Origin of the sequence: Mesorhizobium sp. BR1-1-13 (assembly GCF_020165515.1) — a bacterium.
GTDB lineage: Bacteria > Pseudomonadota > Alphaproteobacteria > Rhizobiales > Rhizobiaceae > Mesorhizobium.
Window position 1 is genome coordinate 1 of the sequence record NZ_JAIUIH010000005.1, and the last position, 55,551, is coordinate 55,551.

General features: G+C 59.8%; 58 protein-coding genes and 6 pseudogenes (1 of these 64 only partly in view). 35 read left to right on the forward strand and 29 right to left on the reverse strand.

All coding sequences use genetic code 11. The annotated features are described in order from the left end of the window. The 6 genes from virB10 to LB533_RS13540 form a co-directional block, all read left to right on the forward strand. On the forward strand, positions 1-934 hold a 934-nt coding region (gene virB10, locus LB533_RS13515; RefSeq protein WP_224677334.1), incomplete at its 5' end, for a type IV secretion system protein VirB10. Continuing rightward, positions 915-1,940: a P-type DNA transfer ATPase VirB11 gene (gene virB11, locus LB533_RS13520; RefSeq protein WP_224677335.1), complete on the forward strand. Its 1,026-nt coding sequence runs from the start codon at positions 915-917 to the stop codon at positions 1,938-1,940. The genes virB10 and virB11, both read left to right, overlap by 20 nt. After that, on the forward strand, positions 1,937-3,892 hold the full coding sequence (locus tag LB533_RS13525) for a type IV secretory system conjugative DNA transfer family protein (RefSeq protein ID WP_224677336.1): 1,956 nt from the start codon (positions 1,937-1,939) through the stop codon (positions 3,890-3,892). Before virB11 ends, LB533_RS13525 begins: the two co-directional genes overlap by 4 nt. Before the next feature lie 167 nt (positions 3,893-4,059). Then, positions 4,060-4,410, forward strand: coding sequence for an MbcA/ParS/Xre antitoxin family protein (locus tag LB533_RS13530; protein ID WP_224677639.1), 351 nt, complete (start codon positions 4,060-4,062; stop codon positions 4,408-4,410). An 8-nt stretch (positions 4,411-4,418) separates the two neighbouring features. After that, positions 4,419-5,003, forward strand: a complete 585-nt coding sequence (locus LB533_RS13535; protein WP_224677337.1) for an RES family NAD+ phosphorylase — start codon at positions 4,419-4,421, stop codon at positions 5,001-5,003. 227 nt (positions 5,004-5,230) lie between these two features. Then, positions 5,231-5,827 (forward strand): SOS response-associated peptidase, encoded by a 597-nt coding sequence (locus LB533_RS13540; RefSeq protein ID WP_140553992.1) that lies wholly within the window; start codon positions 5,231-5,233, stop codon positions 5,825-5,827. A 19-nt stretch (positions 5,828-5,846) separates the two neighbouring features. On the opposite strand, the pseudogene LB533_RS13545 reads toward LB533_RS13540, so the two are convergent. Further along, positions 5,847-6,109 (reverse strand): annotated as a pseudogene (locus tag LB533_RS13545) (hypothetical protein). A gap of 203 nt (positions 6,110-6,312) precedes the next feature. Between LB533_RS13545 and LB533_RS13550 the strand changes: the two are divergent. The 5 genes and pseudogenes from LB533_RS13550 to LB533_RS13570 all read left to right on the forward strand — a co-directional run. Continuing rightward, positions 6,313-6,561: a hypothetical protein gene (locus tag LB533_RS13550; protein WP_224557365.1), complete on the forward strand. Its 249-nt coding sequence runs from the start codon at positions 6,313-6,315 to the stop codon at positions 6,559-6,561. Between the two features lie 833 nt (positions 6,562-7,394). After that, positions 7,395-8,006 (forward strand): hypothetical protein, encoded by a 612-nt coding sequence (locus LB533_RS13555; RefSeq protein ID WP_224677338.1) that lies wholly within the window; start codon positions 7,395-7,397, stop codon positions 8,004-8,006. Between the two features lie 1,056 nt (positions 8,007-9,062). Then, a complete protein-coding gene (locus tag LB533_RS13560) occupies positions 9,063-9,227 on the forward strand; it encodes a hypothetical protein (protein ID WP_224677339.1) in 165 nt (54 codons plus the stop codon). 644 nt (positions 9,228-9,871) lie between these two features. Continuing rightward, positions 9,872-10,399 carry a ferritin-like domain-containing protein gene (locus LB533_RS13565; RefSeq protein ID WP_224677340.1) on the forward strand — a complete coding sequence of 176 codons (528 nt, stop codon included), beginning with the start codon at positions 9,872-9,874 and terminating at the stop codon, positions 10,397-10,399. Positions 10,400-10,457: 58 nt separating this feature from the next. Beyond that, positions 10,458-10,660 (forward strand): annotated as a pseudogene (locus LB533_RS13570) (low affinity iron permease family protein); the annotation flags it as partial. A 453-nt stretch (positions 10,661-11,113) separates the two neighbouring features. On the opposite strand, the gene LB533_RS13575 reads toward LB533_RS13570, so the two are convergent. Further along, positions 11,114-12,751: a M20/M25/M40 family metallo-hydrolase gene (locus LB533_RS13575; protein ID WP_224677341.1), complete on the reverse strand. Its 1,638-nt coding sequence runs from the start codon at positions 12,749-12,751 to the stop codon at positions 11,114-11,116. Between the two features lie 195 nt (positions 12,752-12,946). Here LB533_RS13575 and LB533_RS13580 point away from each other — a divergent pair, with 195 nt between their 5' ends. The 3 genes from LB533_RS13580 (at position 12,947) to LB533_RS13590 (ending at position 15,385) form a co-directional block, all read left to right on the forward strand. Next, complete coding sequence (locus LB533_RS13580) at positions 12,947-13,255, forward strand: hypothetical protein (RefSeq protein WP_224677342.1); 309 nt, start codon at positions 12,947-12,949, stop codon at positions 13,253-13,255. Between the two features lie 362 nt (positions 13,256-13,617). Next, positions 13,618-14,580 carry a manganese catalase family protein gene (locus LB533_RS13585; RefSeq protein WP_224677343.1) on the forward strand — a complete coding sequence of 321 codons (963 nt, stop codon included), beginning with the start codon at positions 13,618-13,620 and terminating at the stop codon, positions 14,578-14,580. A 502-nt stretch (positions 14,581-15,082) separates the two neighbouring features. Continuing rightward, positions 15,083-15,385, forward strand: a complete 303-nt coding sequence (locus LB533_RS13590; RefSeq protein WP_224677344.1) for a DUF1236 domain-containing protein — start codon at positions 15,083-15,085, stop codon at positions 15,383-15,385. On the opposite strand, the gene LB533_RS29850 is transcribed toward LB533_RS13590, so the two are convergent. From LB533_RS29850 to LB533_RS13595, 3 genes are all read right to left on the reverse strand, one after another. Then, complete coding sequence (locus LB533_RS29850) at positions 15,382-15,504, reverse strand: hypothetical protein (protein WP_263487495.1); 123 nt, start codon at positions 15,502-15,504, stop codon at positions 15,382-15,384. The genes LB533_RS13590 and LB533_RS29850 overlap by 4 nt on opposite strands. A gap of 396 nt (positions 15,505-15,900) precedes the next feature. Then, the gene (locus LB533_RS30110) at positions 15,901-16,143 is read right to left on the reverse strand and encodes a DUF6894 family protein (RefSeq protein ID WP_411970883.1); all 243 of its coding nucleotides are present in this window, start codon (positions 16,141-16,143) and stop codon (positions 15,901-15,903) included. 39 nt (positions 16,144-16,182) lie between these two features. Beyond that, positions 16,183-16,542: a hypothetical protein gene (locus tag LB533_RS13595; RefSeq protein WP_224677345.1), complete on the reverse strand. Its 360-nt coding sequence runs from the start codon at positions 16,540-16,542 to the stop codon at positions 16,183-16,185. 313 nt (positions 16,543-16,855) lie between these two features. Here LB533_RS13595 and LB533_RS13600 point away from each other — a divergent pair, with 313 nt between their 5' ends. Further along, on the forward strand, positions 16,856-17,182 hold the full coding sequence (locus tag LB533_RS13600; RefSeq protein ID WP_224677346.1) for a low affinity iron permease family protein: 327 nt from the start codon (positions 16,856-16,858) through the stop codon (positions 17,180-17,182). 1 nt (position 17,183) lies between these two features. Further along, the gene (locus LB533_RS13605) at positions 17,184-18,527 is read left to right on the forward strand and encodes a phospholipase D-like domain-containing protein (RefSeq protein ID WP_224677347.1); all 1,344 of its coding nucleotides are present in this window, start codon (positions 17,184-17,186) and stop codon (positions 18,525-18,527) included. A gap of 1,124 nt (positions 18,528-19,651) precedes the next feature. Here LB533_RS13605 and LB533_RS13610 read toward each other — a convergent pair. From LB533_RS13610 to LB533_RS13625, 4 genes and pseudogenes are all read right to left on the reverse strand, one after another. Further along, positions 19,652-19,969, reverse strand: coding sequence for a DUF3883 domain-containing protein (locus tag LB533_RS13610; protein ID WP_224677348.1), 318 nt, complete (start codon positions 19,967-19,969; stop codon positions 19,652-19,654). A 59-nt stretch (positions 19,970-20,028) separates the two neighbouring features. Continuing rightward, positions 20,029-20,255: pseudogene (locus LB533_RS13615) on the reverse strand (type II toxin-antitoxin system VapC family toxin); the annotation flags it as partial. Beyond that, entirely contained in the window at positions 20,255-20,461 is a 207-nt protein-coding gene (locus LB533_RS13620) for a type II toxin-antitoxin system Phd/YefM family antitoxin (protein ID WP_224677349.1), read from the reverse strand. The gene LB533_RS13620 and the pseudogene LB533_RS13615, both read right to left, overlap by 1 nt. Positions 20,462-21,132: 671 nt before the next feature. Further along, positions 21,133-21,351: a c-type cytochrome gene (locus tag LB533_RS13625; protein ID WP_224677350.1), complete on the reverse strand. Its 219-nt coding sequence runs from the start codon at positions 21,349-21,351 to the stop codon at positions 21,133-21,135. A gap of 165 nt (positions 21,352-21,516) precedes the next feature. Here LB533_RS13625 and LB533_RS13630 point away from each other — a divergent pair, with 165 nt between their 5' ends. Together LB533_RS13630 and LB533_RS13635 are read left to right on the forward strand one after the other, a co-directional pair. After that, the gene (locus LB533_RS13630) at positions 21,517-22,275 is read left to right on the forward strand and encodes a Crp/Fnr family transcriptional regulator (RefSeq protein WP_224557377.1); all 759 of its coding nucleotides are present in this window, start codon (positions 21,517-21,519) and stop codon (positions 22,273-22,275) included. Positions 22,276-22,473: 198 nt separating this feature from the next. Then, a pseudogene (locus LB533_RS13635) lies at positions 22,474-22,675 on the forward strand (CsbD family protein). 641 nt (positions 22,676-23,316) lie between these two features. Here LB533_RS13635 and LB533_RS13640 read toward each other — a convergent pair. Next, positions 23,317-23,622, reverse strand: a complete 306-nt coding sequence (locus LB533_RS13640; protein WP_140642176.1) for a hypothetical protein — start codon at positions 23,620-23,622, stop codon at positions 23,317-23,319. Positions 23,623-23,927: 305 nt separating this feature from the next. Between LB533_RS13640 and LB533_RS13645 the strand changes: the two genes are divergently transcribed. Next, complete coding sequence (locus LB533_RS13645) at positions 23,928-24,869, forward strand: NAD(P)/FAD-dependent oxidoreductase (protein WP_224677351.1); 942 nt, start codon at positions 23,928-23,930, stop codon at positions 24,867-24,869. A gap of 14 nt (positions 24,870-24,883) precedes the next feature. Here the strand turns inward: LB533_RS13645 and LB533_RS13650 are convergent, their stop codons facing one another. Next, positions 24,884-25,144 carry a hypothetical protein gene (locus LB533_RS13650; protein WP_224677657.1) on the reverse strand — a complete coding sequence of 87 codons (261 nt, stop codon included), beginning with the start codon at positions 25,142-25,144 and terminating at the stop codon, positions 24,884-24,886. Here LB533_RS13650 and LB533_RS13655 point away from each other — a divergent pair. Continuing rightward, on the forward strand, positions 25,064-25,243 hold the full coding sequence (locus LB533_RS13655; protein WP_224677640.1) for a helix-turn-helix domain-containing protein: 180 nt from the start codon (positions 25,064-25,066) through the stop codon (positions 25,241-25,243). The two genes, LB533_RS13650 and LB533_RS13655, sit on opposite strands and share 81 nt — an antisense overlap. A gap of 122 nt (positions 25,244-25,365) precedes the next feature. Further along, entirely contained in the window at positions 25,366-25,809 is a 444-nt protein-coding gene (locus tag LB533_RS30115) for an IS30 family transposase (protein WP_411970884.1), read from the forward strand. 1,122 nt (positions 25,810-26,931) lie between these two features. On the opposite strand, the gene LB533_RS13665 is transcribed toward LB533_RS30115, so the two are convergent. From LB533_RS13665 to LB533_RS13680, 4 genes are all read right to left on the reverse strand, one after another. Continuing rightward, a complete protein-coding gene (locus LB533_RS13665; protein WP_224677352.1) occupies positions 26,932-27,795 on the reverse strand; it encodes a hypothetical protein in 864 nt (287 codons plus the stop codon). Then, the gene (locus tag LB533_RS13670; RefSeq protein ID WP_224677353.1) at positions 27,792-28,187 is read right to left on the reverse strand and encodes a phage holin family protein; all 396 of its coding nucleotides are present in this window, start codon (positions 28,185-28,187) and stop codon (positions 27,792-27,794) included. Before LB533_RS13670 ends, LB533_RS13665 begins: the two co-directional genes overlap by 4 nt. Next, positions 28,184-28,771: a hypothetical protein gene (locus LB533_RS13675; protein ID WP_181169452.1), complete on the reverse strand. Its 588-nt coding sequence runs from the start codon at positions 28,769-28,771 to the stop codon at positions 28,184-28,186. The genes LB533_RS13670 and LB533_RS13675 overlap by 4 nt, the downstream gene beginning before the upstream one ends. Before the next feature lie 1,079 nt (positions 28,772-29,850). After that, a complete protein-coding gene (locus LB533_RS13680) occupies positions 29,851-30,018 on the reverse strand; it encodes a hypothetical protein (protein WP_224677354.1) in 168 nt (55 codons plus the stop codon). A gap of 328 nt (positions 30,019-30,346) precedes the next feature. Here LB533_RS13680 and LB533_RS13685 point away from each other — a divergent pair, with 328 nt between their 5' ends. From LB533_RS13685 to xth, 6 genes and pseudogenes are all read left to right on the forward strand, one after another. After that, positions 30,347-30,649: a hypothetical protein gene (locus tag LB533_RS13685; RefSeq protein ID WP_224677355.1), complete on the forward strand. Its 303-nt coding sequence runs from the start codon at positions 30,347-30,349 to the stop codon at positions 30,647-30,649. A 1,099-nt stretch (positions 30,650-31,748) separates the two neighbouring features. After that, a complete protein-coding gene (locus LB533_RS13690) occupies positions 31,749-32,126 on the forward strand; it encodes a DUF6894 family protein (protein WP_224677356.1) in 378 nt (125 codons plus the stop codon). Positions 32,127-32,197: 71 nt separating this feature from the next. Further along, a pseudogene (locus LB533_RS13695) lies at positions 32,198-32,694 on the forward strand (OB-fold nucleic acid binding domain-containing protein); the annotation flags it as partial. 98 nt (positions 32,695-32,792) lie between these two features. Continuing rightward, entirely contained in the window at positions 32,793-32,978 is a 186-nt protein-coding gene (locus tag LB533_RS13700; protein ID WP_224677357.1) for a DUF3606 domain-containing protein, read from the forward strand. A 55-nt stretch (positions 32,979-33,033) separates the two neighbouring features. Continuing rightward, entirely contained in the window at positions 33,034-34,935 is a 1,902-nt protein-coding gene (gene ligD, locus LB533_RS13705; RefSeq protein ID WP_318012496.1) for a DNA ligase D, read from the forward strand. 4 nt (positions 34,936-34,939) lie between these two features. After that, a complete protein-coding gene (gene xth / locus LB533_RS13710) occupies positions 34,940-35,770 on the forward strand; it encodes an exodeoxyribonuclease III (protein WP_140642196.1) in 831 nt (276 codons plus the stop codon). A 303-nt stretch (positions 35,771-36,073) separates the two neighbouring features. On the opposite strand, the gene LB533_RS13715 is transcribed toward xth, so the two are convergent. Further along, on the reverse strand, positions 36,074-36,547 hold the full coding sequence (locus LB533_RS13715; protein WP_224677359.1) for an Lrp/AsnC family transcriptional regulator: 474 nt from the start codon (positions 36,545-36,547) through the stop codon (positions 36,074-36,076). A gap of 125 nt (positions 36,548-36,672) precedes the next feature. Here LB533_RS13715 and LB533_RS13720 point away from each other — a divergent pair, with 125 nt between their 5' ends. Further along, the gene (locus LB533_RS13720; protein ID WP_224677360.1) at positions 36,673-39,069 is read left to right on the forward strand and encodes a transketolase; all 2,397 of its coding nucleotides are present in this window, start codon (positions 36,673-36,675) and stop codon (positions 39,067-39,069) included. A gap of 52 nt (positions 39,070-39,121) precedes the next feature. Here LB533_RS13720 and LB533_RS13725 read toward each other — a convergent pair whose 3' ends face one another. After that, on the reverse strand, positions 39,122-41,236 hold the full coding sequence (locus LB533_RS13725) for a relaxase/mobilization nuclease domain-containing protein (RefSeq protein ID WP_224677361.1): 2,115 nt from the start codon (positions 41,234-41,236) through the stop codon (positions 39,122-39,124). Then, on the reverse strand, positions 41,236-41,640 hold the full coding sequence (locus tag LB533_RS13730; protein ID WP_224677362.1) for a plasmid mobilization protein: 405 nt from the start codon (positions 41,638-41,640) through the stop codon (positions 41,236-41,238). The genes LB533_RS13725 and LB533_RS13730 overlap by 1 nt, the downstream gene beginning before the upstream one ends. A 262-nt stretch (positions 41,641-41,902) precedes the next feature. Here LB533_RS13730 and LB533_RS13735 point away from each other — a divergent pair, with 262 nt between their 5' ends. From LB533_RS13735 to LB533_RS13750, 4 genes are all read left to right on the forward strand, one after another. Beyond that, positions 41,903-42,601 carry a ParA family protein gene (locus LB533_RS13735; protein WP_140642204.1) on the forward strand — a complete coding sequence of 233 codons (699 nt, stop codon included), beginning with the start codon at positions 41,903-41,905 and terminating at the stop codon, positions 42,599-42,601. Further along, positions 42,601-42,936: a hypothetical protein gene (locus LB533_RS13740; RefSeq protein WP_224677363.1), complete on the forward strand. Its 336-nt coding sequence runs from the start codon at positions 42,601-42,603 to the stop codon at positions 42,934-42,936. Before LB533_RS13735 ends, LB533_RS13740 begins: the two co-directional genes overlap by 1 nt. A 306-nt stretch (positions 42,937-43,242) precedes the next feature. Beyond that, positions 43,243-43,602, forward strand: coding sequence for a helix-turn-helix domain-containing protein (locus LB533_RS13745; protein ID WP_224677364.1), 360 nt, complete (start codon positions 43,243-43,245; stop codon positions 43,600-43,602). 180 nt (positions 43,603-43,782) lie between these two features. Next, on the forward strand, positions 43,783-44,022 hold the full coding sequence (locus LB533_RS13750; protein WP_224677365.1) for a WGR domain-containing protein: 240 nt from the start codon (positions 43,783-43,785) through the stop codon (positions 44,020-44,022). Positions 44,023-44,169: 147 nt separating this feature from the next. Here LB533_RS13750 and LB533_RS13755 read toward each other — a convergent pair whose 3' ends face one another. Next, positions 44,170-44,496 carry a DUF736 domain-containing protein gene (locus LB533_RS13755; protein WP_224677366.1) on the reverse strand — a complete coding sequence of 109 codons (327 nt, stop codon included), beginning with the start codon at positions 44,494-44,496 and terminating at the stop codon, positions 44,170-44,172. A gap of 897 nt (positions 44,497-45,393) precedes the next feature. On the opposite strand from LB533_RS13755, the gene LB533_RS13760 reads away from it, so the two are divergent. Then, entirely contained in the window at positions 45,394-46,260 is an 867-nt protein-coding gene (locus LB533_RS13760; protein WP_224677367.1) for an alpha/beta fold hydrolase, read from the forward strand. A 64-nt stretch (positions 46,261-46,324) separates the two neighbouring features. Here LB533_RS13760 and LB533_RS13765 read toward each other — a convergent pair whose 3' ends face one another. From LB533_RS13765 to LB533_RS13795, 7 genes and pseudogenes are all read right to left on the reverse strand, one after another. Beyond that, a complete protein-coding gene (locus LB533_RS13765) occupies positions 46,325-47,248 on the reverse strand; it encodes a DUF2493 domain-containing protein (protein WP_224677368.1) in 924 nt (307 codons plus the stop codon). 305 nt (positions 47,249-47,553) lie between these two features. Next, entirely contained in the window at positions 47,554-48,579 is a 1,026-nt protein-coding gene (locus tag LB533_RS13770; RefSeq protein ID WP_224677641.1) for a toprim domain-containing protein, read from the reverse strand. 20 nt (positions 48,580-48,599) lie between these two features. After that, positions 48,600-48,812 (reverse strand): annotated as a pseudogene (locus tag LB533_RS30120) (hypothetical protein); the annotation flags it as partial. A gap of 340 nt (positions 48,813-49,152) precedes the next feature. Further along, complete coding sequence (locus tag LB533_RS13780; RefSeq protein WP_224677370.1) at positions 49,153-50,109, reverse strand: ArdC family protein; 957 nt, start codon at positions 50,107-50,109, stop codon at positions 49,153-49,155. 426 nt (positions 50,110-50,535) lie between these two features. Beyond that, a complete protein-coding gene (locus LB533_RS13785) occupies positions 50,536-51,267 on the reverse strand; it encodes an EAL domain-containing protein (RefSeq protein WP_318012497.1) in 732 nt (243 codons plus the stop codon). After that, positions 51,198-52,379 carry a diguanylate cyclase domain-containing protein gene (locus LB533_RS13790; RefSeq protein WP_411970885.1) on the reverse strand — a complete coding sequence of 394 codons (1,182 nt, stop codon included), beginning with the start codon at positions 52,377-52,379 and terminating at the stop codon, positions 51,198-51,200. The genes LB533_RS13785 and LB533_RS13790 overlap by 70 nt, the downstream gene beginning before the upstream one ends. Beyond that, positions 52,292-52,723 (reverse strand): hypothetical protein, encoded by a 432-nt coding sequence (locus tag LB533_RS13795; protein WP_224677372.1) that lies wholly within the window; start codon positions 52,721-52,723, stop codon positions 52,292-52,294. Before LB533_RS13795 ends, LB533_RS13790 begins: the two co-directional genes overlap by 88 nt. A gap of 1,281 nt (positions 52,724-54,004) precedes the next feature. Between LB533_RS13795 and LB533_RS13800 the strand changes: the two genes are divergently transcribed. After that, the gene (locus tag LB533_RS13800; protein ID WP_224677373.1) at positions 54,005-54,436 is read left to right on the forward strand and encodes an ion channel; all 432 of its coding nucleotides are present in this window, start codon (positions 54,005-54,007) and stop codon (positions 54,434-54,436) included. Between the two features lie 3 nt (positions 54,437-54,439). Here LB533_RS13800 and LB533_RS13805 read toward each other — a convergent pair whose 3' ends face one another. From LB533_RS13805 to LB533_RS29995, 3 genes are read right to left on the reverse strand one after another with little or no spacing between them, the layout of a single operon-like run. After that, positions 54,440-54,796, reverse strand: coding sequence for a hypothetical protein (locus LB533_RS13805; protein WP_224677374.1), 357 nt, complete (start codon positions 54,794-54,796; stop codon positions 54,440-54,442). Between the two features lie 28 nt (positions 54,797-54,824). Beyond that, positions 54,825-55,010 (reverse strand): hypothetical protein, encoded by a 186-nt coding sequence (locus tag LB533_RS29990; protein ID WP_318012498.1) that lies wholly within the window; start codon positions 55,008-55,010, stop codon positions 54,825-54,827. Positions 55,011-55,030: 20 nt separating this feature from the next. Beyond that, a complete protein-coding gene (locus LB533_RS29995; protein WP_318012501.1) occupies positions 55,031-55,204 on the reverse strand; it encodes a DnaT-like ssDNA-binding protein in 174 nt (57 codons plus the stop codon). 171 nt (positions 55,205-55,375) lie between these two features. On the opposite strand from LB533_RS29995, the gene LB533_RS13815 reads away from it, so the two are divergent. Further along, positions 55,376-55,551, forward strand: partial view of a CsbD family protein gene (locus tag LB533_RS13815; RefSeq protein ID WP_140642223.1) — the 5' portion only. The gene runs 7 nt beyond the window's last position; only the first 176 of its 183 coding nucleotides appear in the window; its start codon is at positions 55,376-55,378; its stop codon lies beyond the right edge, outside the window.

Sequence of the window (55,551 nt, forward strand, 5' to 3'; positions counted from 1 at the left end):
CCCGCCACCCCCGCCGCCGCCAGAGCCAGAGTCCTCGACAACGCAGTTCACTGTTCCGCCGCCATCGCCTGCGGTGTCCCCAGCCGAGGCCGCCGCGCCTCAGGATGAGTTTCCGAAACGCTTTCGATCCAACATGGTCGTCTTTGACGACGAAGGCTCAGGCCGCGATCAAGAAAGTCCAACAGCCGAGATGGGGCAGAGACCCGTGGTCGCCGGTGAGGACCGCAACAGCAAGTTCCTGGCGGCCGCCGCCAGCATCGGTGATCGGTCGGCAAGGGCCAGGAAAATTCCCCGCATCGACGCCCTGGTGGCGGAAGGCTCCCTCATTCCAGGTATTCTGGAAACGGCGATCGTCAGCGATCTGCCAGGTCAAATCCGCGCCATCGTCGCCGACAATGTCTATTCGTTCGATGGCAGGCGTATCCTCATTCCCATTGGCACGCGCCTGATCGGCGAATATCAGTCGGAAGTCATCCGCGGTCAAAAGCGCATTTTCGTCATCTGGACGCGATTGCTTCGCGATGACGGTGTCAGTATTCGGTTGAACTCGATGGGCGCCGACAGTATTGGCCGCTCGGGCCTTACCGGCCGCGTCGACACCAAATTTCGTGAACGCTTTGGCGCAGCCATTCTGCTGTCGATCGTGGGCGGGGGCGCAAGCTATCTGGCCGGCTATGGCAGCCAGGCAGTTACGAGCGGAAGCGACGATGGGCCCCGCGCCGAAGATCTTGCCCGCGCCACTATTGCCCAGACGTTCTCCGACATGGCCAACCAGGCGCTTGGCGAGAGCCTGAAAATTCCACCGACGATCAGCGTGCCGCAAGGCGAGCGCATATTCGTGTTCGTGCGCCAGGACCTCGATTTTTCAGCCCTCTACGACGACCCGGTCTCCGAAGCATTGAAGGAAATTCGTCATGAGCGTGGCTTCAACTGAGCCTGCCAACAATGACCAACACTACTTTCTCTACCGGTCTCTCGAACCGTTGAAGCACCTGCTGGCCGACCCGAGAGTGGTTGAGATCTCGATCAACAAGCCCGGCCATGTCTATGTCGAGCGGCTAGGTGCCCGCCACATGGAATTCCACGACATTCCAAGCCTCACCACCGGTGACATCGTCAATATGGGCGAACGGGTCGCGGCTGCGACGAACCAATTCATCAGCTCCGCCAACCCGATTTTGAGCGCCGCGCTTCCGTCGGGAGAACGCATCCAGTTCGTGTTGCCGCCAGCGGCTCCCGATGGCGGCGCGGTTTCAATCCGCAAGCAGGTCGTGGGTGACTTCACGCTCGAGGACTACCGCGACGAGGGCGCGTTCGGTCAGGTTTCGGTGGCGATCGCAGGCAGGAGCAGCGCCGATCGCGCCATGATCGAGCTTCTGTGCAGGGACGACATTTATGGCTTTATCCGTGCGGCAATCGCGAGCCGTGTCTCCATTCTGATCAGTGGTGGAACGTCAAGCGGCAAGACCACATTCTTGAATGCCTGCCTGAAAGCCGTGGACAGGCGTGAGCGCCTGATCACGCTGGAAGATACGCGCGAGCTGTCTCCGCCCCAGCCAAACACGGTTCATCTGCTTTCATCCAAAGGCGACCAGGGCACAGCCGCCGTGACCATCCAGAACCTGCTCGAGGCCTCGCTGCGCATGCGGCCGGACCGCCTTTTTGTCGGAGAGGTGAGGGGAGCGGAGGCGTTTTCGTTCCTGCGTGCGATCAACACGGGCCATCCAGGCTCGATGTCGACCGTCCATGCCGACACGCCCCGCGGTGCCTATGAACAGCTCGCCATGATGGTGATGCAATCAGGCCTGTCCGCGGCGTACCCGAAGGCTGATCTGATCTCCTACATCCGTAGCGTTATTCCAATCGTCATCCAGCTTCGACGCGATGGCGGTCGACGCGGTGTATCGGAACTATATTTTTCCAGAATGAGCCGATCATGACGGGCTCCCTGCGCATCGCCTACATCGTCTTCTGCCTCGCGATTGGCTTTGTCATCTGGCTGCTGGCCTACGGTTTGGCACTGCAGATCCAATATGGCGACGGCCGCATCCTCAAAGCAACGGTGACATCCAATCCGCTGGCCGCGTTCCAGCAACTGTCCCGCTATCCCGAGAATCAGGTGTTGCGGCGTATCGGCCTGGGAGCAGGCCTTGTCTCGCTCATCGCCGCCGGATCGATTGCCGCTCTTGGGTTGCGATCTGTTTCTGAACCGCTTGGCGATGCTGGCTTTCAAAACACCTTCTCGCTTCGGCGCGGCAAGTGGTTCCGAAGCAACGGATACATCCTTGGACGCTACGGTCGCCATATCCTTCGCGTCCAAGATGAGCGCCATCATCTGGTCATCGGACCGACCCGCTCGGGCAAGGGAACATGCTACGTCATTTCGAATGCACTCGCCCATCAAGGGTCGATGATCGTCACCGACCTGAAAGGCGAGATCTTTTGCTCCACGGCCGGCTACCGGAAGGCAAAGGGGAACCAAGTGTTCCTGTTTGCGCCAGGCAGCGACAAAACACATCGTTACAATCCGCTCGACTTCATCAGGCCCGACCGCGGCGACCGGACGACCGACATCCTCAACATCGCCAGCATTCTTGTCCCCGAGAGCGTGGAATCGGAGAACGCGATCTGGCAGGCCACCGCCCAATTGGTGCTGGCGGGCGCGATCAGCTACGTGACTGAGAGCGACGTCTATCGAGGCCGGCGCAACCTTGGCGAGGTGACATCCTTCTTCAACAGCGGCGTCAATCTCCAGGCCTTGATGGCCTTCATCAAGGAAAAGGAAGGCAACCTGTCGCGGTTCACGGTGGAAAGCTTCAATGCCTACATTGCGCTGTCGGACCGCGCTGCCGCGTCCGCCCTGCTGGACATCCAAAAGGCGCTGCGGCCCTTCCGCAACGAGCGCGTTGTCGCCGCCACCACGGTCACCGACATGGACCTTCGCGCTCTGAAGCACCGCCCGATCTCGATCTACCTGGCCCCCAACATCACCGACCTCGCCATGCTGAAGCCGCTGCTGTCGCTCTTCGTTCAGCAGACCCTCGACACGCTTCTGCTGGCGCAGGATCCGAAATCCTTGCCGATCTATTTCCTTTTGGACGAATTTCGGCAGCTGAGAAAAGTCACCGAGATCACGAGCAAGCTGCCTTACGTGGCCGGCTACAACATAAAAATGGCGTTCATCATTCAAGACATCAAGAACCTCGACGAAATCTACGGCGAGACCGCGCGTCACTCCTTGATGGGAAACTGCGGCTATCAGCTTGTCCTTGGCGCCAACGATCAGGTCACTGCCGAATATGTTTCAAAGGCGCTTGGCAGAAGAACGGTTCGCTACAGGACCGAATCGCGCAGCATCGAGCTCATGGGCCTTCATCGCCGGACCAAGGTCGAGCAAGTGCGAGAACGTGACCTGATGATGCCACAGGAGGTAAGGCAAATGCCTGCCGGCAAGATGATTGTGCTGGTGGAAGGGCAGAGGCCAATCCTGGCCAATAAGCTGCGGTTCTTTGCAACTGCACCGTTCGCAAAGATGGAAAGGTTCTCCAGATCCAACCTCCCCTATGTACCGGCGGTCGAGTTCCTCCCCCGAATGGGTGTCCCGGCGACCCAGGGCATCGATTCGAAGGTCGAGATGTCGGAGGTTCACGTCACCGCAGGCTTCGGCGCACCCCAGACGACAGCCTCGTCCAAGGCTGCAAAGCCAAGTGAGATACTACTCGCCTCCAAGCCGGCGATAGAGGCTCGTTTCGCCGCCGCGGCGCAAAGACTAAAGGGATTGACGACCAAAGCTGCCGACAACCCCGAAGGGAAGACGGAACGCGATTGGTCGGTCATCTTTGATGAAGTCGTCCCTGACGACCCCGATGTTGGTGAGGAGGAGAACGCATGAGCAAGGCTCACGGGAGCTCGAACCCTGGCATCCGGGTGGCCGATCCGCCGCGAACTTCAGGAAGGGGGGACCCTTGAACGCCACAGCTGTTGACGCTATATTGCGTCAATGGAGGCGGCAAGACATTGCTTCAGGAGATCGCAATGGGACTGCTTCAGGAGATCGCAATGGGACTCATGCAATATTCCGACAACGGACTTTTCGCTCCTCGCAAGATCGCAGCCACGTTCCAGACAACCAGCGAGGAAGTGGCTCGTACGGTTGGGTTGGGAAAAGACGCCATTCAACGCAAAGATCGGGTCCGGTCGGACAGGACGCAGCGCCGGCTGCGCGAGTTGGTGGAGGTCATCAACAAGGTGGAAGGGCGTTTTGGCTCGGCCTTGATGGCTTATGCATGGTATCGGTCAGAGCCCCTTCCGGGCTTTTCTGGGATGACGGCGATGCAACTCGTTCGCAGCGGTCGTGCGGACGAGGTGCTCGAATATATCGATGCGGTTGATGCCGGTATCCACGCCTGATCATTCGCATGCGCTATCGTGGTCCGCTCTATCGCGCTCTCAATCCCATCTATGCAAGCGAGCCCCTGGCAGGCCGAGGCGCGGAACTCTATGGCGGTCGCTTCAATGCCAAGGGCGTTCCAGCCTTATCTTCCTCACTGACCGTGCTCACTGCGCTACGCGAAGCCAATCAGGCTGGCAGCTTTCAGCCGACCACGCTTGTGTCCTACGATGCCGACGTCGACAACATCTTCGACACCCGCGATGAAGCAGCCCTGAATGCCGAAGAATTGGACAGCAGCGCGCTAGCCGATCCCGCCTGGCGCGATCAAATGAAAATTGCCGGTGAGGCGAAAACACAAGCCTTCGCCCGTCACCTGATTGCCAAGGGGTATCGCGCTCTGCTGGTCAGGAGCTTCGCACCCGGGGCTACAAGGAATGATCTCAATCTCGTGCTCTGGCAGTGGAGCGACGCAGCACCATCGCGGCTGACGCTCATTGACGATGAAAACCGGCTGTCGCGGTCACCAGTTCGCGTCGCCGGAACCGGTGCAGGCCAAGACCATAAGACAGACACCTCAAGGCAAAGTTGGTTACAGAAGGACAATACATAGACAGGTTCGGACCGGCCGGATCGCTCTTGAAGCGGCAACTGACGGACCGCAAAACAGGCGATGCCAGGACGAGAACAGCGTTCGCAACGCGGCGGGAAATATACCAGCAAAACGCGCCCGGAACCATTGGAATTAACCTTTGTTAATAGGTGTGGACAAGGTAGGCCTTTGTGGGCGCTAAAAAATGCTCACCGGAATTACTTTCGGATGAGCAAGGAGCCTCTTTCATGTGCAACGACTACGAGCAGCATGTACTCTGGGCCGAATATTGCCGGATGATGGCATCGCTCGCGCTTGAAATCCCGACCCACCAAACCGAGCTCGATCTGCCGCAGGCGGATGATATTCATATTAACGACCCGGCACCGATAATGCGCGCCGCCGCTGACGACGCCATCGAGCTCGCTTCGATGACATTCGGATTTCCACCATCCGGCCCGAAGGGCGGGCCTGTGTTCAACTTCCGCTCGGAAGGGCGTCAGTTCGGCGGCAGTAAACGCTGCCTCATCCCGGCTTCCGCCTTCTTCGAATTCACCGGCACGAAATATCCAAAGGCAAAACATCGCTTCACGCTCAACGGCTCTCCGTTCATGGCCATCGCGGGACTCTGGCGTGACGCTGTCGGCAACAAGCCGCCGACCTTCACCATGTTGACGACCGAGCCTGGGCCGGATGTCGCGCCGTATCACAATCGGCAGGTCGTAGTCCTCCAACCGGAGAATTGGGGAGCCTGGATTAACCTGACGAAGCCCGAGGCCGAGCTTCTGCGACCGCTTCCGACCGGATCGCTCGCCGTGGAGACGGTGCGCCCCGAAAGCTCGTAGGGCGCATCGAACCTTGCGGCTATTCCATGTCGGGTACGTCGCCGCTGACAAATAGCGTTGTGGGCGGCCCGTAGTCGCCAAGCGCCGGGTCGGCATCGCGGCTCCATGCAATGACGCCGATATGTTTGGAAGCCAGCGCCTTGAACGTACGAACTGCCGTTCCTCGCTTTGCTGATCCGCCGGCCCGTATGCGCTACAGAGATCGCCTTCGTCGCCACGGTCAAACGCAACGACAACGATCAGCTTCGGCTTTTTCTGGCCAGGCAATACATGGTCGGACACGGATCTCTCCTCAGATACCGATCGCCGTCTGCGCCGTGCTGTGGTTATCCTGCAAGGAGTGAACAAAATAGGAACGAAAATGTCAAGCGCCCCTTGACCTTGGAGGAATATGTTCCTCATTTCAGGCTATGCCGGAACAACCCGAACGATGGCCGCGCGGCGTGCCTTGGAAACTATTGAATGCCCATAACGCAGGGCAGGTGGTGCGCCTCCGCTGTGGCCACTGCAATATCAAGCGCTTCTACAAGCCGGCTGAATTGCGCGAGGTCGTTGGGAACATCACCATAGACGAGGTGCGCGCCAAGGTCCGTTGCCAGACATGCGGCGAGAAGCGTTCAATGAACGCCGAGCTGTTCCACCCTGTCGGCCAGGAATTGCAGACGATCCGCTTTCGCAGGCTGGTCGAGATCCGTTGGGAGCGTCGGGTGATCTGGCGCGACGAACCGCCATGAGGGTTCGCCGGCACCGATGGCCAAGAAATACAATTTTAAGCAAATGTTTCCGGATCGCGCTATTCTGTTACCTGGCGCCAGTCCACGTGCAATACAGCGGAAACACCCACGGGACACCTTAGCGCTGAGGCTGGCAGTGCACTTCCATGGCGCATCTGGCAGCTCGGCGATGTGTAATATTAGCTACGCGTAAACTTTGGCATGTTCGTTGCACCTTACCCCTCGAGGGGTCACGGGGGTTGGAACCAATGTATCGAAATGACGCAGATCTGTTCGCGCGGGCGAACGCACGGGGCATTACGATCTACCAACGTTCGAAAACTGTATGGATCGCGGCGGGAAGCTACCGGGATCGCGAATATACGGTGAAAGGACGGACTCCTGCCCTTGCCATAGCCCAACATCGTGAAACGAGACAGATCTCGTTGCCTGCCTCGAAGTCGGTTCCTTCCCTTCATCAACCGTCCCGTTTGTGCCGACCAGATTTGTAGGAGCGGACAGGGGTTCCAGCACATGCTATTTGGCCTGCTGCGGGTTTTTCGGCCACGCCGTTAAGCTAGCATTGCTTTCTCCTCGAATTCGACGGGGCTCAGATAGCCCAGCGTCGAGTGCCGGGGGTTGTAGAGGTGGTCGGGGGTGCCGATCTCAGCACACTTTGCACTTGTCACAGACCTTCAGATTTCCGGGACAGCTCTCTTGCAACCAAAACATCCCGGACACGTTGTTCGTCTATTCGCAATCAGGGGAGAACGTCGTGAACGGAATAATATATCTCGTGGGCCTCGTCGTGATCGTTCTGTTCGTTCTGTCATTCCTTGGACTACGGTAAGATCATGGCCGACACAGTCCCCGAAAGCCCTGCAGTTAGCCCAAGGGTGGTGGCTGCACCGTCCTATCTTGGTTGGGGGGGCATATTTGGCGGCGGGATCATCGCTTGCGCCATCTCAGTGGTTCTTTTGCAATTCGGATCAAGTGCCGGCTTGGCGCTGGGTTCTCCTACTCTTCCCAACGGCGGCGCTTCTTGGAACGTGCTGGCGGCCGGGCTATGGGTAGTCGTCGTGGCCGTAGCAAGTTCCGCAGCGGGCGGTTATGTAGCTGGACGCATGCGCACGCGCTGGGAGGACAGCGACGCAAATGAGAGCGAATTCCGCGATGGCATACATGGCATCGCGGTCTGGGCTCTAGCAACACTCGGAGCGGCGTTTTTCTTTGCGATGATTGCCGGAAAAGGCGCGGATGCAGTGGTCAATCCCGCCGACGCGCAACTCAACGAAACGACCGTGCGCCTTTCGGCCAACATAAGGGCCATATTCAGCTTCGCGACGGCCGCGGGCTCCGCACTTGGCGCTGCGGCCGCATGGTTTTCAGCGACTACCGGAGGTGAACACCGCAATCAGGGAATCGCCTTCCACCACGTTGTGCCGGCTTTGTTGCGCAAGCGTTAGCATGCGGATATGCAATCTAGATCGGCTGACATAGCCTCCACAGGCGTTCGAGGCTTCGGGCTGGCTCGGATCGGAGGTCGTTTTTAGTACAATCCTTTTGAGGGGACACTATCCAGCGGCTGTTGACGAGAAGCCGGGCGTGGCGGAGCGCCAATCAGAATTACACGGCTCGAAAGGCGCGGCGGCGCAGTCGATGACCAGCTTGAACTGCGTTCCCACGATCTAGGGATACGGCAAAATTGTCGTACCGCTAACATCGTTATGTCCGCTTCCATGATCGGCCGGCAATTGCCGCCGTTTCAACTTCCGCAACCGCAACGTAGGTGACCGTTCACCGACATACGGTGTCGGGGTGGAACGTAAGGAGCGAAACGACCACGACGGCATCGGGATCGGATTTACGCCCGTCGAGGCCGTTTGCTGTTCGGCTTACTGTCCAAAACGCACATCGTTTGTATGAACGGCAGGGGCTTGGTCGCACGACAGGAGACGCTGGAACCTGGGGCGACAAGCATCTATTGCGAACTATGACCGGCCGCAGTCGCGTCCGTTCTTCATGCGGTATCGTGCTGTTCGCTGCTAGCTGGTGTTGGACAAAATGAGAGCCCGGGTGTCAATCAGCTCTTGACTTGATAGGAATATATTCCTTATTTTAGGAGATCTGAGCAGGAACGGTTATGGAAAGCGCAAACATGCGCCAGAACGCTAATTGGCACCATCCCGGATGGCAGTGTCGAATGGCTTCTCACGCTTGGCGAGGAAGGGCGGTAATGGACACTGGCGACGGCAGTTTCCGGATCGAAGTCTGGGACTGGGATGAGAAACCGCACTTGAGACGACTTGACGTTTCGCTTGGTGCTCTCGGCGAATGGCAAATGTTACGGCCTGGTGCAAGACTGCTCACATCATGCCGAAGGGCGGCCGATTTATCCGACACTACGGTAAAGGTGGCTTGTCCAGTTCGGTCGAGAGGGCGGTTTTCTGCACGAGATGCGACACGGGTGGCCCGTACGACTCGAAATACACTAATTACCTCGAAACTAGGAGCACTGCCAAATGGATGGCCTGATCGATTTCTTCCAGACCAATGGAGCTCTGGTCATCAGCAACCCCACAGCATTCGCCACCTTCGCAGTTCTATTTGGAAGCGGAGGTTTTGTGGTCGGGCGCTATTTCCTCGCTGAGCGCATTGCCAATCTGGAAAGCCGAATTGCCCGGTGATGAAATTCAAGAACTGACATCCGGGCGATCACTGGAGGAGCCTGACGATTGTCCATCGCTGGTCCCGGTCCTTAGTACGTCATACTTCGACAGGGAAAGGGCCATCCCTATGCTGGGAAAGAGGACCGATGCGCCGACCGGAAAAACTCACTGAACCGCCGCGTAAATTCTGAGACCATGATAGAGACATGGCGGCGGGCCGCAATTGTTGACAGGCGGCAACAGGATGTTGCCTGGTTTTCGTGAAAGAAGAGACCCTCGCTGGCCCACGACCGGCCATTGGCCAATCCGTGTGGACTTGAGACACCGGTACCAAATTCCGCGATTGGAAGAACTGAATTTGTAACGCCGCCGCTTAGGTCGTCGGCGGGAACGACCGCTCCGGTTAGTCAAAGCGAAGGCCTTTTCGTGCACGATAAACGCAGTCATTGCGGCTAGTGCTCGGGAAACGCGATATCATCGACCTTCCTGGGGGACGGCAGGGGCCGCAAAGACAAGCTGAACCACGCCCGATGGATCCTCAGCAGAACTGCCTGTGTTGCCAGCTTAACGAATGACATCGAAGCTTAATCGGAACCTCAAGCCATCTGTTTTGTTATCGGCACGCCTCCTGCATGAGGTACCTCAATCTAACGGAGACAGCAATGGCGACGACTAATAGGAGTGCGAAGGCATCCGCGAACGGTCTCGAAGATCTATTCCTCGACGGTCTGAAGGACATTTATTACGCTGAAAAGAAAATCCTCAAAGCATTGCCGAAAATGGCGAAGGTGGCAGAATCCGAAGAAGTCTCGGCTGCTTTCGAGAAGCACCGCATGGAAACCGAAGGTCAGGTGAAGCGACTTGAGCAAGTGTTCGAACTTCTCGATAAGCCAGCGCGCGGGAAGACGTGTCCGGCCATCGATGGCATTCTCGAAGAGGGCTCCGAAATCCTGGAAGAATATAAAGGTGCTCCGGCGATCGACGCCGGGCTGGTGGCTGCTGCACAAGCTGTTGAGCACTACGAGATTGCCCGATATGGGACCCTTGTCGCTTGGGCGGAACAGCTTGGCATGGCAGACGCTGCAAGGCTTCTTCAGGCAACGTTGAAAGAAGAGACTGCCACCGACGAGGCGCTGAACGCACTTGGCGAAGGCGGAGTCAACCAACGGGCTATGGCTGAGGCTGCCTGAGCGAACTTTTATTCGATAGCTCCGGCAGACGCCGGGGCTATTATTTTAGGGCCACATAATGGGAAAGACATTCGACGCGATGGCCAATGCCGTCGCGCGTGCAATCAGACGCCCTTGGGCGTTTGCGCTTTGCGCGAAGTCCGTAGTTTTGCATGGGCTATCTCGGGGCCGACTTTTGGCGTCTCGGAAACATGGCAACTGATCATCAACACCGGAACGACGATCATCACCTTCCTGATGGTGTTCCTGATTCAACCCACCGCCGGTTGCCAAGACACCCGGCAACAAACCTAGGGCGACCAAGCTTCCGGCGACCAGATCCAGCATCGCCAAGGTCAAGGAAGAAAAAATGGCGCGATCGTCGCCCGGTGCAATGGCTAGGACGGGCGGGACGGCGAAAAGGGAGGCAGGCAGGAGAAAGCCATGTCCACGACCGAAACGTCCATGCCGCATTACCAATCTAATCCGGGCCGGCATCGCGTCGGCAAGGGCAGGGGAGAGCGAGAGCTTGGATCGCGAGCTCGCTCGAAAAGATCGGTTAGCCGCGCAACCGACGAAGCAAGGCCCTTTCGCCACCCGTTGCGAAGGCAAGTCGAGGAAGAGGTCGAACTGCCTCAGAAAGGTTCTGCTTGACGGCCGACCACGGTGGGGGATCGAAGTGTCTGCCGTGCGCCTCGACACCCGAGTTGATCCTCCTGGCTGAAGAGGTGCTGGTCAGGGAAGGGGCTGGAGCAACCTGGCGCAGACGTCGCTGATGAGTTGAGGCAGGATATCGAACCCATAGCCGGTGTGCAGCCTCTCCAGCGGCGTATGGTAGTCGCGGCCCCACGGGCCGATATTGACGGTCGGGAGATTGGCCAACCCCCGTTGCGACGGCCAGCGTATGGTGTGCTTCCATGCGGGCGTGTTGCGGGCGACGACGTCGAGACAGGATTCGGCTGCCTCGCCGAAAAAGCTCATATCCGAAATCCCCGCGAAATATTCCGCGCAGCCGATCGCCGTGCCGTAGCGTGCCGGGGCTCCTTCCGCTACTTCCATTGCCACGGCTCGAAGCCGGACCGCTGCCGCACTCTCGGATAGATTTGTCGGCAAATAGGGCATGGAGCCAAAGCCGGTGACGATTGCAGGTCCGGACAATTGGCTGAGATCCCAAGCCTTCTGGGTGATCAGCCGGCATTGCTCGGGCAAGGGCAGATCACCCGCGGCGACCGCAGCTTGCAGCGCGTCCAGCCGCGCCCTGCCCAGCGGACCGAGGCGCTCGACCAAAGCCTCGAACCGCAAGAGCGGAATGCCCTTGTCCAAATCCGTGTGGCTTGCGCCATGCTGTTGAACGACGCGACGCTTGAGTTCGGCCAGGAGCACGGAGGCTGCCCCCGCGCATAGTCTGTCGAACCGGTTGAGGACCTCCTCCGGCGTGCGGCGATAAGTCAGCACGTTCACGATGACGTAGGCGGCTGCCGGCGTGGTGACGTCATATCCTAGTTTTCCGTCCCGGATGCCAAGCAGGCTCGGTGGCGTGCCCGGCGATGCGCCGCAGTCGTCCGTAAGTTCAACTGCCCATTCCAGGCGCGAGGCGATGGCTGCGGCGATTGCCGCGGCGTTGAGGCCATTCATCGGAAACCCGCTATGCGCGGGCATGCCGACGACATAAGCGGTTGGAAGCAGTTTGCCGACCGTTCCAAGCGCGATGACACGGCCCTTGCTGCCGTCGCCATCATCCGCGATCGCATCGAGGTTAATTCCTGCGACGAGATCAAGCTCGTGCTGGGCGGCAATCTCTGGCAGCATCTGTGCTGCGCTGCGAGCGCCGGCAGAGTTGTTCTCCTCGTCAGGCACGGCAATGAACAGCAGGTTTCCCGCTGGATAGACGCTTTCAGCGAACTCTGCGCACACCGCCAAGCCGGCGGCCAGGCCGGCTTTCATATCGAGCAGTCCGCGTCCAGCGAGGAACTCGCCACTCGCCAGGTCATCGTGCGCACGCTTTTCAGCGGGGATAATGCTCTCGGCTAGGCTATCGCGCAACACGCATGTCAAGGGCTCGGGCCGGGTGGCCAGATCCTCCAACTCGCCATAGTCGCTTGTTGCCACAGTATCATAGTGACCGGTCAGCAAGACCGTCGAACGACCAGCGCCGCGCAGCAGCATTGCCACGCAGTGGCGGCCGTCTCCGGGCCCAACCTCGATCGTCCAAATCTGCGCGTGCCGATAGGCACGGTCCCGGCGCAGTTCCGCAGCCAGCCACGGCCCGAACGCTGCTTCGCCCCCGCTCCCGGTGACGCTTTTGTGTTCGGTGAGTGTGGTCGCCCAGCTCTTGGCGCGGCATGAAAGAGTTTTGCTCGCTTCACGATTCATCGTCGCCTCGGGCTGGCTGGTGATTCACTGAACCTAATGCAGGCAAGGGATCGTTCTCAAGGGAATCGCGGGGAAATTCATTGGGCGCACAGCAGCCGCTCACCAGCGAGGTATGGCAAGCGAATCTGCATGTTCGGGCGGAACCTTCCACCTTGGACAGCTTTTACCTTCGTTAATCAAAATCAGGAGGCGAAGATGCGGCTTCTCGAAACGGCGGTACATGCAAGACCAGAAGGCGTCCTGGTCGAGTTTCTTGGTGAAGGCGGCGAAAAGATCGCGGTTACCATGGCCATCTCCGATCCTGGGATGGGCGATGCCGCGCTCATTGCCCGTGCGAGGCAGATGATGGTTCAGCTTGCTGCCTTCGAAATTGCGGAGAACGAGTACGATCAACAGAGCAACGGGAATTTCGACCGGCTTGTCGTGTCAGGCCAGCATGGATCCGGTCAGGATGTAGGTTTGAAAAATCAGTTGTCGGCAGATGCTGACGCTGAGCCTCGATGAGGCGCCTCCTAATCGAGGTCCAATCCAAACTATAGTCACCTGGCGGAGCCGTAGGACATGCTGCCAAACCGCGGTCGAAGTGAATTAAGCTAGACACGCTCCGCTGCAGGATCTGGAGAAGCTTCAGGCCCGGACAGTGCTAGGCCTGAGCTCAATTCCCCTGCCGGACTACTTGCTGCAATTCTGCGAGGGCGAGGTAGCAGCACCGCTAGCCGTGTAGTTGTCGGTGCCATTCCCCGCAGCGTCCTTGCAGTGAAGGTGCGCCCCGCGATTAATCGTTGGCGGTCTATCGCGTTCACCGTGTACGAGGGAACATTCCTGGTGGCCGGGGGTTGGGTGATGCCAACCCTGGAGGGGCCCCCATGTTCATGCACAATAAGCGACTGCAATATACCGTACGTGTTTCAGAGCCGAACCCGCGACTCGCTTGCATGATAATGGAGCAGTTCGGCGGAGCCGATGGCGAGCTTGCCGCCGCGATGCGCTATTTCACGCAAGGGTTGGGTGAGGACGATGTCGGCCGGAAAGACATGTTACTCGACATCGCGACCGAGGAACTCAGCCATCTCGAAGTGGTCGGGTCGATCGTCACGATGCTCAACAAAGGCCTGAAGGCACAGCTTGCCGAGGGCCAGATGAAGGAAGCCGAGTTGTATTTGATGGTCGGTGCCAGTGGCACGACGGCCAAAGAGTCGATCTTGTTCGGCGGCGCACCCGCATTATGCGACTCAGCCGGGGTGCCCTGGACCGCTGCGTATATCGATTCCCGCGGCGAGCCCACGGTGGATTTGCGCTCCAACATAGCGGCTGAGGCGCGCGCCAAGATCGTGTATGAGCGACTGATCAACATCACGGATGATCCTGGCATCAAGGAAGCCCTCGGTTTTCTGATGACGCGTGAGGTCGCCCACCAAAAGTCGTTTGAGAAAGCGCTCTATGCGATAGAAAACAACTTTCCGTCGGGCAAGCTCCCGGGCATCGAGAAGTTTGCCAGCATTTACGTCAACACCTCGCAAGGAGAGGGCGACGCCACCGGGCCCTGGAATTCGGGAGACGAATGGGACCGCGTCGACGATCTCGAGGAGGTCATGCCCATTGATGGCGGAGACGGGAGTGCAACGGTCAAGCTCAATACCAAAGACAAGAAAGTCGCTGCCAAGATGGCGGAGCGGACACTCTCGGATCCCTCTTCCGACCCAACCACCGGTGCCGATATTGGGGCAGGCCCTGGGGCCGGGCGCACGAAGAATGGGGACATGGGCGGCGCCGCCAACATTCAGAAGGCGCCGGCGCAGGCAGAAGCCGTAGTTCGCAAGAGGAAGTAGCCTGCGAGCCGGAATAGTTCCCGAAACGCACACACTTTGGCGCCTGGTGATCAGAGTACCGGTATCCGACGGATCTTGGGAATGTATTAAGCGGATGCATCGAACTGTTGGCCGCCGGATTCTGACCCAGTCGCGCAGAAATGATCTATCCCAAGCGGCAGCGCTGCAAAGCCTTTCCGGTCAGAGCAGCGCGTTGACTCTCGCGTGCGGTTTCTTACCTGCAGACGCAGCAGAACCGCCAACGATTGCGCTGCGATTGCGCGCGAACGCTGACGGCTCCAGTTCCGGCGACGTCGTCTCGCCGTTCGGGCTGCTTTCCACTCCGGCGCCGTTCCTCAGATCGACGATGGGCCTCGTGCCTCTCAGCTTCGACGCCGATCGGCCGCGGCTCTTTCTCAGCCGGTGTCAGACTGAAGTCCTGTCAGAGGAACGTTTCTGATTTCCTCACGTTCAGCTTAGGGTCGAGGCATCCTGCGCTCAGCCCACAAAGAGGAAATAAATCATGAGAATACATGTCACTGGCGCCACTGCCGCGTTGTTGCTGGTTGCTGGAATCGGCGTTGCCGCTGCGCAGGACGTTGTCGTTGTCCAGCCAGAGCAGGAGACAGTTGTCCGCGAATATGTGAAAAAGCAGCCCTTGGCCTCGATCAACCTGTTGGGCGTGGAGCTTAAGCTGGGCTCATCAGTGCCGGACAAAGTTGAACTGCGCGAAGTTCCTAACGTCAAATACCGGGTAGCGGTGATTAATGATCAGACCGTGCTTGTCGATCCAGATACCCATCAGATCGTCGACGTCTTACACTAGCGATAAAAGCCGGTTGTATAGGCGGCCTGCGCTTCGACCCAGCCCGCCATTTTTATCTGCGCGGCTCGAAATTGGCACGCAAGATCCGCTGGTTCGAACGGCTGATCGGCCATAGTCATTCACTGCTCCAAGACGGAGCCGAATGCCGTCTGTGCAGCGACTACAATGTCGGCTCGAGCCCGATCGATGCCGTGGTTCCGGCGCGTTGGCTGGGATACGCAATCTACTTTCCAGAAGTCGACAGGCCTATGCCGAGATGCTTGTGAATGGCTGGATTGACTCTGTGCGACGGATCCACCCAGAGAAAGGCGTTTATGCCTATTGGAACTTTTCCTTTAGGGGCGGCTACAATCGCAGCTCACGCCTGCGGATGGATCACGTTGTTGTCACCCCTCACTCTCCAACAACCTCCGCGGTGCCGGTGTTGATCTCGCAGTCCGGCTTAGAAAAAGCCGAGTGATCACGCACCAACTGGGCCGAGCTGAATTGACGGCAACAGCGAAACTCGGTGGGCGCTACGGCGGCTGAGGCTCTCTCAGCCTGACCGCATTACACCAGGTTCGTCGTCGACCGGCTGACCATCGGCTGCTGGCGTGGACACCAGATCCTGAAACCCGATCGTCAGAAACCAGATAGCCGGCTTCATCATAGATCTTGGTCACCCAGCATGTCGGATCCATACCTGCGGCAATCCCGTCGAGCATCGCTTCCTGCGCCGCTCTTTTCGCCTCCGCCTGGGCGGCAGCAAGGTTTTCCATTTCGCCTGAATTGCGGGTTGCGCCGTGATCTCTATGAATTCAAAGCGGGATTTCGGCATTCGTATCTCCACGGTCTGATTCGGACGACGTCGCGACAGCCGGTTCCTCACGACTATCGTTGTCTGAGCCATCTTCCCCGAGCACGGTCTCGGCGATGTACTCCTTAAGGTCGCCGACTTCGTCGTTGATCTCGTCGGCCAGTATCCCTTCGCTTTCGGCATCGGAGATACATTGATCCGCCATCCTCTCGGCAGCTATTTCGGTTGGCACTGCGGCGGGCACTTTGACCTTGTGCTCCTCGATCCATTCCTCGACGAAATGTGCCGTTTTATTCACGAGGATTTCAGCGTCTTGCGCTGTAGCCGTTTCGGCGTGAGGAACGGCCGGTTTGGAGTCCATGGGAGCACCACCTTCAATGATCCATCTCTCAACGCGGATTTCGCACGAAGGATGCAACGCTTTGTCGAAACGCGGCTGGTCCAGGCCATCGCCCGACCGGCTTGCTTGGTCGATTTGAAAAGCGGTCGTTTGTTGCTTCCGACAAGGTGAGATGGGAAGGCGCCCAGGCAGTGTTAAATGATGATACGACGCCGCGTCGATGGAACATCCGGTGCGGCCACTGCGGGGGCGAGGGCCCGCGCTGGGCTCGCCCGCATGCGTTGCAGTGCTTGCCAGAGGGGGAACCTGCGTCAGGCTCGAAAGTTCTTGCGTGATGGCAAATCACCCGATCACGAGTGTGCTCACCTCAATCGGCACGCTGACCTCTCGCCCCGCGGCATTCCTGGTGCTGCTAGCTTACGCGGCCCTTTGGTTAGTTTTCGATCGGGAAAGTTTGAATTGGCACGGGGCGGCTACCCTCTTCACTTGGGCTATGACGCTGTTCATTCAAAGAGCAGAGCACCGCGACACTCAAGCGATCCATGCCAAACTGGATGAGATGTTGCGAGCAAATAGCTCGGCGTCGAACATCACGCGAATTGACAAGGAAGAACCTGAGGAAATCGAAAACCATCGCAACCATAAACAGCAAGGCGATTGACGTGAGCCTTTCCGATTTCGTGGCGTTCCTTGCTGGCGCCAAGCCGGTAAGGTTTGGCCAAAAGCTGGACCATCTATTGCCGTACCTCAGATACGCAGCCGCCGCGCTTATCGCCAGTCTGATCACCGTGCTGGCCATAAACTTAGCGCCTGAGCCACGCATCTTGCGAACGCTTGTCCCGCACCGTTTCGACGCGTCGGATCCCGAATTTGTAAGGAGCATGAGCAGTTATTCGCAAGGACAGCTGTTCGATTCAAACTCGGTACAAACCCTTGTCAACGGAGATGAGACCTTTCCTTCAATGCTGCAGGCGATCCATGCGGCTCGCTCTACAATCGATTTCGAGACCTATATCTATTGGTCGGGCGTCGTCGGTTATGAATTCGCGACCGCCTTGGCAGCCAAAGCCCGAGACGGTGTCGAGGTCCGTGTGCTCGTTGACTGGGTCGGCAGCCTGCCGTTCGATGAAGACCTGATCGAGATCATGACAAGCGCCGGCGTGCGGTTTCAGCGCTATAGACCTATCCATTGGTATACGTTGGATCGTATAAACAATCGGACCCATCGCAAGCTGCTCATCGTTGACGGACGGGTCGCGTTTACCGGCGGCGTCGGTATTGCCGATAACTGGCTTGGAGACGCCCGCAACCCAGATGAGTGGCGCGACACGCACTACCAAGTCAAAGGACCCGCAGTCTCTGCCTTTCAGGCAGCGTTCGCCGAAAACTGGTTGGAGACGGCCGGTGAGACATTGCAGGGTGAAAAGTTCTACCCGCCACCCGAGCCAGCAGGAGCGCTTGGTGCTCAGCTGATCCTTTCTTCGCAGCCAAACGGCTCGGAGAACATGGAACTGATGATGCTGGCGGCGATGGCTGCCGCCAAGGATCATCTTCGCATAGGAATGGCCTATTTCGTGCCTGACGATATTGCCCTTCAGCAGATCTTGGACGCCAGGAAGCGTGGGGTGGCAGTCGATGTGATCGTGCCCAATCGCCTCACGGACGTGCCACTGGTTCGAAAAGGCTCACGATACTTCTGGGGCGACCTACTCAAAGCCGGGGTTCGGATCTTCGAGTTTCAGCCAACGATGTATCATCCCAAACTCCTGATCGTTGACGACGTCTGGACGAGCTTTGGTTCTGCCAACCTGGACGAGCGCTCTTTGCGCCTGAACGATGAAGCCACGCTAAACGTCTACGGCCAGGATTTTGCCAAAACGCAGATCGACCTGTTCAACCAAGATCTTGCGCGATCAAGGCAGATCAGTTTGAGCGAATGGGAAGCGCGTCCCCTCGCAGAAAAGGTAACGGACTGGCTGGCCAGCAGGCTGCACTCGCAACTTTAGTGCTTTGTGGAAGGTGCTGAGGGCGAGCGCCGCCTAGTCGGGGCCTGCCGCGGCTATCGAATGGCTAACATGCTATGGTTCCCCGGAAATGGGAGCTGCCGTGTAAAGCCAAACGCCCGGCCAAATATTCGCGCGCAAGTTCATCGGCCGATGCAATTTAGCCTCCGTCTTTTTTGCGTGAGCGCAACGCCTTGGCTGGACCCAAGCCGCCCAGTGGCGGTGGGCCCCCGAGGAATTATCAAGTTGTTTATTCAGATCAGCTTGGGGTGGCCAGGGCCGGGCGATCAAAGGCAATGGCATGTCTTAATCAGGAAGAATACTCCAACGGCGTAAGGCAGTACCAAAAGACCCAAGGCTATCCAGAAACCGGGTTCGGCCATTGCGCTCAGATCTGAGAGAAGTTGTTTCATGTGGCCCTCCGCGTACTGAGGATCGGGCGGTTGCCTTGAGGAAAAGAGCCCGCCCCTGAGGGAGGAGGAGGAGCGGGCTCTTGGCTGGGCCCTGCGACCCAGCAGCACGGCGCGTTAACTTGCACTGCGCCGGCTTCTGTACGAAACCGCAGCTGGCCAGCTTTGTTCCACATAAGAGCCCGTCGAAGTATGCGAGCCTATCCTGCCATCGGGCAGGTTCCTCCGTCCTTGCGCGGCAGAACTATCCCACGGCAGCAAGCGCACGGGGAACAGGTGGTTGACCGGCCCTGAAAGCGTCCGGTCTGGCGGCGGAGATGGCCTTTCTTCTCAGCCATCTACAAATATTCCGTACGATCATCATCGTTTGGCGCTGTCACTGTCGGCCACGCCACGAGACAGGAACGTCTGCGTCGTCTGGCCAAGCCGAAGGGGACGTTGCGGGGTCTCCCCGCAGGGGATCCTTTCCCCTGCCGGCCTGCGTGCGCAACCGGTCATCCAACCCAACAGTGCAACCCGCTCACACCGCCTCCGCGCCCGCCTGTGTGGTTACAGCAGCTACCACGTCTTCGCCCCGAAAGCCGACAGACGGCTCACGGCCCACTGTATGAAGTTCGCCTGATAGCTGGTCGCCATCAGCGACACATTTGCCTCCAGCGGCGGCAGTAATTCGAACGCCTTCGGCTCCCGCGCAAAATTCCACCACCGCACTAGCGGTTAATCACTGCGCCGCTCCTCCGCAACGGCCAGCTCATTGCGCGTGATGTGAAACAGCGTCCGCTCCCATCCATTGGTCGTCTTCACCTCAATCAGCCGATTGCTGCCGTTGGTGGCGAAGCTCAGAATGTCATAACCGGCACCGTCATCATCCAGGTGCGACACCACCCAGCGGGTGCGCTCGGCGAGAACGGTTCGGCCGGCGGCAAGCAGACGGGCACGCTCATGCGCTACGACGCGCTCCTGGCCAGCACGGCCCAGAGCCCGATTGCGGGCATCACGCTCAGCCACTTCGTACTTCCGGGCGATGGCGGTCATCTGCTCAAGTTCTTTGGGCGGCGGCGCGTTGCTGTGCGTCGGGGGTGAGCCGATCCACAGCTCTCGGCGACGAGCTTGTTGAACATGGCGAGCGCCGCCGCGCGTGGCTCCAGGCTGATCTGTCCGGTCCGCAGCTTGATCGCTATGGCCGACGACATCACCGTGACCGTCCAGTCGCTGATCAGAAGCTGCGCGGGTCCTGCTCCGCAAGCCAGGCCTGAACCCGCAGCGTCATCGCTTCGTTGGAGAGCGCCGCGACGAGCAGCGACGTGTCGAGATAGAGAATCAATAGCGATCGCCATCCCGCATCGACCGCACGAGATCGGCGGCACTCTGAGGCTGGGGCGGCATCGCTGCCGTCAGCGATTGAAGCAGCGCGGCATCGATCGGCTTGCGCGGCTTGGCGACGGCGATGAGCCGCGCGACCGGCTTGCCCCGACGAGTGATGTCGATCGAATCGCCCGCTTCGCCTCTAGACCGGAGGCAGTCCAAGCCATCCAGATTGCGCGTTCGGAAGGAACGTCCCTGACCGCTCGCAAGCACGGCGCTCGCGAGCCTTTCAGGAGACGTAGCATGATACTCCAACAAACTTCCTGCCACTCAAGGACGGGTCCTCGACCCTGGATTGGATGCGGATCCAGATGTCCGGCGATGGCATTCAACGGCATTTTTTCCCATCGTCACACCGGTTAGCACCGCACGGGTGCATCTGGGCGACGTGGGGATTGAGCATCAGAGCCAACTCTGGTCGCACTCACCGGACGAAGTCCCGCAACTGATCGATGGGTTTTGGGGCCAGAGGCGGCATTGCCGATAGCCACCATCGGTCCTGGCAAGGACGCCCAGTTCGGCACGAAGAGCAAAGCGGGAAGGGAAGAAGGCGCGGGGGCGAGCGTAAGATCGGGTTCCGGCCGCGCATCGAGAAACCGCCGAGCGTCGAGTGGCTGCATACCACCGAGCTAAGCTTGGACGAGTCCTACAATCGGTCGATCGACAATGAAGGATCACGGGTCTGATCGCGAGCATCGCCGGCGCTCTCTCTGCGGTTCGACCAATTTGCGTCCTGATCGTTCGCTTCTGCCTGGCCGTGTTCTTCTTCCTGGCGGTCGTCATGGATAAGATCCGGGGGCGCGGCCTGTGGTCACGGCGCGGCGAGGGCTAGATCATCGCAGTGGATATAAATAGGCGGTGATGTCACGCGCTTGCTGCTCGGTGATGCCGGTGGAGGGCATGGCGGTGTGCGGATTGATGTCCCTTGCTGACCGTATCCAGCGGATCATGTTCTCCGGATTGTTAGCCAGCACGCCGCCAACGCCTTGCATATGAGCTATGGCGAGTGGTTTGCATATGAATTGCCGCCAATCGAGACAGTCGCGGAACATACCGCTTGGTCGTGGGTTTACCACAAAGCTCACCAGGAACGAGATTTATGAGGCCCGACGCTCTACGGATGTCGGAAGTGATCAATCCCTGAATACGAGGTAGTCGCACCCGGTTCGGCCAGACCTGATCTTTTCTGAGCGGCTCTCGCCATTGAGGAGGTTTGCTTGCCCGGTAAGACGACACTGCCGACCAGATCAGTTACCGACATTTCCGCCTTGTTCAAAGTGCTGGAGCGGCGAGACGATATCACACCCGGAGATCGAGCAATACTTGAGGACGGTCCCTGGCGGACACGTGACTACGAGGTCGGCGACGAGATCGTCGCGGAGCACTCCGAGCCCAAGGAGAGTTGCGTTATTGTCGCGGGGATCACCGGACGAACCGTCACCTTTGCCGACGGCCGCCGCCAGATAACGGCTCTCCATATTCCTGGCGACTTCGTGGATCTGCACGCATTCCTGTTGCACGTGATGGACCACAATGTAGTTGCACTTGCGCCGGCACGCATGGCGTTCATCGGACATGATACGCTTCGTCGGATCACCGACAGCCATCAGCACCTGTTCCGCGTGCTGTCGACCGTATTGGCGGTGGACGCCGCCATTCAGAGGGTGTGGATCGCCTGCCTCGGGCGCCGGTCCGCGGGGGCCCATCTGGCGCATCTCATTTGTGAGATGTTCCTGCGCATGGAGGTTGTCGGAATGACCCGCGGCTGGTCGTTCGAATTTCCGGTCACTCAGAGCATGCTGGCCGATACTATCGGCCTCTCTATCGTCCATCTCAATCGAACGCTGATGGAATTGCGCCGCGCGGACCTCATCACCTGGGAACGCAAGGTAGTGACTATCACGAACTGGGACCGCTTGGCTCGAGCCGCCGAGTTCGATGACACTTACCTCAATCTTCGCAAGGAGCCCCGATAGCAACGCTCTTACGCGTGCTTGGTCGCCGTCGGCGGTACCAATGATGGCCCAAGCATCGCGCCGGCGCGGCACGCCCGCTTTTGCCGAATGGGCGGTCATGAAGTAACCGACCGAGCGCGTTTCTTCATAATTCAGGGCAGGAGCCTTCGTACCCTCTTGTCGTTCTTGATGCTGGCCAACCACGACAGGACAGTCACCATGGACTGGAATCGCGTCGAAGGAAACTGGAAGCAATTCAAGGGCAAGGTGAAGGATCAATGGGGCAAAACTCACCTATGACGACCTTGATCGAATCGCAGGAAAACGCGACCAGCTGGAAGGCGTCATACAAGAGCGCTACGGTATCGAAAGAGATCGCGTTCGCCAGGACGTTGACGACTGGTACAACCGCCAGAGCTAGAATCGAAGGCCAGAGGCTTGCCGCGTCACGCGGTCGCTGCAAGCCTCTCCGTTCGACGGGCGTGGGCCGAGCAACACCCGAGCGCTCATTTGCAAAGCGGCGCGGATAGACAAAGCGGCACCGATCTTGGGGCGACCAGCCCCGGTCGTAAGTCGGCGAAGAGGCGCAGCCAGCCTGCGGCGTCGACAAGCCTGGAGGGCAAGGCTGCTCGTCGGGCGGCTACAACTTGACGTACTTCAGAAAACGCCTTTTCTGAACAAGGCTATCCGCACTAATCCGCAGCCGCGGGGTTCCAGGGCGGTTTTCAAGCACCCCCGTCCTTTCCGTTGCCAACTAATCGTGGTCGCGAACTTCTCTCCGCGATGAGGAACGATAAGCCCTGTTGATCCTGCTCTATCTCGGCGAGGGAGAGATGACGTGAAGGATCCCGTTTCCAGGGTTCGCAATAAGCCGGTGACGCGACGCCTGAGTTGCATGCCGGGAGAAGCGAGCCTTGGCGAAGGCAGTCCGGAATGCGGCAAACGCCTCGGTTGGCACGTCCTCGAATTCGTAGCGTCTCCCGCTGGACACGAACCGGACTGAAGGGTTCTGCGGCCGGGTCGTAGACTGATTGTGTATCGAGAAGGATGGCATGACGAGACCTAGACGAGCTCCATCAACATATATCGAATGACAACTTGATGCTGGCGGAAGCGCCGCTCGAGTTCGGCTCGGCAGTTGCGCCATTCTTGTAGATCGATTTTTCCGGTCATCACCTCGAATACTACGATGTCGTCGTCCCTGGAATGTTCGCCCTGCCGCCACAGCCCCTCGGCAGGCGCCTGCAGGTAGGCCGTCACGCCGTCAAATCGGCAAGCCAGATCTTCCTTTATGCGGTCAAAATCCTGTTTGGGAAACGGCTCTCCGGAATTGTCCGCGCGGGGCAGCAAGATCTGGAAGAGGTACATGGCGGCGTCTCAATTGATTTTCGATCAACGGTGGAGATACCGACACGTTCCCAGATGCGGGTTGCTATTTATTGCCGCCTGTGCAGGCAGAATCCCAACGCCGCGTGCGACGGCAGGGCACGTGGAGGATCGGGCCCTTTGTTTCGGCGCGCACAGGGAATGCAATCTCTGGTCAGTATAAAACATTCCTTGCTGTCTCCATTGGAGACCGACGGACCGCCAACAAGAATATTTCTTCCGCTCTGACGAAATATCAGGGCGCCTCCGCGCACAAGGTAGATCGAGCCGGCTTTTGTCGGGGAACATTGAACCAGTTGCGTCGTTGGGCGCGAATGTCCGCTTTAAAGTCGAACGAGCCTTTTGACGTCGCGATCGTCGGCGGTGGTCCGGCTGGGTTGGCGGCGGCTGTTTACCTGGGAAGGTTTCGCCGCAGCGTCGTAGTATTCGACGCGGATGACGGCCGCGCGAAATTGATTGTGAAAAGTCACAACTGTCCGGGTTTTCCCGACGGAATTGGAGGCGAGGATCTCCTGCGGCGCCTCACCGCGCAAGCTGCTATGTACGGCGCTGTTCTGAGGCGGGAGCGGGTCGTGGCGATTAACCCAGTCGAAGCCGGGTTCGTCGTTTATGCTGCCAATGAAGCGTACCCGACACGCCAGGTAATACTTGCGACAGGAGTTACCGACATCACGCCCGATGTACCACATATACGCGAAGGAATCGCCAAGGGCACCATTCGCCTGTGCCCGGTGTGCGACGGTTATGAGGTGATAGACAAGGCCGTTGCCGTGATGGGCCCCGAGGAGAGCGCGATGAGGGAGGCGTTATTCCTGAAGCAATACACGCCCAACGTCACGGTCCTGGCTAGCCGTCCCGAAGGTCTATCTGCCAATGCGCGGAGGCGAGCGGCTGCTTTCAAGGCAGGAATTTTGGACAATGCAAATAGCCTCCTTCCAATGGACAGTGGATACGAGGTACTTCTGGAGAACGGCCGCAAACAACTCTTCGAAGTGATCTATATCGCGATGGGCTGTGTCGTACGATCCGAACTAGCTACATACCTGGGGGCCGACTGCTCAGAAGACGGCTATGTTCGAGTTGACGCGCATCAGCGCACAAGCGCGGAAGGTGTCTCCGCCATTGGAGATGTGGTGAAGGCGCTGAATCAGATTGCGGTCGGTTTCGGCCATGCCGCGGTCGCCGCTAGCGACATTCACAATCAGTTACTGCGTCAGGACCCCAGATAATTAATCAGCTTGCGTCATGACACCTTGGCTGGAATTTGAACAGGAACGTTGCTAATCGCAGTTTTCTCAGAGAGACGTATCAGCTCCAGCATCTCAACTAAGCCTCTGCTTTTAAAGAGATTTCCACCAGTTCCATAAGATAGATTCTGCGACTTGTGGATATTGCCGCAAAACGCACCTACTCCCCGATCGATTTGGATGAACGCCGCAAGATCGAGCGCTCGCACCATGCTGGCGTCAGTGTCGATGCGATTGCTGAGAAACTCGGCCGCCACCGCTCGACGATTTTCCGCAGATCGCGCGGAATAAGTTCCGGAGAGCCGCGCCCGACGCCGGCCGAGGCACGTAAAGCGGCGTCATGGCCGTCGATTTAGCCCGGAATTGAGCATTTTGCATCGTCCGAACATCGTCCGCGACAGAAAGCAGCTCGGACACGCGATCTGATCCAGTTCGCAAGAAATTCGGCAAAGCGAACGTCACTTCGCTGGTGGAACGGGTGAGCCGCTTCACGGTCTTCCTGCGCAACAACGACCGACAGTCGCGCGCGATCATGGATGGCTTGATCGACGTGCTTGGTCCACTTCCCCATTCGGCCCGCCCATCGATCACCTTCGACCGCGGCACCGAGTTCACAGACTGGCCCTACCTTCCGGCCGGTCTCGGCGGTCAGACATGGTTCTGCGACCCGCAGGCGCCTTGGCAGACAGGCACGGTGGAAAACACCAACCGCCGCACTCGCAAATGGCTTCCGCGAGACATCGATCCGTTGTCGATAGAGCATCGAGACCTGCACCAGGTGTGCGCCCATCTCACTGTCGCATTTCTAACTTGCTGCCCCCCTTGGAACGGCGAATGCGACATTTCTACTTTGCAGAGCGTGCGACATTTCCATATCGCCGCCACAGTGGATGTAGCGGCTATATACAGATGCGATATTTGAGCAATTGGAGCGCCTATGCCGGTCGCAGTCAATCGGCGCGAGGTTCCACCTGACATATCGACCGCATCAAATCCGCTAGAAGATCTTGACGCTCGCATCCTTGCAATTGCTTCGACGCCTCGGAGCGGACGGATCAATTCACTTTCCAAAGGCCGGCACGGAAGCATTTCATCGTTGCAGGCGATATATGGCTCTGCGGGCCAGGGCCGGCAGAGCTGTCTCGGGAAGCGCGGGCTCTGCTAGGCCTGCCGCAGCGACATTGAACTTGCTTGCAAGTTTTTGTCCGGTGATCCCTGCTGTTCACCGGACCTATGAGGACCATCTCCTCAAAAGGATATTTCTTACTGCTGAGTAACGTCCCGTTTGCCACCTTGCCATACTGGACGCGTTGCCAATGACCTGGGCGCGGTCGCGCGATGTCATAAGCATCGCACGCCTGCGCAATATGCTGGTCGCGAACGCCGATTTCGCGAGCGATGTTGGTCATCGGCTTCAACCAGACCAGCATATGCAATTCTTTGCGACTCATCTTGACCATACCTGTTCTCTCCCCCTTTTTTGATCGGCAGCGCGACGCCGACATCACTCGGTCGGCTTTTTCTGGACGCCCTACCCGGCTGTTACCCCTCACATTGCAAATGCTACCAGCGTGTTGCCGTGGACGAAACGTCGAAGTCGCGGGACAAAGAGAATTGGCGGCCGGTGTGGCCAAAGCACGACAGCTCGGCGTCACTCTAAGCATCGTTTAGGTCTAACTCGTTGATGCCTTCCGCGACTGTCTTGTCAATACGCTCCGCGGGTCGTGGCCAAGCACCATTCGTTCTTCCCCGCCACTTGGGGTCGCAGCCCAAATCGCCACCGTAGCGCCTTTCTCAATCGATTTGCCATTTGTCTGGAGCTGGTGTCATGAGACCGCCGGCCTCGCGTTGCCGGTCGCGACGCGCGGAACCGCTATTATCGGGGCCGTGCTTTCATCGGTACAATCTCCCAGAGAACCTGTTGAGCATTAGTTGGCGCAGAACCTGACCGCGATCAGGCCGACGCTCTAGCCAATCCTTCTCTTGCGGCTAGAGACGTTACAGCATCGCGGCGTGGGCACGACTGGATACGAAAGACGCGGCTTCAGCCGTGGTCAGGCACGTCCTTAGACGGCTCCGAGTCGGAAAGCCGGTCGCGAATGGCCCGCTCGGTCTCGTCAGTGGTCGCTCTAACCAGTTCGCCAACCTGACCGACCAACGTATTTTCATTCGAACGTTGCAGGTCTGCTTCATCCTTTACCGTGTCATAGGCGTCGGCTACGACCTGCTTGGCTTGATCGAGACCTTCTTCCAAAGCGCCGGCAGCACTGTCCCGGAGCCTGTCTCGATAGCTGCCAAATTGTTCGTCCTCAAGCGCGGAATGGGGCAGCATCGCACCGATAGCGGTGCCCAGAGCAAGACCCGCAGCTGCCAAGGCCAGCGGTTCGTGCTGGAGCCAGTCTTGCGCCGATCGGGTTGCTCTCGCAGCCATGTCGCCGGCCTTGGAACTGACCTGTCCGGTCATGCTGGTCAAACGGTCGCTGGCGCCACTCGCAGCAGCGGAAGCTGCTGCGCCTGCGGCCGAAGTCATCGAACTGACCGCCTCGGACAGCTTAGTGTCCAAGCCGGTACCGTGGCCTGGCTCGCCGGGAAGTTGACTGCCCGACGGAGCCCGGTTGGGGCTTGGCTCTGAATTCCAATTATTGGCGCTGATCGCTGATGCGCCGTGCCCAAGCATGAGCCAGGCGAGCCCGGCTCCCACCAGCGTCAGCGGTAGCGGATTACCCCGCACTTGCGCCCTTAGGTTGTCAAGCATCTGCGACCCGTTACCCCCCGCGAACAGGCTAGCAAATTCATCGATTAGTTGGCCTGGGGTCATCTTGTTGCGAATGGAATCGGCCGTGTCGACGATGTTGGCTCGCGCAATGTCGGCCTCGCGTTCCAGTTCGGCAGCGGATTTCTCGTTCATCTTATCTGTTCCTTGATCAGGCGCGCGTCACGCTTCAATTGGTCCTGGGTCCGATCTGGGGTCAACTCGGCGGGAGCCATACTCGCCATGCCCTTGCGCAAAAGGACGAAGCCTAGAACGGCCACGACCACACCGACGAGGAGCGCAGACCATCCCGCGCCGAGGCCGGCACTGGCTAAGGCGATGACGAGCGCCTGCAGCAGCACGATTAGCGCCGCGAGCAGGCACAGGGCACCACCCAGAACCTCGACAGCGCCAGTCCCGGCTCTATTGACGCTCTCCGAGATTTCTGCCCGCATCAACTTGGCTTCCGTTTGCAGCAGAGTCGTCACCTGCTGTGCGAGATCGCTGACAAGCGTTGGAAGGCTACGGCTATCCTGTTCGTTGCTCATTGGTCGTGCCCCACGCTCGCGTCATCGCCGGGCTTGTCAGGGCTCGATTTCGGCCGGGCGTTGCTATCGGCAGAATTCTCCCCTTGAGATTGGTCACCCTTCCGACCAGAGCCGCTTGGCGACGAGCTCTTGATAAATCGCCCAAGCGCCAAGCCAGCCAACACCGATCCGGCGACGAGAGCACCAGAGTTTTCGCGGCCAAACGACTGCACTTCGCCGAGAACCTGCTCGAACGACTTCTCCTTCAACGAGGACGAGAGGCGCTCCAGCCCGCCTGCCGCGTCGAGAACATACTTTGATGCCCTCTGTTGGTCGCTGTTGGCCAGATGCTCGCTGGCCGCCCGTAAGGCGCCACCAAACGCCGCCAAACTTGCGCTTATGTCGCGCTGCGTTTTTTCGGCCTTGCCGGAAAGGGCATCCTTTGCTTCCGAGGCATAGTCTTCGGCTTTGCGACCCAGTTCGTCACGCGCGTCTTGGAACAATTCTTTCGCGCTTTGTGTCTCCTGTCGGACTCTGTCAGACAGGTCGCTTTTGGCCGTCTCGACATCGGCCGCCTGATGGCCGTTTTGATCCTTCCGCTGCATGATGCCTCCTAATGAAAACCAAGAAAGGAGAGGATCGCAAGCACGACGACTACGAGTCCGATGAGATAAATGACGCTGTTCATGGCGCAGCCTCCTCCGTCAGCGGCCCAACCGCATTGAGCTCGGATTGTTCCTCTGGCCCCTTCCCTTTTTTAGCTGGCCCTTAAAAACCGGCTGCAGGGACAACATTATGACTATGCCGGCTGCATCGATTTTCGTTGTCGTGCCGCCGAGAGGCGCTCGTTACGAAGACTCTCCTTGGCTGACGAGGATGGAAGCAGCCTTGGCGGCGACTTTGCCGGTGCGAATTCACCGTCGGTCAACTGATGAGGCTGGGCGACAAAGATTTCTTTCTCGATTGAACAGACAACAGACATTCATACTTTGCAGCGCTTCCCGAGGTGCTGGCGCCGTTCATGCCTGCATGAAGCCGATGCTCATGGGGGACGTCCGAATCGAATGCCAGGCTGCATCCTCACCCCAACCAACCAAACGTAAGGCTGACGAGCAGCACGGCTCCTACGATCGAAAGCGGCACCGCTAGAAGGAGCGCGGCCTCAAGAAGACGGGTTTCTTTGTCACTGAACAATGGAACCACCTCATGCATGAGCGTCCAATCAAAATGAGGGTTGAGGGTTCGCCGGCCACTTTGCAGCAGTGAGCGAACCCCTAATGGCGCAAGAAGGGACAGGATTGCGCCAATCTATGAACGTTTGCGTTTCGCACGCGGGCTCTCAGTTGACAGCTACTCCAATGACCATGAAGGTGACGGCTATGGCGAAGATGGGCCCCAGCAGCCATCGCGCTTGCCCAACACTCCTATCCATAAGCTTCCTCCCAAGTCTTGCAGGAACAAACGAGCGCGTGAGGTGTCAGTTCCGAGGGGCGAGACTGGCAGGACCATTGCTGTTTCGGCATGGACTTTAGTCCTAGGTGGCCCCACCGAAGGCCGCCCTTAAGCGCCGAACGCACTCTGGCTCAGCACCGGTCAGAAGGACAAATCATGCAGGAGAATCGGGGGTTCGGCTACCTTCCCAGGCTTCGCGCACCAGCGCCCTCAATTATTGGCTGCTCCAGATCTATTGGCTGCTCCAAATCGCGATGATTTTTTCTTCGTCGAGGATCGCTTGCGGATTGCAGTCACCGCGGCTCCCATTGAGACTGCAACAGCTTTGCTTAGGGCCGTCCAGAGAGTTATCAATCTCAATCACCAAGTCGACATCGATGTTCTTGAGCAAATCTCGCATCGGTCGATCCTTCGACACAGAACTCTTTAGCCGGCTGGAATGTTACGACGCTGAATGGCCAATTGCACCAAAGCCGTCAGAGAGGTGTTCGCGCGGCGAGCATCTCAACCCATACCCTGCATCGCTCGTGTATGGCGGCATAGAGGTTCCGAGCACCATCGCGGGCCCCTCGTGAAGATCGGTCCCACCAGCGCGACAAAGTTCGCGCGGGTCGACTTGGCCGCTTAAGTATTCGCGTTTTCCCGGCGTCGCCGCTGACTTCGGAACTATTACCCGCCCCAAGGGTTTGTGCTCCGAAGGGATGTTCAGATTGATTGAGAATTTTGCAATGAAGTTTCTGCTTTTCGGCGCGCTTGGGCTCTCTATCGCCGCTCCGGCTGTCGCGTCGGCGTCCGAGGCCGATGTCGTGATCACGACCCATCATCGCCATCAGCATCATGGCACAGTGGTTTATAATGAGGACGGCGGTCGCCTTCATCACCGTCACCACGGCCAAGTGGCCTTTTACGACAACGGTAAGCGTGCCTGGCATCGCCACCATCGTCGGCCCGACACCGTTGTCGTCGCGGGCTCGATGCACCGTCAGCATCACCGCCCGGTGGTCATCCAGCAGGACGACAGCGATTATTGATCGCCAAGCTTGACCCGGCTTTCTTGATCCTGATCTGGCAGCCGGGTCATGCTTGCGTCGCGGGACGGCCTAGGACGTTAGCCTAAAGCGTAGATGGACCCAACCCTTCTGTCCGAAGCCCTCTTTTTGTATCTGCCTGTTGTGACCACATGCCATAACAGTTGGCCGAGTACCTGGTATTCCCGGCTGTTCCACTTTCGAGTCTGGTCACTTAGGCTAGATCCGGCTAAAGAGCCTTGTCGCACAATCCGGATCCTCACATCTCGAAAATTCCGAACCGGACTCGCATTCACCAGCTTTCGTGGGTCCACAACTGGGCGATCGGGCTGACCAATTGCCATTATCTCTAGCGATTGTCTCGGCAAGGTACGAACGGTTGGATTGCCGTTAATCGGCAAGGGAATATCAGCTTCCATGTGCAGCTTTCCAAACTGGAACCTTTTCCATTTTCGGCGATTCATTTTGCATGTCCGAAACCGCACCGGTTGCCGCTCCCATACTGCCTGAGGGAAGCCCCGACAGGGAAGTGAACTGCGAAGTTGCAATAGAGACCGCCTTCGCGGCTTTGGTAGCCTCTTCGATCGCGCAGGGGTGGTCAGCAGAGGAAACGGCAACGGCGCTCCTTAACCTCGCCACTGCACATTTAGCTAAGCTCAAAGCCGCGATCACCTAGCTGATGGCCAAACTGCCTCACGTTTCGGCATGCCGATGCCGATTGTTGGTTGCGCGGCTATGCGTCCTGGCTCAGCGTAAGAATTGCGAGGCGTGAGCGGCATGTGGTTGGGCATTCAGAGAGCCTGACAGGCGCGACCGAAACAAGCCAGGCGATATAAAGCCCGTCACTCTGCGCGAGGTGGCTATCCCTGCGGGCTGAGACGCACCAACCGCTATTGCCGCGACTACAAAAAGGGATGAATTCGAATCGGAAGCGATGCCTACAACGCTGTCCCCAGTGACACATTCGCCCCGTCCCTTTTTGCCTCGGGACTGTTCACGAAGTAGCTTCTCTTCACAATCACAGAGCGAGGCTCGAGTCAGTTCAGGGAGGTTTTAGCTGAATTGAATGTTTCATTGGTTGTGAGGCAACCGATAATAGCAGATGACGGTGTGCCCGGAGCGCAATCGAGGAGTACTTGCCCTAGAAGAGGAAATCATTTGGCAATGGGCCAGAACTTTGACCCTGTCCCGCAAGCTTAACCGCCAGGGAACAAACCTTGGAGACGCAAGTTGGGGCTGGAGTATGCCACGATATTTTTTCGACACGATTGAGAATGGTCAGATCATCCCCGATGATCAGGGCCTCGAAATGTCCTTGCCCGAGATGCGGGAGGAAGCGAACCGCGTTCTGCCTGAACTCGCAGTAGAACATCCGCTGCTAGCAGACCGCAATGAGTTCGTCGTGCGGGTTCGCGACGAGAGCGGGCGTGATGTATACGAGGTCAGCTTGATCCTGGCCGCAAAGTTGCTGCTTACATAGCAGGTTCCGGGAAACTTGCCGCGCGCCGCAATCGACCGAGTTGCTTCAGCTCAAGGGCGGCGACACGGCCCTTCCTGCGCGAAGATCTTCGCCGCCGCAGCATCGTTTCATGCGCCGAGGCGATGGAGGCGCGCGACGGGCGCTGGCTGGAAGCGGCAGGCATAGTACTCGTCCGGCAGCGCCCGGGCTCGGCCAAGGGCGTGATGTTCATCACCCTTGAGGACGAGACCGGCATCGCGAACCTCGTCGTCTGGCCGCAAGTGTTCGAGCAGCACCGGCGCACGGTTCTGTCGGCGGGCATGATCGCGGTAAGCGGCCGCATCCAGCGTGAGGGCGAAGTGGTCCACCTCGTGGCTCGGAAGATTAGCGATCTTTCAGCCGAGCTCGCCAGCATCGGCGAACGCGAGGGCAGCTTTCCCCTGCCGCACGCCCGCGCGACCAGGTGCGCAATGGCGGCTCGGGACCCGATCCGCGCGAGCTGCCGCCCAAGGGGCTGCGCAGCCGCGACATCTACCTACCCGACCTCCACATCGACAACCTCAAGGTCAAGACGCGGGATTTCAGGTGAAACGTCGAATTTCTTGTCCGGCTCAGGATCGCAAGTCTTACCAAAGCGTTACAGGTCGAACGTCGTGACAGCGCAGCTATGGAACAGGGGAGACGATAATGGCGGACAACAAATCGAAGCGAGGCGCCGCAGACCGTCGGCAGGTCTCCGGGGGTGAAGGCTATGAGGTCAATTATTTCGGCCGCAAGCACGGTATCAGCAGAGAGCAGGCCGAAGCCCTGATCAAGCGGATCGGTAACGACCGCGATAAGCTCAATGCCGCCGCGGAGAAACTGAAGAAATAGGCTGCGTGTTCGCAATGACGCATTGCATAGTTCGGTCTGAACAGGGTCAAGTCAAGTGAGCAAGTCAGCTTTGCGTCGGCCCACAATCAAAGGATCTTCAGCTCCCCCTGCGAAGCCAGCCTCGCGCGGGGCAGCCAAACTTGCGCCACCCGCGTTCCGGCCGGTCCAGCTTGCAAAACTGGTGGACACGGTTCCCCCTGGCGATCGCTGGATCCACGAGATGAAATACGATGGCTACCGTATTCTTGTCGCCGTGGGCGGCGGCGAGGCGCGCGCCTATACGCGCTCCGGCCTGGACTGGTCCGGCCGCTTTCCGTCCATTTTGGCGGAGGCGCGCAAGCTCAAGGTTCGCTCTGCCCTCATCGACGGAGAGGCCGTCGTCACCGACGCCGAGGGACGATCCAGTTTCCAGGCGCTGCAGAACGCGTTGAAGGGCGCTCCCGCGAGCATCGATTTTTATGCCTTCGACCTGCTCCAACTCGACGGGGAAGACCTGACGAGGCTGCCGCTGCTGGAGCGCAAGGAGAAACTGGAGGCAATTCTGCCGGCGAAGAGCCCCATCCTTCGCTACTCCGATCATATCCAGGGTCGGGGGGAAGAATTGCTGAACCGCTTCTGCGACGCCGGCCTTGAGGGGGTTATCTCGAAGCTGGCGGATTCGGGCTATGTCGGCGCCCGCGACGGAAGCTGGCTGAAGATCAAGTGCATCAAACGTCAGGAATTCGTGCTCGTAGGCTGGACGCCGTCAGACAAGGATCGCGCGTTTCGATCGCTGATCCTTGGGGTCCATGACGGCGGAAAGCTGCGCTATGCCGGCAAGGTCGGGACCGGCTTCGATACCGCCGGGATGGCCCGGCTGATGAAGACCATGGCGCTGCTCGAGCAGAAGGCCGCCACCGTCGAAGCACCGCGCGCGGAGGTTCGCCGCGCGCACTGGCTGCGTCCCAACCTTGTCGCCGAGATCGCCTTCACCGAGATGACCAATGAAGGAACACTGCGCCATCCAAGCTATCTCGGCTTGCGTGAGGACAAGAAGCCCGAAGCGGTTGTGCTCGAGACGGAACACCGCACAGCGACGCTGCCGCCGCCGGCGACAAGCGCGGTCGCGATCAGCAATCGCGGCCGCGTAATCTACCCCGAATCCAACATCACCAAGGGACAGCTTGCCGATCATTACGCCGATGTTGCTGCGATCATGCTTCCCTGGGCGGGCAGCAGACCAATCAGCCTGGTCCGCTGCCCGCAGGGCCGCGCCAAGAAATGTTTTTTCCAAAAGCACGACGCTGGCAGCTTCGGCGACAAGGTCCATCACGTCGGGATCACCGAAAAGGACGGCCATGAGGAGCCCTACCTTTACGTCGACGACGCCGAGGGGCTTGTGACCTGTGTCCAGATGGGAACGATCGAGTTCCATGGATGGGGAGCGCGCATCGAAGACGTCGAGAAGGCCGACCGCCTTGTGTTTGACCTCGACCCCGACGAGGGACTGAATTTCGAGGCGGTTCGCGCTGCCGCATTCCAGTTCCGGGGTATACTGAAATCCCTTGGATTGACCACTTTCCCGATGCTAACGGGCGGCAAGGGCGTGCATGTGATCGCGCCGCTTACGCCGCGAGCTGAATGGCCTGAGGTGAAGGCCTTCGCCTCCCGGCTTGCTCAGGCGGTCGCGCAGAGCGACCCTGCCCACTTCACGGCCGTTTTGTCGAAGGCCAAACGCAAGGGACGGATCTTCGTCGACTATCTGCGCAACCAGCGCGGCGCAACGGCAATCATGCCTTATAGCGCCAGATCGCGGCCGGGCGCCCCGGTCGCAGCACCTGTCACCTGGGCGGAGATGAAGACAATCGATGCGCCCTCTCATTTCCATGTCGGTGATGCGCCCGAGTTGAAGAAGCGCGCCGCATCGAAGGCCCTCGCGGGATGGGGCCGGGCCGATCAGTTCCTGCCGGACCTGTGAAGCCATGAGGATCGCGACCTACAACGTCAACGGCGTCAACGGGCGCCTGCCGGTGCTGCTGCGCTGGCTGGAAGAGGCAGCGCCGGACATTGCCTGCCTCCAGGAACTCAAGGCGCCCGAGGAGAAGTTCCCGGAACGGCCGATCCGCGACCTCGGCTATGACGTGGTCTGGCATGGCCAGAAAAGCTGGAACGGCGTCGCGATCCTGAGCCGCGTCGGCAAAATCCACGAAACGCGGCGCGGCCTTCCGGGCGACCCCGACGACAGCCATAGCCGCTACATCGAAGCAGCAGTCAACGGCATCCTTATCGGATGCCTTTATCTTCCGAATGGCAATCCGAGGCCCGGCCTGAAATTCGACTACAAGCTGCGTTGGTTCGATCGGCTCATCGACCACGCAGCCGAACTCGTCGGGTCCAAACAGCTAGTGGTGCTGGCAGGCGATTTCAACGTCATGCCGACCGAACTCGATGTCTACAAGCCCGAGCGCTGGCTGGACGATGCTCTGTTCGCGCCCGAGGCGCGCGCCGCCTATGCGACGCTGCTCAAACAAGGCTGGACCGACGCGCTGCGCGCGCGTCATCCCGGTGAGAAGATCTACACGTTTTGGGACTATTTCCGCAACGCCTTCGGCCGCAACGCAGGCCTGCGCATCGACCACCTTCTGCTGAGCCCGTCGCTCAAGAAGCGGCTGATCGACGCGCAAGTCGACGTCGAGGTGCGCGGCTGGGAAAAGAGCAGCGATCACGCGCCGGTCTGGATCGAGCTCTCGCAAAAGGCACCGCCTCGCAGCCGTTCGGCGCCTGACGAACGAAGCAGCTCCGGTCCCGGCTAGGGCCTTCGTTACTCACCGATGATGAAACCTTCCCGCCACATAGCTGCGGCGCCGACAGGCTTCGTGCGCCTACAATGCCTACGCCCAAATCGCTGCAGCATTCAGCAGCGCGTCCGAGACAGGTGCGATGGCATTGACCGTAGGCGGACCGAGCCAATCCCACAGAAACATTGGTGGTATTTTGTTGGTCTGGACTACCGTTGTGCGGGCCCTCAACTGACCGAAAAACCGGGTTTTCTTAATTGAAATCCGTCTCGAACCTGCTTAAGGGCAGGCCAGTAGGGCGCCAAGTATATTGGTGACCTAAGCGTCGATTGGCAGTCCATGAGCATGTTTCACTTGACCAAGGGCAAAACTCGACTCGATTGATGCCACGCCATCGAGTCTAGTGAGCTTCTGCTTCAGGAATGCTTCATAAGCCTCCAAGTCTTTGACGACGACGCGCAGCAGGAAGTCCATCTTGCCAGTCATCAGATAGCACTCCACGACTTCCGGCCAGCGCAGGACAGCATTTGAAAATCGATCCAGCTCTTCTTCCCGTTGTCGTTCCAGCTTGACGGACGCAAACGCGCTGACAGGTAATCCAACCTTCACCTGGTCGACGATTGCTACATACGCTTTGATCACGCCAGATTTCTCCAGCATCCGCACCCGACGCGCGCAAGGTGATGGAGACAGACCGGCGATCTCGCCGAGGTCTTCTGTTGTCGCGTGAGCATCCGACTGAAGCGCCGCCAACAACTTGCGATCGATATCGTCAATGACGCTTTTTGGCATGACCTTCTGTTCCTTGCATCGAAATTGGCTTGAACTCACCGATATGGCCTTACCTGATAGCAATTTTAGCTGCAATCGCCCCGCCGATTTTCCTATCCTCACCATATCAAATGATGGAGCAGGACATGGACGATCCTAAACTTGCGTGCCTTGAGGCTCTCGAGCGGAAGGTGCTGTGGTTGTCCACATGGATGATCCACAATGCCAACAATCTTCGACCCAATGACGACGGGCTCAAAGTTGGAGGCCACCAGGCATCGTCGGCATCGCTCGCCACCATTATGACGGCGCTCTACTTCGCGGTCTTGCGTCCTGAAGACAGGGTCGCGGTGAAGCCGCACGCAAGTCCGGTCTTCCATGCCATTCAGTATCTCTTCGGCAAGCAGACACGCTCGAAATTGGAATCGTTCCGCGGCTACGGAGGGGCGCAATCTTATCCATCACGCACGAAGGATACCGACGACGTGGACTTCTCGACGGGCTCCGTCGGCCTGGGGGTCGCACAGACGCTGTTTTCCTCATTGGTGCAGGATTATCTTCGAGCCAAAGGCATGGCCTGCACTCTCGCCGAGGGCCGCATGGTCGCGCTCATCGGCGACGCCGAGATGGATGAGGGTAACATCTTTGAAGCTCTGCTTGAGGGATGGAAACACGGACTGCGCAACACCTGGTGGATCGTCGACTACAATCGACAAAGCTTGGACGCGGTGGTGCGGGAAGGGTTATGGGAGCGCTTCGTCTCGCTGTTTCGCGATTTCGGTTGGGAGGTGGTGATCCTCAAATACGGTTCCTTCCTCGAGGAAGCCTTCCAGGAACCCGGGGGCGAGGCTTTGCGAAGCTGGATCGACAACTGTCCCAACCAGCTCTACTCGGCTTTGGCCTACCAGGGCGGGGCGGCATGGCGAAAACGCTTGATCGATGATCTTGGGGATCAAGGCCTGGCTTCCAAGCTGATTGAAAGCCGCTCCGATCAAGACCTAGCGCGTTTGATGACCAACCTCGGTGGGCACGACTTGCGCTCATTGTTGCAGGCCTTCCAGGACGCGCGCGAGCACGATCGCCCGGTTTGCTTTGTCGCCTACACGATCAAGGGATTCGGCCTGCCGCTGGCGGGCCACAAGGATAACCATGCGGGGCTGATGACCTCAAAGCAGGTCGAGGAACTGCGCGCTAGCCTTGGCGTTCGGCCCGGTTACGAATGGGATCCATATGAAGGTCTCCTGCTGCCCCCCGAAGAACTGGCCGCTTTTGTACAGGCGGCCCCATTCAACGCCCGGCGCCGAGCGCCCCATCAGGCCGGGAAAATCGCTGTTCCTGCTGCCTTCACCACTGAGGTGCAATCGCCAGTTTCGACACAGCATGGCTTTGGAACTCTCATGCACGAGATCGCCAAGGCCGACACTGATCTCGCGAGAAGGATCGTCACCGTGTCGCCGGACGTGACCATCTCTACCAACCTTGGCGCATGGGTAAATCGCCGAGGTCTGTTTGCCCGGGAAGAGAAGGCCGACCTGTTCAGAAAAGAGCGGATTCCTTCGACCTTCAACTGGGAATTCTCGCCAAACGGCCAACACATCGAACTCGGCATTGCCGAGATGAACCTGTTTCTAACCCTCTCCGCTCTCGGGCTCTCCCATTCGATATTTGGCGAACGGCTGTTACCGGTAGGAACCCTCTATGATCCGTTTATCGAGCGCGGCCTCGATGCTCTGAACTATGCCTGCTACCAAGATGCCCGCTTCATTGTCGTGGCCACTCCCTCTGGGATCAGTTTGGCGCCTGAAGGCGGCGCACACCAATCGATAGCAACACCACTGATCGGCATGGCGCAGGACGGGCTTGCCAGCTTCGAGCCAGCCTTCGTTGACGAGCTTGCAACAATCCTGCGGTTTTCATTCGACTACATGCAGCGCGATGGAGATGGTCATGCCGATGCCGTGAGCTGGCTCAGGGACGCGACGGGTGGCTCCGTGTATCTAAGACTTTCGACGCGGCCGATCGAGCAGCCCAAACGCGTTGTTGATCAGGCGCTGGCTGAAGACATCCTCAGTGGAGGCTATTGGATGCGCAAGCCAGGACCAAATGCCCAGATCGTGGTCGCCTATACGGGAGCGATCGCACCCGAAGCGATAAATGCGATCGGGTTGATCGCGGAGGACCGCCGCGACGTAGGCCTCTTGGCCGTAACGTCGGCAGATCGCCTGAATGCCGGATGGACTGCTGCGCAGCGCGCAAGGGAGCACGGCCTGGCGCACGCACGAAGCCACATCGAACGATTGCTCGCCGGCGTCCCCTCCAATTGCGGGCTCATCACCGTGATCGATGGCCACCCTGCGACCCTTGCCTGGCTCGGGTCTGTCCAGGGCCATAAGACCCGGTCCCTCGGCGTAGAACATTTCGGCCAGACGGGCACCATCGCAGATCTGTATCGGCATTATGGAATTGACGCGCAGAGCATTGCACAAGCCGCGCAGTCGCTGGCGCCCGGAAGGCCAATCCGGCATTTGCGAGCCGCACTCTAAAATCTCGGCTCAACGAGGCACATGGCCAGCGGACGCTTGTGCGGTTCCTCCCCTACCGCTCGCGCTCGTCGCGATCACGCATGTGGCGCTGTTCCAATTGCGGCTCCAATTCGCGCAGGTGCTCTGGCGATCGTTGCGATGCATCAGTTTGCGAGGCACACCGCTCCGGGATTCCACTCGGCCTTTCAGCCGCCGGCTGCCCGGCTTCATTCATCCTTTCGGCGGCAATCCAACCGGGACGGTCACGGGCCTGACGAGCGCTCCCCAACCGTTCGTCTCGCGGGAGCTCATGGCTTCGGTCCAATGCCGCTTTGCCAGAAACCGGCTCGTGTGTCGACTTCGGTGGCGTTCGACCATCCTGCGGATCGGCCTCGGCCGACGTCGAAACGTCGCGGGGGGCGCCTGGGTTGCCGCGACCCACGTCGCCTGCGACAGGCTGTTGTTCGGAGAACCGGAGATTTTCCCGGCGGATGCTCATCACCTCGCGCGCGGCTTCTGTGATCTCGTGGAATCGGGCCCGCTCGCCCGGCCCGACGGAACGCTCAATGTCGGCCAGAATGGCCTCGACCCGTTTCTCATATGCCTCCAATTCAGCACGTGTCATCGCATGCATGGCAGCCTCGTCGCCTCCAAAAAGTTCTCGTGACAGATGTCCCTTAGCCTCATTCGTGTCCGGCCTTCGCCGATAGACCGCAGTCGCGTGGATTTGGCTAACCCGCAACGCGGCCCGGATTCGTTCGAGATGATCTTCAGCGAACTCGGCGACCTTCCTGACCGAGCTATCACGCGCAACTTCGCGCCATACCTGGGCAGCCGCTGCCGCGTATTGGGCACTCCGGCTGGACAGTGCTGCGTCAGGGATATTGGAACGCTTGGCTAGATAACGTTCCCGTGCCGACTGGCTGGTGCCCTCATGCTCGGTTCTCCCCGCATAGCTGACAGGCCGCACCTGGGTTCGAGTATAGGCGGGCGCACTTGCAAATTCGCGACGGTCCGTCAGCTCCATATTGATTCCGCGCTGTCGGGCTTTCTCGGCCATCAATGAGCGCCACGCCCGGAAGACCTGGGGGCTGGTCTCGATGCGTTCTCCTGTCTCCGAACGCATGGTGACGATCGCGTGAGCGTGGATATGCGGCCGCTTGCCACCCTGCGCCATTCCCTTTGGATCCCCAGCCGGATCGTGCATGGCGTAAGCGTAGCGATGCCCTGCGAATTGATCGCCCAGGAACTCCCGCACCGCATCTCGAAAGGCGGTTGGATCGGTGCCAGCGCGCGCGGACACGATTAGATGCATGACGTCACGTCCCTTGCGGCTTTGCATTTGCCTGCGCCAATGCCTCTGGACGAGACCGCCGGCCCGCTCGAAAGTAGCGATGCTGGTGCCCCTATCATCGCGCACCTGCCCATCGAAGCGTTCGACCATTTCACGAACCCGGCTCAGCGCGAAGGCAACGCCATTGCCGTGACCGCGAAATAGAATTCGCGCCTGCACGACGCTGCCGATCTTGCTCCTGTCGAACCGCTCCTGTGCGATTGCAGCAGCCTTTGCGTCGCCGCTCAGGCGCTCGCCGTCAGCCCCGCGCAATAGCAGGACCCCGTGCACTCGAAGATGAGTGCCGTCCACGTCTTCGATTGCATAGACAAAGCGGCGCTCTCCGAATGCGGCGCGCAGGACATGGCGAAAGATCTGGTCGCGATCGTTTTCCTGTGTCTTTGTGTTTACCGCTACCTGGAACAGACCAATGTCCCGGCTCGAGGCACGATTGTCGAAAAGATGCTCCCATTGCGTGCGCAGCTGCGAGAGGGCCGCCTTTCCGGTGATCTGCTCGCCCTTCTCGGTTTCGACCGCCAGTTCGCCATTCCGGGAAGTATAGCTGAGCATCGCGGCGACGCGCACGCCTCCACCATAGGAAGCGAGCTTGACCACCGCCGGCTGGCTTCCATGCGCCACGGCTATGATCCGTTGTCGAATCGACCGTTGGAGCTCGACGTCCCTGCGACGAAACGAAAGCCTGCCGCCGCCTTGTGTCTCGTCTGGGAACGCCGCCCCGCCCTTTCGACGCCACTCCCATTCATGGTGCTCGCCTCGTCCCAGCTGCAGTTCGTGAAGCAGCGCTGCGCGACGGCGTTCCCAGTCCCGTTCAAAAGCACCCAGGAAGAATTCCATTAGCGCGCACCAAGGCGGCGAGCCGAGCTGGCGCTCTTCGTCATCTGAGAGAGCTCGGCCGCGACCGTCAATGCAATGGCGCGGGCATCGTCCGCGGCTGCGGCTACATTCGAAGCCGCAGCCATGCGCCCAGTGTTGAGTGCGCGTATGGCCTGATTGAGAGCGTTGCCAACAGCACGCAAATCCTTGGCGAGGAGTTGCAGGATCGCCTGATCCTCCTCATTCAGAAACGGCCGGAGGCCCGCCCCCTCGCAAGCAAGCGAGCGGACGAAGGCCGAAACCGACAGGCCGGCGGTCTCCGCAGCCGACGCGATCGCGGCAAGTTCCTCTGGCGCGAACCGAACATGTGCGACCTTCTCCCTCCTCGCCGGCCGACCTGAAACCGTTGCGTTGGCTGGAGTCATGGACCGTCTGCCTCGCTCGCGGCCAAGCCGCGGATCGGGGGCTTGTCCCCCGATCGTCAGGAAAAATGTATCACATTTTTCCGTATCCTGCCAGCCAATATGACATCGGAAAAGAAGGAATTTGCCCAAAATGGCACTTTATCATTGTCATTTGGACATAGTTTTTCTACATTCATAGAAATTCATGTGCCCACGGACCCTTACTCGAGCAATCCTGGATTCGTGTGTGAGTAGAAACACACGCTCAGAGGAGAATTCGCGCATGCCTATCGTGATCTCCGCCATCAATGGCAAAGGCGGCGCCGGCAAGACCACTACTTTGATGAACATTGCCGGCGAGTATGCATTGCGCGGTACGGCGGTCGCGATGGTTGACATGGATGGTAGAAGCAATCTGACCAAATGGTGGAGCGACTGCCACGACAAGGCCGCGCAACCAGAAGGCATCAGCGTCTTCGGCCATAAGACGGCCAAGTCGCTGGATGCGTTCATTGAGCGCCACGCCCATCGTTTTGACTACCTCCTCATCGACACGCCTGGAGAGGATATCTCCACCATTGACCCTGTGATTGGACGGTCCGATCTGGTGATCTCTCCAATTCAGGCGTCCAAGCGCGAGGTCTTGGGCGCGATTGACTGCTTCCAGTCCGTCGTGAGGGTCAACGAGCTCCGCGGCGGGTCATGTCGCCACGGGGTCTTGCGCACCCGGATTTCGATGACTGTTCGACAGACGGAACTTTACCGCAAGATTCGTCCCATCATCGAGGACAAGGTCGGGACCTATCTCTTTAGGGCCGAGGTAATGGAACGCAACATCTATAAGGATATCCAGAACGGCACTGGCACTCTCCAGATGCAGGCGTTATCCGAGGCTGTAGCCAAAGCGCGCCGCGAGACGCAAGAAGTGGTGGGCGAGATCGATGCCCTGTTGAGCCCCCTTCCAAAAGCCGAGCACGCCTGATGGGCCGCAAGGAAAGCCTGTCCCTGGACGAGTTCGCACTCGCTGCGCGCAAGCAATCGCCGGGAGGTGACGAAGATCGCCCGCCCAATGACATCGGCACAGACCCCGAGCCCGACGGCACATCGCAGACTGGCAGCGACTTGAGGCAGGAGGCCAGGAAGGCCTTGCGCAGGATGAAGCGAGAGCGGGTGAAGGGGGAAAGTTGCTTTGTGAACGTGAACCTCGACCGAGCGACCAAGCGGCGGCTGAAACTGGCCTCCTTCACCGCCGAAACATCGATGCAGGCGATCATGGAACAGGCAATCGCAAAGTATCTTGACGACCTTGGCCTTTGATTATAGCCGATCGGCAGATCTCCCTTCATGGTCCTGGATGTGGAATTTGATCGCAGGCCCACTCACCTGCTAGGCTTGAGTTACGTCGGCTCTGTTTTTTCATGTATCGAGTAATTTGGGGCGAAGAGTCGCGTCTTATGGGCGCGCTTCGCGGCACACACAGGAGCGGGTAAACCCGTCGCAATGGCAATCAAGGACGTCCAGAAATACATAGACGAGCATGGACTCATCGAAACGGCAGACGTTGAGTCCGAGAAGCCGGTCTACAGGAAACCAGGTTTCGAAGGCATCCGGAGCTTCGGCGACATGGAGCAGGCTTTCAGTCGGTTCGTGCGCGAGCGTCGCGACGCCAGGCGACTCAATCGGGCGCAGATGGGGACCATGGTCGGCTTGCACGAGACGATCTTTGCACGTTACGAGCGCGCCTTTTCAAAGCTGCATGCGACCAGGCTACTTCACATCTGCGAGATTCTGGACTGCTCACCGATCGAAATGATCCATTACGCAGCCCCGCATTTTTTCGGTGAGAGTCGTCAGGAAGCCGACGACAAGCTGAAGCTGATCTTGCGTGTGCTTGATATGCCTGCTTCCACCGCCTCAAGCCTGTTGAGCCTTGTCGAGGGCCTCGTCAGCGAACAGGCCGGCGACCATCCGCGCGACCGGTGATTAGCTCGGAGGATTAGCCCTCCGGGAAAGCGGCCCCCCTTTGCAGACGTGTCGTCATGCTGCCCCCCTGGCCTTTCGTCCGATAAGGCGACATTCGATCAAGTTTTTGAATCGATGCCGAGCCACTGATTCGAAAGATGCATTGGACGCATCCCATGGCGAGGATCGATAGTCGGATGCATGAACAACGCGCCCGACCCCGTATTCCTGCGCCGTATTGATGGCGCTCGTGACATGGCACGGTTTTATGTCCTGTCATTGCAACCCACCCTGTTCGGCGAAATGTCGCTGGTCCGGCTATGGGGACGGATTGGCACGCGAGGCCGCCAGAAAGTCCACTTTTTCGAAGATTGCAGGCAGGCAGCCTCGGAGCAGTCGCGGTTGGCGGCACGAAAGATCAAGCGGGGTTACATGGGCTAAGATCGATGAAACCACGATCGTTACTAGCGCGCAGAACCTGCTTTCGACAAACGCCTTTCTGCGGGCCGCTTCACTCCTGCTCACGGTTGCTCTCACGGCCTGAGAGGCCAGATGCCCCGGCCGAACAGGCCGGGGCACTTGCGGACCTCAGTCGCCACGCCGGCTATTGGGACGGGACCAGATCAGCGAGAAGCCTTGGCCCTCCTCGTCTTCGAAAAGGTTGGCGTAGATCGGGGCGTTGAAGCTTGGATCATCGAGCTTGAGGCCCAGATAGTCGCGGCCATCGCTGGAGCGCTTGGACCAGGCAGCACCGATCTCAGCGCGGCCGACCAGCACGCGGTGTGTGGGGGCGTTCTCGTTCGTGGGGCGCTGGTCGGGGACGATGCGCACAGCCTTGACTTGGACGCTGAGCGTAACGATTTCGCCGGTGAACTCGTTGGAGCCGGTCTTCTCGAAAATACCGATGGTTGCCATTGTAGGTCTCCTTGTCCGATTTCCGAGCCCGCACCATTGCGGGCCTCGATGGCGATCAGCAGGCCGCAGGCGATCGACGACGCACCCGCAGGGGCCTGACAGCCAAGGAGGTCTTTCTTGTCTCGCGAGGAATGGCGGAGACCCGGGGGCTCCCGCGCGGCCTGTGGCGTGGGGTGGGTCCCGCAAGGGGAAGAAAGTCCGACGCCGCTGTTGCGTCAAAGGCGATCGAGGCGTCAGCCGGTCTTCGGCCAGATCAGGCCATCGAAGAGGCCGCGTGGAGCGGTAGAAGGTACGGCCAAACCGACCAATGGCGACCGTCGGGCAAGCAAGGTGACATAGCATCCAGAGGCACCGGCTTCGTCCCCTCGGTTCCGGCCATTTTGCTGCGTTCCACCCGGTTCTGCCAACGGGGAGGGCTCCCAAGTCCATGCGCATCACGGTTCGGTCAAATTCAACGATGCCGCATCTTGCGCTCCGAGTAGGCCACCAGCTGGATCCAATGGTGGTCCCGCGGCGATGCCGCCCTGAGCCGCGCGACGTGCCAGTTGATGGCCGCCGCCATGTCAGCGACCGGCAGGAATGTCGATACGCGGCAAGAGCTGTGCCCACGATCGAAAGATCTTCCAATCGTTCGAGGGCATGATCTGCTTCACGGCGCCGTGCGTCGGCGCGAGCGGCGAGCGGCGAGCGGCGAGCGGCGAGCGGCGAGCGGCGAGGCCGTTGGCATCAGGCCGTCAGCCGGGTCAAGGATCAGCGCACACGAGAGGCGGCGGCGCGTCATGCGACCGCCTGGGAACAGATGCGTGCGCGCGTCATTATCCTCCGAATCTGAGGCGAAGGGATGTGGGGCCTACCGCGCCTCGAAAGCGATTTGCAGACGGTGTTATCGAAGAGCTGATGTTCGCGGGCTTCAATCTGGAAACAATCGCACTGCCAGAAGCAATCCTCCGGGTGCGCGTGGGCGGGGACGGGCCGCCGATTTTGCTGCTGCACGGACATCCGCGCACGCATGCGACCTGGCACCGTGTGGCTCCGCTCCTGGCGGCGGACCATACTGTGATCTGCCCCGACCTTCGCGGCTTTGGCCAATCATCCAAGCCCAAGGACACCCCAGACCATGCAGGCTCTTCCAAACGCGCCAAGGCTCGAGACTGTATTGCGCTCATGAAGCATCTCGGATTTGCTCATTTCGGGCTTGTTGGTCACGATAGGGGCGCTTACACGGCGTTTCGGACCGCCATGGACCATCCGGAGTCGGTGAGCAGCTTGGCGATCCTGGAGGGAATTCCCATCGCGGAAGCACTTTCCCGTTGTGACGCGCGGTTTGCAACAGCCTGGTGGCACTGGTCCTTCTTCGCACAGGCCGAAATACCCGAACGTGCGATTTTGGCCGACCCCGACGCTTGGTACGGAGGGAGTCCCGAGGCTATGGGTCAGGAAGCCTACGCAGACTTCCGTACCGCCATCCACGACCCGGCAACGGTTCACGGCATGATCGAGGACTACCGGGCAGGGCTGGGGATCGATCGTCAGCACGATGAGGAGGATCGAGCCGCGCGCCGCATGCTCGAATGTCCGCTTCTCGTTCTTTGGTCCGCTCGTGACGATCTAGAGGATCTATACGGCGATATTCTAGCGATCTGGCGTTCCTGGGCCGCTGACGTGAGGGGTCATAGCCTGAACTGCGGCCACCACATGGCGGAAGAGGCGCCTGAGATACTGGCGCGTGAACTGCGTACGTTCTTCCGGTCCGCCAGGCAGTGATGCCGTCGACGAGTCGTGTCCCCAGACCGGCCCCTCCCATCTCCGATCTAGTCGATGAGGCGGCTTAAGCGCCGCCGAACTTCCACACCGGGATGCCGAGCCTCTTGGCCTTGTCGGCGAGATTGTCGTTGATGCCGGTTCCGGGAAAGTGCATCACGCCGTTCGGCACGATCTCCAGCATCGTGTCGTTGCGCTTGAAGGGCGCGGCGCGGCCGTGCTTCGTCCAGTCCGGCGCAAAGCCGATCTGCGGCACGTTGCGGTTCTTCGCCCACAGCGAGGCAATCTTCTCGGCGCCCTTCGGCGACTTGCCATGGACAAGCACCATGTCGGGGTGCTTCTCGTGAACTTGGTCGAGCTTGGCCCAGATCAGCCGGTGGTCGTCGAAGTCGAGCCCACCGGTGAGGACGATCTTCGGACCCGGCGGCAGGAGCACCCCCTGGTCGGCGCGTTTCTTCGCCATCAGAAAATCGCGGCTGTCGATCATCGCCGAGGTCAGATTGCGATGGTTGACCCTCGATCCGCTGCGCGGGAGCCAAGTCTTGCCGACGTGGCGTTCGTAGTGTTCGGCGGCCTGGTCGCGCATCAGCTCGAAAGCGTTTTGGCGTTCGATGAGCGTCATGCCCTCAGCGATCAGGCGCTCCAGTTCGACCGACTTCACCTCGCTGCCGTCCTGTTCTCGCTGCGACCGCTTCTGCGCCTGCTCGTTGTCGTCCAGCTCGCGCGCGATCCGCTCGGCGGCGCGGTGGAATACGTTGGTGGTCGACCAGAGGAGATCGTCGAGGTCGGGTTCGAGTCGCGTGTCCTCCAGGGTGCCGATCAGGGCGTCGAAGATGTTGGCGACGGCGCCCGCGACCTGGTTGCCGTCGGGCAAAAGCCGCTGGTCAGGCTCATCGGCGAAGGGGCGATAGCCATGGAGCTGGAGTTCGTTGAGGACATGGTCGGTGGATGAGGATTCGTGGTGCGGTTCGTAGTCGTCGTGCTCGCGCATGGGGATGCTCCGTCGGCTGGACCGCTACCGTCGCGGCCTTCGTGGCGACGAAGCCCACGGGCCCGACGGCCGGGCACGCGGAGCGCAAGCGCAGGGCTCGATGGCTAAGGCCGGCTATTTTGCCTCGCGATGGAAAGCGGCCTTGAGGCCGCGCCGGAAAATAGTCGGCCGCCGCCATTGCCCGGCTGGCCGGCTTGTGGGCCGATCGCTCTCTCGAAGGCCGAGACACGGTCCTCTGCGAAGCATGGACGCATCCGCCGAGCACGGCGGCGATCCGCACGCCTGTCCTCCTTCGTCTATGTCGCCTACGCCATGAAGCGGCCCATCTCCTGCGGCCCGATCTGCAACCGGGCTCCCCTGCGCAGTGCGTCCAGGCCGAGGGTGCACAGATCCTCGTTGAAGTCGCCGAGTTGGGGCGAGATCACGATCGACTCGATCCCAGCCGCGTTCGCCCGTTCGACCAGCCTGTCCCGCGCGCGATCGCCGGCGGAATCATCGTCGCGCAGAATATAGAGCCGCCGCAGCGTGTCGGGGAAATGGATCGCCGCGAGATGGGCTGCCGAGAGTGCCGCGAGCATCGGCATGTCGGGCAGGACCTGCCGGATCGACAGAACGGTCTCGATGCCTTCGCCTGCCGCTAACACCTCGCCACCAATGCCGAAACGGACCGCATTGCCAAGAAGGTCGCCCATCGCCCGTCTCGGCGTGTCGATAGGCGCCTTGTCGCGGCGTGTCGGGTCGAGCCAGGTGCGATGCACCCCGCTGATCCGGCCGTCGAGGTCGGTTACGGCCGCGATCATGGCCGGCCATATCTCGATCGGCGAATGCTCGTCCGGACGATAATAGCAGCGCGGGTGGAAGCGCAGGTTTCCGGTTCCGCGTAGATCGGTAATGCCGCGTTCGCGCAAATACAACTGTACGAGCGTGCCCGCGATCGGCCGCGACATATCGAACAGGCGGCGGGCGGCTACGGGTGAACGATGCGGCGGTGCGGGCTGACGGACTGCGGCCGGCGTCGGCCCGGGCAATGGCATGCTGAGGAAGGCCCGCGCCTCGTCGGCAATTTCCTTGAACCTGAGCAGACCGCAGCTTTCCCGGATCACGTCGAGGAGATCGCCGTGCTCGCCGGTGGCGGCATCTACCCATTTGCCGGCCGGGCCCTTCGGCGAGTCCTCGAGCCGAACAAACATGGAGCGGCCGGGCGTGTTGCGCACATCGCCTACGACCCAGTAGTGCCCCTCCCGGTGACCGACGGACAGATAATGACGGCACACTGCCTCGGCCTGCCGGCCAAGACGGTGTGCGAGGTTGGAAGCGTCGTGAAGGGTAATCATGCTACCCCCCGCCTGTCCGCCTCTACGCCGCCGATGTTGAACTGGGCGAGCACGAGCTGGGTGAAGGGAATATTGCGCGAGGAGGGCAGCGTGATCTTCTGGACAAAAGTAGGCATCGAGATTGCTCCGCGACGGGCGGCCGAGAGCCTCTCTCTCGACCTCCGAACCGTCACAAAATCCCGTTCCTCCTCTCGCTGTCTGGCGCCGCTTAGGTGTGCGGCCAGGATCATGTATAGGTCGCGGTCAGCGGTGAAAGCGCATCACGTGGCCGCCTGGCTCCCTCGGGGATGCTGCCGCTCCCATAGCCGGCTCGCCCCCAGACGCAGACGAGAAGCAGGATCCTCGAACGTCAGGTTCCATGCCGAGACCGGCAGGGAGGCGGACGGCCGTTATGTCGACGATGACGACCGAGCCGAGTTCGGGCTTGCCGAGATTAGCCAAGGCCCAACAGGGGTCTCGATCTTCATCTCGGCGGCGAGCCTGTCGATGGATGAAGATATCCATGGACGTGGAGCGGCCGTCGCCATCGTGGTGGTTGGCGAGCAGGCGCTCGCATCAGGCGTAGGAGGATCAGGCCACTGTCTGGCCGGTCGAAGCCTGCGCCTCGTCCGCATCACCGGCGGGGACAAAGCCAAGCAGCCAGCAAGCTGCCTTGCTGGCATAGGACGCGGCGCGCACGATGGCGCGATTGTCCTCCCGCAGCACCTCGAGCCAGGCCCCGATGTAATCCGCGTGCCGGACGGTCGGCACGACGCCAAGCGATGCGCAGCAGAAGGCTGCGGCCATCTCGGCGACCAACTCCTCGAAGGCGTAATTCTTCGTGCCGAAGCTGCCGGTCATATCGCGGCCCAGACGAGATGGATGCCCGGTGGCGTGTCCCAACTCGTGCAACGCCGTTCGGTGCCAGTTGATAGGCTCGAAATACGTCTGGGGCGGCGGGATCTGCACATAGTCAAGCGCCGGAACGTAGAAGGCGCGGTTGCCGCCGATGCGGAAGTCGATTGCCGTCGCGCGGATCAACGCCTCGACTTTTGGCTCGATCAGGGCCGGCGGCGGAGGCGGCGCGTTCATCGCCACACTCTCCGGCAGATTCTCGCACTGTGCGACGTTGAAGACAGTGAAGCGCTTCAGGAACGGGATCGCCTGGGCTTCGTCGCCCGCCTCGCTTGCGCGCCGCTTCTCATCTTCGGGCACAAAGCGATCGGCATAGACTACGGTCGTGCCTCGTTCGCCCGTGCGCACATTGCCGCCAAGCGCGAGCGCCTGGCGAAAGGTGAGCCAGCTTTGGCCGGAAAATCCGTGCTCGATCATCGCACCCCAGAGGATCAGAATGTTGATCCCGGAATAATGCCGGCCGGTGGCGGCGTTCCTCGGCAGTGCGAGGCTCGCCTTCGCCGCCGCCGTCCCCCAGGGCTGGACCCAGGGCACGCGCCCCGCCTCCAGTTCGGCGATGATCTTGCCGGTAATTTCGTCAAAAAGGCTCGTCCGGTCCTGGCCGGCACGAGCGGATGCGTTCTTTCTGGACATCGCGGGTCTCCGCGACGGGCGCCGGGAGCCTCTCTCCCAGCCCTCAACCCGTCGCGGCCCACCCGTTTGCACTCTCACTCTGACCGCCCTCACTCAACGCCATGGGTTGACGCCGACACGAGAGGCGCGTCGCGGGGAAAGTTGTTCGCTCGCCCTCCATGGAGCAGGTTGGCTGTGTCGTACCGCTCTCACAGCCGCGCGCACAGGCAAGGTACTCGCAGCCGTCCCAGCGATGTCTACGCTTGTCCCAGCTGGCCGCGAGAGACTTTCGAGGTACGACTCGTGAGCTGCGGAGGAGCAACAATGTCGTGGAATGCTGGCGAGTTTTGTGACCAGCCGCCCGTTTCGGCTTTGGAGCGATGGGCACACGAACGATCACGCCGCCAAGGACCCGACAAGCTGTTACGAGATGTCGGGTTTCGGTACCTAGGCAGAAACGCGCCGGGATCTTCCCTCTAGGAGATTCTGGAGCTCCTCTTTCGGCACCGGCTTGGATAACAAAAAGCCCTGCAACTGGTCGCAGCCGAGCTTGCGCAGAAAATCGCATTGGCTCTGCGTCTCAACGCCTTCCGCCGTGGTGTTGAGTCCAGTGACGCGCGCCATGTCGATGATCGCCTGAACGATGGCCTCCTCACCGTTGCAGCGGCCAAAGCCCTGCACAAAGCTTCGATCGATCTTGATCCTATCCACGTCCAGGGTCGGGAGGCGTCCCAGTGAGGAAAATCCCGTGCCGAAATCATCAACAGCAAAGCGCACCGCGATGCTGCGCAGCGCCTTGATGTTGCGCTGGCATTCTGTCGGGCGCTCCGACAGCGTGCTTTCGGTAACTTCCAGTTCGAGGCGCCGCGGATCCATCTGCGCCTCCAATAAGATGCTCGTCATCTTCATGGCGAAGCTCGGATTGTTCAGCTGCAAGGCTGACACATTGACCGCCAAGGTGTCGATGGGCAAGGAGACCGCATCAAGGCATGCTTTCCGCAGAACCAGGTCGCCCAGTTGGTCGATCAGCCCCGTTTTCTCGGCCAGTGGTACAAACAAATCCGGGGCTACCCAACCACGCTCCGCGTGAGACCAGCGGGCCAGGGCTTCTACGCCCGCCATTCTGTTGGTGTCGGCCGTGTAGAGCGGCTGATAATGGACCTGGATCTGGCCAGGCACTTGCAGCGCCTTGCGTAGCTCCTGTTCAAGTCCTTGCGCATGGCCAGCGTCTGGTCCATCTCGGCTTTGAAGAAGACATAGCCGCTGCGGCCCGCGGCTTTGGCGTGATAGAGCGCAACGTCGGCTTTGCGCACCAATTCGTCCCGGTCACATCCGTCCCTCGGAGCAAACGCTGCGCCGACACTCACGCCGACGAAGACCTGAACCCCGGCCACTTCGAAGGGTCGGCGAGCGGTTTCAATCAACCGCTCACACAGGGTTTTGACCTCATGCTCTCCTGCGACCTGGCGCTGGATGATGATGAACTCGTCGCCGCCCAGGCGCGCGACCGTATCTGCTTCCGTGGTGAGCCTTCTTAGCCTGTCCGAGAATTCCCTAAGCAGCTCATCGCCGGCGGGATGACCGAAGCTGTCGTTGACCTGCTTGAAGCGGTCGAGGTCGAGGTAGAGAATTGCGAGTTGCTCGCCTGTCGAGGGCAGCCGTGTCAGCGCATCGGCCAAGCGGTCATTGAACTGGCTGCGATTGGGCAGGGCGGTCAGTAGATCATTGTGGGCGAGGTGATAGATTCGGTCTTCGGATTCGATCAGCTTCAAGGTCCGCCTGCGAAGGCTCATCAGGACGACGATGACGCCGCCCAGTAGCAGCCCGAACGTAGCGACGAGCATTGGCCCCAGTTGAGAAAATACCGGCGCCCCAGGCCGATATGGTTGCCAGACAAAGAAGCCGATAGTCGAACCGGATCGGTCAATCAGCGGATAAGACGCCTCTCCCCGAGCAAGCATGTTGACCCAGGAGAAGCGCGCGCCGTCGAGCAGGTAGTCCTGCCGCAAGGAGGTGATGAGACTGCCATCGAGATATCGAACCGCGATATGTAGAAATTCCTGACCGGGTTCTTGTGCGATGTGGCCAGTGTCGGAGACGACAGGCTTGATGCTGACGATGGCAGGATGGCCGGAGATGACCGCCATATCGGAAGCGCCTATCGTGAGGACCTGCTTCGTAACGCTTTCGGTGTCCCCTCGCTTCAGTCTTGCCCTGAGGTCGTCGACAAGACGCGCGGTATTCGAATGTATGGATCGGTAGCTGCCGGGCTCGACAGTTGAGCCGCCCACCGATGCGTAGACTGGCTCATTATCGGACCGAAATACGTGTGCATCCAGCTGCCGAGATTGACATCGAGCCATTTCGTATCATGGCTTCGCAGTGCGGTGACCGCGTCGTCCCAAACCGTGACGCTCTCCTGGTCGTGTGCAACGCCGCTCTCGAGCTTGGATATGATCAGTGCAACCAGACTTTGCTGCCGTGACACGGCAACGCCGTCGGTCTGAACCGTGGACCAGAGCAAAAGGCCTGTGGTGGCCATCGCAACAAACATTGATAGCCCAATGATGGGCAAAGCCGTTCTCAACAGAAAGAGACGACGGGTTGGCTCGCCGAAATGTCGTAGCAGCTTCATGGGTCCGCCATACGTCATGAAAACTTCTGGACCGTTAAAAGGAATTACTCGGCCAACGAGGCGTGCGACGCTGGTGAGCGAGCGAGGGGCCTGCCGGCTTCGATCGCTTCGGAGGAAAACGGGAACTCGCGAAGCGGTCCCCGGCAGCAGACCGGCAGATGGGAACGCGGTGTCCGCGAAGGATGCCCCGTGGATGCCGCCGACACCGCGATGGTGGGGCCTTCGGCAATGCGTGAGCGAACGTCACCGCACCAACTGAGCAACGAACTCGATTTTGTACTCAGCGAGGCACTTGCACCCGAGCGCGTGTCTCGCCGGCACGCCGGGAGCATGCGGGTACGGGATTGCGGTTCCGTCCGGCCGTCTGTCCCTGCATCGCGATATGCTGGATGCGCGGATGTTCCTGCGGCGTATGCTTCCAGGTCTTCGTGACCGTATTGGCCCCGACGTTGCCCTTCTCGATCTGCTGGTGGAACGCGATGTCCTCGACGCGCCAAGGGCCGCGAAGGTCTCATGCAAGCCAATGGTGTCGGCGCGGAGCTCAACAGCCCGTCCGAATAGCGGCCTGTGATCTTGGCGACGGCATCCGCCCGCAGCGGTTTCCCCGCTTCGATCGCCTTGCGCACTGCGGCGTCAAAGCGCTTGTCCCGCCGTGCCCGACTCAAATAATTTCTCAATTGGTCGGGTTCGCCGGAAAGCAGTTCCTGGCGGGCTCGGGCAACGTATTCGCCTTGGACTGAGGTGAGCCCGACCAATCCACCTTCACGAGTCCCTGTCACGCGATTGACCCTACCGACCACATCGAGGGCGGTGCGGGTCGGGTTGTCGCCGCGGGCGAGGCCTGCTTCCAGAGCGGTCCGCACGGCGACCTGCTGGTCAGTGACGATATTCGTGATCAACTGCGACGAGTGATCCCGCAGCCACGTCTCAGTCGCCAAGTTCCTTGCATCCCAGCGCACCACCACACGATGGCCGGACGGATCGCGAAGCGTTGGCATCCCTTCCACCGTGGCGACACCGCCGCCGTTGAAAGCCTGCCTGATAGCCTCATCCAACGGCCGGAATGCTGCCTCGTCGAGGTGCATGGCCTGGATGGCGCCGGTGATGTCGCCGCGCTCCAGTCGCTCCACCACGCGGCGCAGGACGATGTTCGACGTGATGTCGTCGATCGCGTCGAGAAAGGCGAGGCGAGTTTCGGAGTCCAGTCAGCGACAAGCTGTTCGAACCGCTCGCGGGGTGATAGGCGTTTAAGCATCTCACTCCTGCCTGGAAGTATCGAACGTGGTCATCGCAATTTCCGCATCTGCAGTGCTCGCACTCGTCACAGTTCTGATGCACTACGAGGTACTGAACATGACCGGCGCCTTGAGACGCCGTTTTTCCTTGCCAATGCGGGTGGATCTTCTGCTTCTCATCACGGGCGCGATTGCCGCGCACATCGCGGGTGTTGGTCTTTTCGCCATCGTATATGCGTGGATGCAGTCTCACACTCAGTACGGCAGTTTGATGGGCGAGGTTACCGGCGGCGCAGAGGATTTCTTCTATTTTTCCGTCGCCTGTTATACGACCCTTGGCTTTGGCGAAGTCTATGCTACCGGGCCCATGCGGATCGTGGCGGCCCTTGAAGCGCTGAATGGCCTCGTCCTGATTACCTGGTCAGCGTCCTTCGTATACGCGGCCACTTCGAGCCTTTGGAAGCGCGAGAACGGCTGACAATCACAGTTCTACACCGCCACAATGGCCTTCCACGCCACCGCCACACCCGCCGAAGGGGAACGGCTTCAGGCTGGTAATGACCCGCTCCCTGCCGTCGATAGCCAGCGTGTCGGTCATGAGAGGCTCGACCTCGGGCACGGCGAAGGTGATGAGGTCGACGGTTTCCACAATCAACACACCGTTTTTATAGCGCTGGTCGACGCGCTTGACGGCCGCCTTCAGATCGTAGAGCACTGGAGCACCCTCGACCGGAGGATCCCATGGGTTCGGGCCGGGCGTTGTCGGGATGCGCTTGAGCTTCACCTCGCCTTGGCCAAGGCCGTCCTCCGCGTCGGGCCGGAGAAGGTCTTGGACCATCTCTCCCATGTCGGCATAGAAGCCGGCCTCACACCACCATGATTGCTGGATCGCCCCAGACCGGGCCGAGCAGGGGCGCGAGAACGCCCTCGATCAGGCTCGACACAGGCGCATTCGGTGCGAAGATGTTGCCGTCGTGCCCGGGCTCGAAGAACTCACGTTCGATCGTCTCGACCTTCTGCCGCTTGACCCGTTTGACCGGATCGAACGACACGGACAGTGAGCCGGGGCGGGTCAGTTCGAGGTAAGCTGCTCATAGGAGGCGTCGATCACTCGCTGGGGGATCAGGTCGGAAGCGAGCGCAGAACCATAGGCTGTGGCGCCGGTGCGCGGCCATGCTCTTTCCTGGTTGATACCGCCCGTAGGCTGGCCTGAGAAGCGCGCGCGCCTTAGGTGCCGTCGATATATGCGCTGCCTCGCTGGCGAGCACCAGGGATGCTGCCAGCTGGCACGGTATAGCCGGCCGCGGCCGCATAGGCAGTGAAGTCTGCATCGTCACCGTATCCAGCCATGCCGATCCTGCTCACTCTGGAACATTCAAGTTCCGCTCACGTTGGGTCTGCGCAAAGGAGAACGACGATGCACAAAGACGAAGTTAAGGGCTCAGCGAAGAAACTCCGCGGCGAGGTGAAGGACAAGGTCGGCAAGATGACGGGCGACGACAAGCTTCGCACTGACGGCGCCGCTGACAAGGCCGAAGGCAGCATTCAGAAAGGCGTCGGCAAGGCAAAGGACGCGGTTCGCGATGCCTTGAA

Bases quoted from the DNA above. Each gene is read 5' to 3' on its own strand.
- LB533_RS13745 (WP_224677364.1), top strand. From the start codon at position 43,243: ATGGAGCAGGCTTTCAGTCGGTTCGTGCGCGAGCGTCGCGACGCCAGG.
- virB11 (WP_224677335.1), top strand. From the start codon at position 915: ATGAGCGTGGCTTCAACTGAGCCTGCCAACAATGACCAACACTACTTT.
- LB533_RS13805 (WP_224677374.1), bottom strand. From the start codon at position 54,796: ATGGTCCAAGACCTTCTCCGGCCCGACGCGGAGGACGGCCTTGGCCAA.
- LB533_RS13625 (WP_224677350.1), bottom strand. From the start codon at position 21,351: ATGTTCCGCGACTGTCTCGATTGGCGGCAATTCATATGCAAACCACTC.
- LB533_RS13760 (WP_224677367.1), top strand. From the start codon at position 45,394: ATGTTCGCGGGCTTCAATCTGGAAACAATCGCACTGCCAGAAGCAATC.
- LB533_RS13780 (WP_224677370.1), bottom strand. From the start codon at position 50,109: ATGTCCAGAAAGAACGCATCCGCTCGTGCCGGCCAGGACCGGACGAGC.
- LB533_RS13720 (WP_224677360.1), top strand. From the start codon at position 36,673: ATGGACGATCCTAAACTTGCGTGCCTTGAGGCTCTCGAGCGGAAGGTG.
- LB533_RS13530 (WP_224677639.1), top strand. From the start codon at position 4,060: ATGGGACTCATGCAATATTCCGACAACGGACTTTTCGCTCCTCGCAAG.
- LB533_RS13795 (WP_224677372.1), bottom strand. From the start codon at position 52,723: ATGAAGCTGCTACGACATTTCGGCGAGCCAACCCGTCGTCTCTTTCTG.
- LB533_RS13590 (WP_224677344.1), top strand. From the start codon at position 15,083: ATGAGAATACATGTCACTGGCGCCACTGCCGCGTTGTTGCTGGTTGCT.
- LB533_RS13540 (WP_140553992.1), top strand. From the start codon at position 5,231: ATGTGCAACGACTACGAGCAGCATGTACTCTGGGCCGAATATTGCCGG.
- LB533_RS13560 (WP_224677339.1), top strand. From the start codon at position 9,063: ATGGATGGCCTGATCGATTTCTTCCAGACCAATGGAGCTCTGGTCATC.
- LB533_RS13700 (WP_224677357.1), top strand. From the start codon at position 32,793: ATGGCGGACAACAAATCGAAGCGAGGCGCCGCAGACCGTCGGCAGGTC.
- LB533_RS13725 (WP_224677361.1), bottom strand. From the start codon at position 41,236: ATGGAATTCTTCCTGGGTGCTTTTGAACGGGACTGGGAACGCCGTCGC.
- LB533_RS13610 (WP_224677348.1), bottom strand. From the start codon at position 19,969: ATGACCGCCATCGCCCGGAAGTACGAAGTGGCTGAGCGTGATGCCCGC.
- LB533_RS13585 (WP_224677343.1), top strand. From the start codon at position 13,618: ATGTTCATGCACAATAAGCGACTGCAATATACCGTACGTGTTTCAGAG.
- LB533_RS13730 (WP_224677362.1), bottom strand. From the start codon at position 41,640: ATGACTCCAGCCAACGCAACGGTTTCAGGTCGGCCGGCGAGGAGGGAG.
- LB533_RS13740 (WP_224677363.1), top strand. From the start codon at position 42,601: ATGGGCCGCAAGGAAAGCCTGTCCCTGGACGAGTTCGCACTCGCTGCG.
- LB533_RS13765 (WP_224677368.1), bottom strand. From the start codon at position 47,248: ATGCGCGAGCACGACGACTACGAACCGCACCACGAATCCTCATCCACC.
- LB533_RS13685 (WP_224677355.1), top strand. From the start codon at position 30,347: ATGAAGTTTCTGCTTTTCGGCGCGCTTGGGCTCTCTATCGCCGCTCCG.
- LB533_RS13580 (WP_224677342.1), top strand. From the start codon at position 12,947: ATGCGGCTTCTCGAAACGGCGGTACATGCAAGACCAGAAGGCGTCCTG.
- LB533_RS29850 (WP_263487495.1), bottom strand. From the start codon at position 15,504: ATGACTATGGCCGATCAGCCGTTCGAACCAGCGGATCTTGCGTGCCAA.
- LB533_RS13595 (WP_224677345.1), bottom strand. From the start codon at position 16,542: ATGGACTCCAAACCGGCCGTTCCTCACGCCGAAACGGCTACAGCGCAA.
- LB533_RS13750 (WP_224677365.1), top strand. From the start codon at position 43,783: ATGAACAACGCGCCCGACCCCGTATTCCTGCGCCGTATTGATGGCGCT.
- LB533_RS13640 (WP_140642176.1), bottom strand. From the start codon at position 23,622: ATGTACCTCTTCCAGATCTTGCTGCCCCGCGCGGACAATTCCGGAGAG.
- LB533_RS30110 (WP_411970883.1), bottom strand. From the start codon at position 16,143: ATGGAAAACCTTGCTGCCGCCCAGGCGGAGGCGAAAAGAGCGGCGCAG.
- LB533_RS13755 (WP_224677366.1), bottom strand. From the start codon at position 44,496: ATGGCAACCATCGGTATTTTCGAGAAGACCGGCTCCAACGAGTTCACC.
- LB533_RS13565 (WP_224677340.1), top strand. From the start codon at position 9,872: ATGGCGACGACTAATAGGAGTGCGAAGGCATCCGCGAACGGTCTCGAA.
- LB533_RS13670 (WP_224677353.1), bottom strand. From the start codon at position 28,187: ATGAGCAACGAACAGGATAGCCGTAGCCTTCCAACGCTTGTCAGCGAT.
- LB533_RS13665 (WP_224677352.1), bottom strand. From the start codon at position 27,795: ATGAACGAGAAATCCGCTGCCGAACTGGAACGCGAGGCCGACATTGCG.
- LB533_RS13600 (WP_224677346.1), top strand. From the start codon at position 16,856: ATGGCAAATCACCCGATCACGAGTGTGCTCACCTCAATCGGCACGCTG.
- LB533_RS13690 (WP_224677356.1), top strand. From the start codon at position 31,749: ATGACGGTGTGCCCGGAGCGCAATCGAGGAGTACTTGCCCTAGAAGAG.
- xth (WP_140642196.1), top strand. From the start codon at position 34,940: ATGAGGATCGCGACCTACAACGTCAACGGCGTCAACGGGCGCCTGCCG.
- LB533_RS13525 (WP_224677336.1), top strand. From the start codon at position 1,937: ATGACGGGCTCCCTGCGCATCGCCTACATCGTCTTCTGCCTCGCGATT.
- LB533_RS13535 (WP_224677337.1), top strand. From the start codon at position 4,419: ATGCGCTATCGTGGTCCGCTCTATCGCGCTCTCAATCCCATCTATGCA.
- LB533_RS13680 (WP_224677354.1), bottom strand. From the start codon at position 30,018: ATGCGAGATTTGCTCAAGAACATCGATGTCGACTTGGTGATTGAGATT.
- LB533_RS13715 (WP_224677359.1), bottom strand. From the start codon at position 36,547: ATGCCAAAAAGCGTCATTGACGATATCGATCGCAAGTTGTTGGCGGCG.
- LB533_RS13735 (WP_140642204.1), top strand. From the start codon at position 41,903: ATGCCTATCGTGATCTCCGCCATCAATGGCAAAGGCGGCGCCGGCAAG.
- LB533_RS13555 (WP_224677338.1), top strand. From the start codon at position 7,395: ATGGCCGACACAGTCCCCGAAAGCCCTGCAGTTAGCCCAAGGGTGGTG.
- LB533_RS13675 (WP_181169452.1), bottom strand. From the start codon at position 28,771: ATGCAGCGGAAGGATCAAAACGGCCATCAGGCGGCCGATGTCGAGACG.
- LB533_RS13575 (WP_224677341.1), bottom strand. From the start codon at position 12,751: ATGAATCGTGAAGCGAGCAAAACTCTTTCATGCCGCGCCAAGAGCTGG.